General features: G+C 64.5%; 55 protein-coding genes (1 of these 55 running past the window's edge). 20 read left to right on the forward strand and 35 right to left on the reverse strand.

Going from position 1 to position 55833, the window contains the following annotated elements; genetic code table 11:
* Positions 1 to 1663: the 5' portion of a flavin-containing monooxygenase gene (locus IC761_RS21775; RefSeq protein WP_195798683.1), read on the reverse strand. Its footprint begins 194 nt before the window's first position; only the first 1663 of its 1857 coding nucleotides appear in the window; its start codon is at positions 1661 to 1663; the stop codon falls past the left edge of the window.
* Between the two features lie 188 nt (positions 1664 to 1851).
* On the opposite strand from IC761_RS21775, the gene IC761_RS21780 reads away from it, so the two are divergent.
* Both IC761_RS21780 and IC761_RS21785 read left to right on the forward strand, forming a co-directional pair.
* The gene (locus tag IC761_RS21780) at positions 1852 to 3477 is read left to right on the forward strand and encodes a long-chain fatty acid--CoA ligase (protein ID WP_195798684.1); all 1626 of its coding nucleotides are present in this window, start codon (positions 1852 to 1854) and stop codon (positions 3475 to 3477) included.
* 220 nt (positions 3478 to 3697) lie between these two features.
* The gene (locus tag IC761_RS21785) at positions 3698 to 4705 is read left to right on the forward strand and encodes a glycoside hydrolase family 172 protein (RefSeq protein WP_246791296.1); all 1008 of its coding nucleotides are present in this window, start codon (positions 3698 to 3700) and stop codon (positions 4703 to 4705) included.
* Positions 4706 to 4712: 7 nt separating this feature from the next.
* Here the strand turns inward: IC761_RS21785 and IC761_RS21790 are convergent, their stop codons facing one another.
* From IC761_RS21790 to IC761_RS21805, 4 genes are read right to left on the reverse strand one after another with little or no spacing between them, the layout of a single operon-like run.
* Complete coding sequence (locus tag IC761_RS21790; protein WP_195798686.1) at positions 4713 to 5579, reverse strand: efflux RND transporter periplasmic adaptor subunit; 867 nt, start codon at positions 5577 to 5579, stop codon at positions 4713 to 4715.
* Positions 5576 to 5782 (reverse strand): DUF1656 domain-containing protein, encoded by a 207-nt coding sequence (locus IC761_RS21795; protein ID WP_148749382.1) that lies wholly within the window; start codon positions 5780 to 5782, stop codon positions 5576 to 5578. Before IC761_RS21795 ends, IC761_RS21790 begins: the two co-directional genes overlap by 4 nt.
* On the reverse strand, positions 5779 to 7830 hold the full coding sequence (locus IC761_RS21800; protein ID WP_195798687.1) for an FUSC family protein: 2052 nt from the start codon (positions 7828 to 7830) through the stop codon (positions 5779 to 5781). The genes IC761_RS21795 and IC761_RS21800 overlap by 4 nt, the downstream gene beginning before the upstream one ends.
* Positions 7831 to 7832: 2 nt before the next feature.
* Positions 7833 to 8306 (reverse strand): MarR family winged helix-turn-helix transcriptional regulator, encoded by a 474-nt coding sequence (locus tag IC761_RS21805; protein WP_195798688.1) that lies wholly within the window; start codon positions 8304 to 8306, stop codon positions 7833 to 7835.
* Positions 8307 to 8413: 107 nt separating this feature from the next.
* Here IC761_RS21805 and IC761_RS21810 point away from each other — a divergent pair, with 107 nt between their 5' ends.
* Positions 8414 to 9625 carry an MFS transporter gene (locus tag IC761_RS21810; RefSeq protein WP_246791297.1) on the forward strand — a complete coding sequence of 404 codons (1212 nt, stop codon included), beginning with the start codon at positions 8414 to 8416 and terminating at the stop codon, positions 9623 to 9625.
* Between the two features lie 4 nt (positions 9626 to 9629).
* On the opposite strand, the gene IC761_RS21815 is transcribed toward IC761_RS21810, so the two are convergent.
* Positions 9630 to 11063 (reverse strand): amidohydrolase family protein, encoded by a 1434-nt coding sequence (locus IC761_RS21815; protein WP_195798690.1) that lies wholly within the window; start codon positions 11061 to 11063, stop codon positions 9630 to 9632.
* A gap of 155 nt (positions 11064 to 11218) precedes the next feature.
* Between IC761_RS21815 and IC761_RS21820 the strand changes: the two genes are divergently transcribed.
* Complete coding sequence (locus IC761_RS21820; RefSeq protein WP_195798691.1) at positions 11219 to 12460, forward strand: amidohydrolase family protein; 1242 nt, start codon at positions 11219 to 11221, stop codon at positions 12458 to 12460.
* A gap of 203 nt (positions 12461 to 12663) precedes the next feature.
* Positions 12664 to 12981, forward strand: coding sequence for a hypothetical protein (locus IC761_RS21825; protein WP_195798692.1), 318 nt, complete (start codon positions 12664 to 12666; stop codon positions 12979 to 12981).
* A gap of 6 nt (positions 12982 to 12987) precedes the next feature.
* Here IC761_RS21825 and IC761_RS21830 read toward each other — a convergent pair whose 3' ends face one another.
* The 8 genes from IC761_RS21830 to IC761_RS21865 all read right to left on the reverse strand — a co-directional run bounded on the left by IC761_RS21830 (position 12988) and on the right by IC761_RS21865 (position 20180).
* Positions 12988 to 13902 (reverse strand): DUF1932 domain-containing protein, encoded by a 915-nt coding sequence (locus IC761_RS21830; RefSeq protein WP_438265027.1) that lies wholly within the window; start codon positions 13900 to 13902, stop codon positions 12988 to 12990.
* Positions 13902 to 14771: an ABC transporter substrate-binding protein gene (locus IC761_RS21835; protein WP_195798693.1), complete on the reverse strand. Its 870-nt coding sequence runs from the start codon at positions 14769 to 14771 to the stop codon at positions 13902 to 13904. Before IC761_RS21835 ends, IC761_RS21830 begins: the two co-directional genes overlap by 1 nt.
* Positions 14772 to 14795: 24 nt before the next feature.
* Complete coding sequence (locus tag IC761_RS21840; protein ID WP_195798694.1) at positions 14796 to 15479, reverse strand: 4-carboxy-4-hydroxy-2-oxoadipate aldolase/oxaloacetate decarboxylase; 684 nt, start codon at positions 15477 to 15479, stop codon at positions 14796 to 14798.
* Positions 15476 to 16189 (reverse strand): PIG-L deacetylase family protein, encoded by a 714-nt coding sequence (locus IC761_RS21845; protein ID WP_195798695.1) that lies wholly within the window; start codon positions 16187 to 16189, stop codon positions 15476 to 15478. Before IC761_RS21845 ends, IC761_RS21840 begins: the two co-directional genes overlap by 4 nt.
* Positions 16190 to 16256: 67 nt before the next feature.
* Positions 16257 to 17558 carry a C4-dicarboxylate transporter DctA gene (gene dctA / locus IC761_RS21850; protein ID WP_195798696.1) on the reverse strand — a complete coding sequence of 434 codons (1302 nt, stop codon included), beginning with the start codon at positions 17556 to 17558 and terminating at the stop codon, positions 16257 to 16259.
* Entirely contained in the window at positions 17555 to 18439 is an 885-nt protein-coding gene (locus IC761_RS21855) for an amidohydrolase family protein (RefSeq protein WP_195798697.1), read from the reverse strand. Before IC761_RS21855 ends, dctA begins: the two co-directional genes overlap by 4 nt.
* Positions 18439 to 19398 carry an amidohydrolase family protein gene (locus IC761_RS21860; protein WP_195798698.1) on the reverse strand — a complete coding sequence of 320 codons (960 nt, stop codon included), beginning with the start codon at positions 19396 to 19398 and terminating at the stop codon, positions 18439 to 18441. Before IC761_RS21860 ends, IC761_RS21855 begins: the two co-directional genes overlap by 1 nt.
* 74 nt (positions 19399 to 19472) lie before the next feature.
* Complete coding sequence (locus IC761_RS21865; RefSeq protein WP_195798699.1) at positions 19473 to 20180, reverse strand: TetR/AcrR family transcriptional regulator; 708 nt, start codon at positions 20178 to 20180, stop codon at positions 19473 to 19475.
* A 116-nt stretch (positions 20181 to 20296) separates the two neighbouring features.
* On the opposite strand from IC761_RS21865, the gene IC761_RS21870 reads away from it, so the two are divergent.
* Positions 20297 to 21274: a tripartite tricarboxylate transporter substrate binding protein gene (locus IC761_RS21870; protein WP_195798700.1), complete on the forward strand. Its 978-nt coding sequence runs from the start codon at positions 20297 to 20299 to the stop codon at positions 21272 to 21274.
* Between the two features lie 8 nt (positions 21275 to 21282).
* Complete coding sequence (locus IC761_RS21875) at positions 21283 to 22083, forward strand: ABC transporter substrate-binding protein (RefSeq protein ID WP_195798701.1); 801 nt, start codon at positions 21283 to 21285, stop codon at positions 22081 to 22083.
* Here the strand turns inward: IC761_RS21875 and IC761_RS21880 are convergent.
* Both IC761_RS21880 and IC761_RS21885 read right to left on the reverse strand, forming a co-directional pair.
* Positions 22080 to 22379 carry a DUF2218 domain-containing protein gene (locus IC761_RS21880; protein WP_195798702.1) on the reverse strand — a complete coding sequence of 100 codons (300 nt, stop codon included), beginning with the start codon at positions 22377 to 22379 and terminating at the stop codon, positions 22080 to 22082. The genes IC761_RS21875 and IC761_RS21880 overlap by 4 nt on opposite strands.
* Before the next feature lie 197 nt (positions 22380 to 22576).
* Entirely contained in the window at positions 22577 to 22798 is a 222-nt protein-coding gene (locus IC761_RS21885; RefSeq protein WP_195798703.1) for a hypothetical protein, read from the reverse strand.
* A gap of 212 nt (positions 22799 to 23010) precedes the next feature.
* On the opposite strand from IC761_RS21885, the gene IC761_RS21890 reads away from it, so the two are divergent.
* Positions 23011 to 23520 (forward strand): MarR family winged helix-turn-helix transcriptional regulator, encoded by a 510-nt coding sequence (locus IC761_RS21890; protein ID WP_195798704.1) that lies wholly within the window; start codon positions 23011 to 23013, stop codon positions 23518 to 23520.
* Positions 23521 to 23523: 3 nt separating this feature from the next.
* Here the strand turns inward: IC761_RS21890 and IC761_RS21895 are convergent, their stop codons facing one another.
* Positions 23524 to 24669, reverse strand: coding sequence for a mechanosensitive ion channel family protein (locus tag IC761_RS21895; RefSeq protein ID WP_195798705.1), 1146 nt, complete (start codon positions 24667 to 24669; stop codon positions 23524 to 23526).
* Positions 24670 to 24794: 125 nt separating this feature from the next.
* Here IC761_RS21895 and IC761_RS21900 point away from each other — a divergent pair, with 125 nt between their 5' ends.
* On the forward strand, positions 24795 to 26045 hold the full coding sequence (locus IC761_RS21900; RefSeq protein ID WP_195798706.1) for a DUF763 domain-containing protein: 1251 nt from the start codon (positions 24795 to 24797) through the stop codon (positions 26043 to 26045).
* Here IC761_RS21900 and IC761_RS21905 read toward each other — a convergent pair.
* From IC761_RS21905 to IC761_RS21915, 3 genes are all read right to left on the reverse strand, one after another.
* On the reverse strand, positions 25946 to 27253 hold the full coding sequence (locus tag IC761_RS21905) for a cytochrome P450 (RefSeq protein ID WP_195798707.1): 1308 nt from the start codon (positions 27251 to 27253) through the stop codon (positions 25946 to 25948). The genes IC761_RS21900 and IC761_RS21905 overlap by 100 nt on opposite strands.
* 103 nt (positions 27254 to 27356) lie before the next feature.
* Positions 27357 to 27683 (reverse strand): hypothetical protein, encoded by a 327-nt coding sequence (locus IC761_RS21910; protein ID WP_195798708.1) that lies wholly within the window; start codon positions 27681 to 27683, stop codon positions 27357 to 27359.
* Between the two features lie 106 nt (positions 27684 to 27789).
* Complete coding sequence (locus IC761_RS21915; protein ID WP_195798709.1) at positions 27790 to 28563, reverse strand: ferredoxin--NADP reductase; 774 nt, start codon at positions 28561 to 28563, stop codon at positions 27790 to 27792.
* Between the two features lie 157 nt (positions 28564 to 28720).
* Between IC761_RS21915 and IC761_RS21920 the strand changes: the two genes are divergently transcribed.
* A complete protein-coding gene (locus IC761_RS21920) occupies positions 28721 to 29917 on the forward strand; it encodes an amidohydrolase family protein (protein ID WP_195798710.1) in 1197 nt (398 codons plus the stop codon).
* 109 nt (positions 29918 to 30026) lie between these two features.
* On the opposite strand, the gene IC761_RS21925 is transcribed toward IC761_RS21920, so the two are convergent.
* The 8 genes from IC761_RS21925 to IC761_RS21960 form a co-directional block, all read right to left on the reverse strand.
* Positions 30027 to 30482: a MarR family winged helix-turn-helix transcriptional regulator gene (locus tag IC761_RS21925; protein WP_195798711.1), complete on the reverse strand. Its 456-nt coding sequence runs from the start codon at positions 30480 to 30482 to the stop codon at positions 30027 to 30029.
* A gap of 25 nt (positions 30483 to 30507) precedes the next feature.
* Positions 30508 to 31212, reverse strand: coding sequence for an ABC transporter ATP-binding protein (locus IC761_RS21930; protein ID WP_195798712.1), 705 nt, complete (start codon positions 31210 to 31212; stop codon positions 30508 to 30510).
* Complete coding sequence (locus IC761_RS21935) at positions 31209 to 32000, reverse strand: ABC transporter ATP-binding protein (RefSeq protein ID WP_195798713.1); 792 nt, start codon at positions 31998 to 32000, stop codon at positions 31209 to 31211. Before IC761_RS21935 ends, IC761_RS21930 begins: the two co-directional genes overlap by 4 nt.
* Positions 31997 to 33886, reverse strand: a complete 1890-nt coding sequence (locus tag IC761_RS21940) for an ABC transporter permease (protein WP_195798714.1) — start codon at positions 33884 to 33886, stop codon at positions 31997 to 31999. The genes IC761_RS21935 and IC761_RS21940 overlap by 4 nt, the downstream gene beginning before the upstream one ends.
* Positions 33887 to 33953: 67 nt before the next feature.
* Positions 33954 to 35156: an ABC transporter substrate-binding protein gene (locus tag IC761_RS21945; protein ID WP_195798715.1), complete on the reverse strand. Its 1203-nt coding sequence runs from the start codon at positions 35154 to 35156 to the stop codon at positions 33954 to 33956.
* A 33-nt stretch (positions 35157 to 35189) separates the two neighbouring features.
* On the reverse strand, positions 35190 to 35774 hold the full coding sequence (locus IC761_RS21950; protein ID WP_195798716.1) for an amino acid synthesis family protein: 585 nt from the start codon (positions 35772 to 35774) through the stop codon (positions 35190 to 35192).
* A gap of 15 nt (positions 35775 to 35789) precedes the next feature.
* Entirely contained in the window at positions 35790 to 36689 is a 900-nt protein-coding gene (locus tag IC761_RS21955) for a UPF0280 family protein (RefSeq protein WP_195798717.1), read from the reverse strand.
* Positions 36686 to 38143, reverse strand: coding sequence for a 6-hydroxynicotinate reductase (locus IC761_RS21960; RefSeq protein ID WP_195798718.1), 1458 nt, complete (start codon positions 38141 to 38143; stop codon positions 36686 to 36688). Before IC761_RS21960 ends, IC761_RS21955 begins: the two co-directional genes overlap by 4 nt.
* 270 nt (positions 38144 to 38413) lie before the next feature.
* On the opposite strand from IC761_RS21960, the gene IC761_RS21965 reads away from it, so the two are divergent.
* Together IC761_RS21965 and IC761_RS21970 are read left to right on the forward strand one after the other, a co-directional pair.
* Positions 38414 to 38896 carry a (2Fe-2S)-binding protein gene (locus tag IC761_RS21965; protein WP_195798719.1) on the forward strand — a complete coding sequence of 161 codons (483 nt, stop codon included), beginning with the start codon at positions 38414 to 38416 and terminating at the stop codon, positions 38894 to 38896.
* A complete protein-coding gene (locus IC761_RS21970) occupies positions 38896 to 42390 on the forward strand; it encodes a molybdopterin cofactor-binding domain-containing protein (RefSeq protein ID WP_195798720.1) in 3495 nt (1164 codons plus the stop codon). The genes IC761_RS21965 and IC761_RS21970 overlap by 1 nt, the downstream gene beginning before the upstream one ends.
* Position 42391: 1 nt before the next feature.
* Here IC761_RS21970 and IC761_RS21975 read toward each other — a convergent pair whose 3' ends face one another.
* Entirely contained in the window at positions 42392 to 43360 is a 969-nt protein-coding gene (locus tag IC761_RS21975) for a catechol 2,3-dioxygenase (RefSeq protein WP_195798721.1), read from the reverse strand.
* Positions 43361 to 43808: 448 nt separating this feature from the next.
* Between IC761_RS21975 and IC761_RS21980 the strand changes: the two genes are divergently transcribed.
* A complete protein-coding gene (locus IC761_RS21980) occupies positions 43809 to 45548 on the forward strand; it encodes an ATP-binding protein (protein WP_195798722.1) in 1740 nt (579 codons plus the stop codon).
* A 156-nt stretch (positions 45549 to 45704) separates the two neighbouring features.
* Positions 45705 to 46283, forward strand: a complete 579-nt coding sequence (locus tag IC761_RS21985) for a peroxidase-related enzyme (RefSeq protein WP_195798723.1) — start codon at positions 45705 to 45707, stop codon at positions 46281 to 46283.
* A 12-nt stretch (positions 46284 to 46295) separates the two neighbouring features.
* Here the strand turns inward: IC761_RS21985 and IC761_RS21990 are convergent, their stop codons facing one another.
* The gene (locus IC761_RS21990) at positions 46296 to 46460 is read right to left on the reverse strand and encodes a hypothetical protein (RefSeq protein WP_195798724.1); all 165 of its coding nucleotides are present in this window, start codon (positions 46458 to 46460) and stop codon (positions 46296 to 46298) included.
* 317 nt (positions 46461 to 46777) lie between these two features.
* Here IC761_RS21990 and IC761_RS21995 point away from each other — a divergent pair, with 317 nt between their 5' ends.
* Complete coding sequence (locus IC761_RS21995) at positions 46778 to 46933, forward strand: hypothetical protein (RefSeq protein WP_195798725.1); 156 nt, start codon at positions 46778 to 46780, stop codon at positions 46931 to 46933.
* Positions 46934 to 47199: 266 nt separating this feature from the next.
* Positions 47200 to 49380, forward strand: coding sequence for an alkaline phosphatase family protein (locus IC761_RS22000; protein ID WP_195798726.1), 2181 nt, complete (start codon positions 47200 to 47202; stop codon positions 49378 to 49380).
* A gap of 96 nt (positions 49381 to 49476) precedes the next feature.
* Here the strand turns inward: IC761_RS22000 and IC761_RS22005 are convergent, their stop codons facing one another.
* Both IC761_RS22005 and IC761_RS22010 read right to left on the reverse strand, forming a co-directional pair.
* A complete protein-coding gene (locus IC761_RS22005; protein WP_195798727.1) occupies positions 49477 to 50577 on the reverse strand; it encodes a BMP family ABC transporter substrate-binding protein in 1101 nt (366 codons plus the stop codon).
* 104 nt (positions 50578 to 50681) lie between these two features.
* Positions 50682 to 51434, reverse strand: a complete 753-nt coding sequence (locus IC761_RS22010) for a GntR family transcriptional regulator (protein ID WP_195798728.1) — start codon at positions 51432 to 51434, stop codon at positions 50682 to 50684.
* A gap of 251 nt (positions 51435 to 51685) precedes the next feature.
* On the opposite strand from IC761_RS22010, the gene IC761_RS22015 reads away from it, so the two are divergent.
* From IC761_RS22015 to IC761_RS22025, 3 genes are read left to right on the forward strand one after another with little or no spacing between them, the layout of a single operon-like run.
* On the forward strand, positions 51686 to 51868 hold the full coding sequence (locus IC761_RS22015; RefSeq protein WP_195798729.1) for a hypothetical protein: 183 nt from the start codon (positions 51686 to 51688) through the stop codon (positions 51866 to 51868).
* On the forward strand, positions 51865 to 52800 hold the full coding sequence (locus IC761_RS22020) for a DUF1989 domain-containing protein (RefSeq protein ID WP_195798730.1): 936 nt from the start codon (positions 51865 to 51867) through the stop codon (positions 52798 to 52800). Before IC761_RS22015 ends, IC761_RS22020 begins: the two co-directional genes overlap by 4 nt.
* On the forward strand, positions 52800 to 53438 hold the full coding sequence (locus tag IC761_RS22025) for a flavin reductase family protein (protein WP_195804736.1): 639 nt from the start codon (positions 52800 to 52802) through the stop codon (positions 53436 to 53438). Before IC761_RS22020 ends, IC761_RS22025 begins: the two co-directional genes overlap by 1 nt.
* A 6-nt stretch (positions 53439 to 53444) precedes the next feature.
* Here IC761_RS22025 and IC761_RS22030 read toward each other — a convergent pair whose 3' ends face one another.
* On the reverse strand, positions 53445 to 53675 hold the full coding sequence (locus tag IC761_RS22030; protein ID WP_195798731.1) for a DUF6894 family protein: 231 nt from the start codon (positions 53673 to 53675) through the stop codon (positions 53445 to 53447).
* Between the two features lie 7 nt (positions 53676 to 53682).
* Positions 53683 to 54414, reverse strand: coding sequence for a Crp/Fnr family transcriptional regulator (locus tag IC761_RS22035; RefSeq protein WP_195798732.1), 732 nt, complete (start codon positions 54412 to 54414; stop codon positions 53683 to 53685).
* Positions 54415 to 54544: 130 nt separating this feature from the next.
* Between IC761_RS22035 and IC761_RS22040 the strand changes: the two genes are divergently transcribed.
* Complete coding sequence (locus IC761_RS22040) at positions 54545 to 54748, forward strand: hypothetical protein (protein WP_195798733.1); 204 nt, start codon at positions 54545 to 54547, stop codon at positions 54746 to 54748.
* 253 nt (positions 54749 to 55001) lie between these two features.
* Here the strand turns inward: IC761_RS22040 and IC761_RS22045 are convergent, their stop codons facing one another.
* Positions 55002 to 55631 carry a ParB-like protein gene (locus IC761_RS22045; protein ID WP_195798734.1) on the reverse strand — a complete coding sequence of 210 codons (630 nt, stop codon included), beginning with the start codon at positions 55629 to 55631 and terminating at the stop codon, positions 55002 to 55004.
* Between the last annotated feature and the right edge of the window lie 202 nt (positions 55632 to 55833).

The following is a 55833-nucleotide window of genomic DNA, read 5'->3' on the forward strand; positions in this document are numbered from 1 at the left end:
GATAGGTCTGGCGGCCGAGTGCAGCCTTGACGACCTCGTCGACCCAGGCGTTCTCGGCAGCAATCGTCGGCTCCAATGTCCGCGCACCGCGCTTGCGCACCTGATCGATGACATAGGCGATGTGCCGAGACTGCTCATCGATGATGTGCGGAAAGTTGGCGCTCTGGCCCGCCTGCACGGTGACGATCAGGAAGCAGTTCGGGAAACCGCGGCTGTAGAAGCCGTGCAGCGTCTTGACACCGTCGCGCCAGCGCTCGGACAGGCTGATGCCATCCCGGCCGTAGACCTCAAAGCCCATGCGGCGGGCGTAATCGGTGCCGACCTCAAAACCGCTGGCATAGATCAGGCAGTCGAGCTCGTAGGCCTTGCCGTCGACGACCACCGCGTTCTCGGTCATGCGATCGACGCCCCTGCCCCTGGTGTCGACCAGATGCACGTTGGGCCGATTGAAGGTGTCGAGATATTCGTCATGGAAGCACGGCCGCTTGCAGAACGCCTTGTACCAGGGTTTTAACGCGGCAGCGGCTGCCTCATCCCTCACGACCGCGTCGACGCGGGCGCGGATCTCATCCATCTTGCGGTAATCGGCCTGCTCGATCACTTTCAGCGCCTCTTCCATCGAGGTCACCGGCTGCGGCTGACGGCGCGGCGCAAGCAGGATTTCGCCGAGCAAACCAGTCCAGCCATCCTGCACCAGGTCCCGCTCGAACGGCTCGCCCGAGATCACAGCGGTGAAATTGTCCATCCGCTCACGCTGCCAGCCCGGCGCGAGGCCCTTCGCCCAGGCCTGATCCGTCGGCCGGTCGTCGCGCACGCCGATCGCCGACGGCGTGCGCTGGAAGACGTAGAGCTCTTTTGCCGAACGGCCGAGATGCGGTACGCATTGCACGGCCGTCGCGCCAGTGCCGATGATGCCGACTCGTTTGTCGGCGAGGCCGGTGAGACCGCCCTCGGCGGTGCCGCTGGTGTAGGCATAATCCCAGCGGCTGGTGTGGAAGCTGTGACCTTTGAAGCCTTCGATGCCGGGAATGCCGGGGAGCTTCGGCCGGCTCAGTGGGCCGCCCGCCAGGACCACAAAGCGCGCGCGGATGCGATCGCCGTGATCGGTCTCGACCAGCCAGCGCCCCTCGCTCTCCTGCCACGTCATTTTCGAGATGACGGTTTGAAACAGCGCGCGCTCATAAAGGGCGAAGTGACGGCCGATGCGGCGCGAGTGCTCGTAGATCTCCGGCGCGCGCGCATATTTGCGCACCGGCATGTAGCCGGTCTCTTCCAGCAGCGGCAGATAGATGTAGCTCTCGGTATCGCAGGCCGCGCCGGGATAGCGATTCCAGTACCAGGTGCCGCCGAAATCGGCGGCCTTTTCCACGATGCGGAAATCCGAGATGCCGGCCTCGCGCAGACGTGCGCCACACAACAGGCCGCCGAAGCCGCCGCCGACGATGACCACTTCGGTGTCTTCGTTGAGCGCCTCGCGCGCAAATCCGGGATCGGCCCAGGGATCGTCGAGATAGCGCGCGAAACCGCCGGCCACCTCGACATATTGCGCCTTGCCCTCGGTACGCAGGCGAAGGTCGCGCTCGTCGCGATAGCGCACACGCAAGGACGCGATGTCAACAGTAGGCTCGGCGGCCGCGCCGGTCTTGTGTTTTTCCGCTGACATCGATCTCCTCCACGGCGGACGCTGCTCCGCCGGCAGCTCGCGCCAGTTAGCCCTGAAAAAGTGATACGCGCAATCGCGGCCACCGCTTTTTGCGTGAACGTCGCGTGACGTTCCGCTACCTTGCACACGAGCGCAAATGAGCCATGCAACGAGACGATTTAAAACGACATGGCTCTTCGGAGGGGACAATGCAGGGACTGATGATGGACATGCCGCTTCTGATCAGCGGCCTGATCCAGTATGCCGCCGACTATCACGGCGAGGCGGAGATCGTCGCGCGCGAGATCGAGGGCGACATCCACCGCTACACCTATGCGCAGGCGCATCCGCGCATCAAGCGCATGGCGCTGGCACTCAAGCGGCTCGGCATGACACCCGGCGATCGCGTCGGCACGCTGGCCTGGAATACGCATCGTCATTTCGAGATGTTCTATGCCGCACCCGGCATGGGCTATGTGCTGCACACCGTCAATCCGCGTCTGTTTCCCGAGCAGCTCGTCTACATCATCAACCACGCCGACGACCGTATCCTCTTCATCGATCGTGCCACCCTGCCGATCGTCGAGGCGATCGCGCCGCAGCTCAAGACGATCGAGGGTTACGTTATCATGGCTTCGCGCGAGCGGATGCCGGAGACCAGGCTTGCGAACGTGCACTGCTATGAAGAGCTTCTCGACAAGGAGAACGACGCAGGTTTCGCCTGGCCGCTGTTCGACGAAAAATCCGCCTCCACCATCTGCTACACGTCGGGCACGACCGGTAACCCCAAGGGCGTGATCTATTCGCACCGTGCCGCGATCCTCCAGACCATGACGTGCTGCAGTTTCGACTTCCTGAGCGGACATGTCGAAGGCGTGCGCGAGGTGATGATGCCGATGGCGCCGCTATTCCACGGCAACGGCTGGAACATGCCGTTCAGCGCGCCCTATACCGGCTCCAAGCTCGTGCTGCCCGGCCGCAACTACGAGCCGGACAAGCTCTATGAGCTACTCGAAGGCGAGAAGGTGACGCTGTCGGCAGGCGTGCCGAGCTTCTGGCTGATCCTGCTCGACTGGCTCGGCCGTACCGGCAACAGGTTCTCGGCGCTCCGCGCGACACTGTCATCGGGCTCGGCACCCCCGCGCGCGATGGTCGAGAAGCTCAAGCGCGAATACGACATCGACTACATCCAGGCCTGGGGCATGACCGAGGCGCTGGGCTGCTCGATGCCGGGGCTGCGGCCCGGCTCGGAGCATCTCGCCGACAAGGACAAGTTCGACCGGCGCATGGTGTCGGGCCGCGCCTGCTTCGGCACGGATTTGCGCATCGTTGACGATAACGGAGACGAGCTGCCGCGCGACGGCAAGAGCGTCGGGCATTTGCGCGCCCGAGGTCCCTGGGTCGCCTCCGGCTACATGAAGCTAGAGGAGGGCCTCGACCGCGACGGCTGGTTGATCACCGGCGACATGGCCGTGATCGACCCGCAAGGCCACGTCACGCTGACCGATCGCTCCAAGGATGTGATCAAGTCTGGCGGCGAATGGATTTCCTCGATCCAGCTCGAGGACCTCGCGCTCTCCCACCCCGATGTGCTGCAAGCCGCCGTGGTCGCCATCGCGCACGAGAAATGGCAAGAGCGGCCCCTGCTCCTCGTCGTCCGCAAGAAGGGCGCAAGCGTCGACGGCAAGACCCTGCTCGACCACATGCGCCCGAAGATCGCGAGCTGGTGGATGCCCGACGCTATCGAGTTCCTGGACGAATTCCCGATGACCGGCACCGGCAAGGTGCTCAAATCGGCGCTGCGCGAGAAGTTCAGGGACTATCGCGTCGGGTAAACCGTCCCACGATTGCGTGCGAACCCTTCTCGCGCGCGATCGTCTTCATCTTTTGGTAGATTCGGGGGCGATATATCGGAGGCATCGCTAACCCTTATCGAGGACATCCATGGCGTTTTCCGGATTGGGCCTTCATCTCGGCAATCTGTCACGCTTGTCGAATGCGCAGACGCGTTCGATCAGCCCCGAAAATTTCACCGGTGACAGAGGCAAAGGCGGGATGTCCGTCGACGGGCCCGCAGCACCGCAAGCCCGCGATCTTGGCCAAGGCTGGAAGGTTTCGCCCTATGTCGTCATCGAACCCGGCGCGACCTTCACGCTCGCCGACATCGAAGGTCAGGGCGCGATCCAGCAGATCTGGATGACACTGGCACGCGGGCGGCTGCGTCATTCGATCCTGCGCGTCTATTGGGACGGCCAAACGCAACCCAGCGTCGAATGCCCGGCCGGCGATTTCTTCGCCTGCGGATGGGAAGAGTTCGCGCAGGTGTCGTCGCTTGCGGTCTGCGTCAATCCCGGCCGCGCGTTCAATTGTTACTGGGAAATGCCGTTCCGCAAGCGCGCGCGCTTCACGCTGGAGAACCGCAGCGAGGAGGCGCTGACCGTCTACTACCAGATCAACTACACGCTGACCGATGTGCCGGAGGACTGCGCCTATTTCCATGCGCAATTCCGCCGCACCAATCCGCTGCCCTACAAGGACGTCTATACCATCCTCGATGGCGTCACTGGACGCGGCCAGTATGTCGGCACCTACATGGCCTGGGGTGTCAACAACAACGGCTGGTGGGGCGAAGGCGAGATCAAGTTCTTCATCGACGGCGACGGCGAATTCCCGACCATTTGCGGCACCGGCACCGAGGACTATTTCTGCGGTGCCTACAATTTCGATCCCTATGTGGCGCATTCGGGCCGCGGCGCGGTCCAACAATCCCGCTACCTCGAATTCACCACGCCCTATGCCGGCCTGCCGCAGGTGATCCGTCCCGACGGCGTCTACAAGTCGCAGCAGCGCTTCGGCCTATACCGCTGGCACATCCCCGACCCCATTCGCTTCCAAAGCGATCTGCGCGTGACGATCCAGGCGCTCGGCTGGCGATCGGGCGTCAAGGAAGCAAAATATCTTCCGCTCCAGGACGACATCGCCTCGGTCGCGTTCTGGTATCAGACGCTCCCGGCGGCGCCGTTCCCAAAGCTGCCAGACGCGGATTATCTCGAAATCGACTAACGGCCGCCTAGTTCAACACCTCGACCGTCGCCGAACGGCCGGCGACCAGCGACAGCGTGTCAGGCACTGGATCGAGCGCAATGCGGACGGGCACGCGTTGCGCAAGCCGCACCCAGCTGAAGGTCGGATTGACGTTGGCGAGCAGGCTCGCGCCTTCGGCGCGGTCGCGGTCTTCGATGCCGGAGGCGATGCTCTCGACATGGCCTGACAGCGTGACCTTGTCGCCCATCAGGCGGACCTGCACCTTGTCGCCGACGCGGATGCGCGCGAGCTTGGTCTCCTCGAAATAGCCTTCGACATGCAGCGTGTCGGTGTCGACCAGCGCCATCACACCCTTTCCAGCCGTAACATAAGCGCCGGGGCGCAGATCCATGTTGGTGATCACGCCATTCACGGAGGCGTGCACCTCGCTGCGGTCGAGGTTGAGCTGGGCGACCGCACGGTCGGCGACGGCCGCATCGAACGCCGCCTTGGCCTGGAGCTGGGTCGCGAGAACCTGCTCCTGCTTCTGCTGCGACACCGCATCCGTCGTCAGCGCACTATAGCGCTTCAGATCGGCATTGGCCTGGTCGAGCGTTGCCTGATGACCGGCCACCGATGCATCAGCCTGGCGCAGCGCCAGCGCGAAGCGTTCGCGATCGATCCGAAACAGCACGTCGCCGCGATGGACCTTCTGGTTGTCCTTGACCAGCACGTCGGTAACGAAACCGGACACGTCGGGCGCGACCTGGACGACGTCGGCGCGCACACGCCCGTCACGCGTCCAGGGCGACTCCATGTAATAGGCCCAGAGCTCACGGCCGACGCCGAGTGCGGCGACGACCGCGATGACGGTCACTGCAAGCCGGCCGAGCCAGGCGAAATTCCCTTTCATGAGAGATACTCCGAGAGATAGACGACGCCGCCGAGAAGGCAGACGAAAATGGCGAAATCGAACAGCGCGCGGTGCCAGACCAGCCGGTAAAGGTCGAAGCGCTGCATCAGCCGGCGCAACAACGCGCTCAGCACATAGGCGACGATGATCCACAGCAGCAGCGCCGGCACGAGCACGCCGTAGATGTCGATGACGTATCTCATGCTGCCACACTCTCGCCTGCGCGCGGCCGATAGGCCGCTGCGTCGGGGAACAGGCCGCGCCTGATCCCGACGAGGCCGATCAGGGCGTCTTCGCGTGCTTTGTCATTGGGGTCTTTCACCGCCTGGGCCAGCGCCCGGTCGACGCTTGTCAGCAGCTCGGCCGGCATCCCGCCGCCGGCATAGCGGCGGCAGGCAATGGCAAGCTGGTCGAGCATGTCGTCGATGACGGCAATGGTCGCTGCCGCGAGCCCGTAGCGGGCGCGGCGCAGGTCGATGATGTTGATGCCGATCCGGAGCTGGACCAGGCTGTCGGCGTCACGGCGATCGCTCTCGGAGAGGAACGCAATCCGCTGCACCAATAGCCCGAGCCGATGCAGCATGAGACCGGCGAACTCCGCGCGGTCACGCTTGCCACGACGTTCGGCGGCGACCGCGATCGTGATCCAGCTCGACAGCACCAGGCGATTGGCGATCCACTCCGCGCCGACCCCGCGCGCGATCCGCGTCACGATCTCGGCAATGAGGACCCCGACGAAGAAGGCGACGGCCGAATTGGCGTAGGACGCAAAATCCGCGCTGTAGGTCGACTGGATCGCCAGCAGGGTTGCGGTGTTGGCCGCGAGCGCCATTCCGGTCCCCGCCGTAGCAGGTCGGCCGATCAGGAACCCGTACAGCAGGAAGGTCGGCGCCAGAGCGACGATCAGAACCTCCAGATGCGAGATCGCAGGCACCAGCGCGAACAGATAGATCGCGACGACGACGATGGCGACCAGCGACCACAGGCCGAAGCTGCGAATGAAGCGCGCGGGCTCGTCCTGGGCCGCAAAGAACGAGCAGGCCACCGCCGCCATCATCGGCGCCGACGCACCGTCGGGCCAGCCCGTGCCGATCCAGAAGGCGCAGCAGATCAGGATGGCCGTGGCAGCACCTGCCGCCGACCACAGCGCGAGGCCGCGATCCCTGTGGCGGACGGGAGCTGCGCCGGCTTCGGAATGAAAGGCCAGATCGAGCGATGAGATATTGCGGCTTTCGGCAATTGCCTCTGTCAGGGTGCGGCAGTCGCGCGAGAGGTCGACGAGCTCGCGCAGCCGCGACAACAGGCTGGCGGTAATGATCCGCTCCCAGGAGGCGGTGTCATCGAGCAGCGCCTGCCGCTCGGCGATCATGGCGCGAATCCGCTCGGCCGGCTGCCGGGCGCCGACGTCACTCACGATCCATTGTGCGAGATCTTCGAGGAGCCGCTTCAACTCGGGTTGCCGCCGCAACGCCTCCTCGCCCAGCGCGGCCAGCCGGTCCTCGAGCGAAGCGATCACCGGGAGCAGCATCAACATGCGCAGCCGAATTTCACCAAGCCCGGTTACAGCGTTGCGGTCGGTCAGGTGATCATAAGCAAGATGGGTCGAGAGCGTGTCGATCTCGACGATATCGGTCGCAAGCTTGAGGCGCTTGCCGCGGCGGGTCTCGTTGGTGCCCTGGCGCAGCAGCACGACCTGGCTCAGGCGGCGCGCGTCCAGAAGCCAGGTATCGACCCGGTTCGCCACGGCAGGCGCGACGCTGCGGGGAAAGATGATCGTCGAGACAAGACTCGCGCAGATGATGCCAAGAGAAATTTCCTCGAGCCTTGCCACCGCGGTGTCGAAGATGGCGCCGGGCTCGGACACCGAGGGAAAGCCGATCAAGGCCACGGTATATCCAGCCAGCATGAAGACATAGCTGCGCGGCGTGCCATCGAGCAGCGAGAGATAAAGACAAAGTCCAACCCAGAGCGCGATGGCGAGGCAGAGCAGTTCCGGCGCTTCGACGAGATTGGGCACCAGCGCCACGGTCATGGTCGCGCCGACCAGCGTGCCCATGACGCGGAAGAAGGCCTTCGAGCTGGTGGCACCGGCGAGCGGCTGCGAAGTGATGTAGACGGTCGCCATCGCCCAATAGGGCCGCGGCAAATCCATCGCCAGCGCGATCACGAGCGCCAGCATCGACGCGGCAAACGTCTTCAACGCAAAAACGAGGTCCGCGTGACGAACCAGAAAGGGCTCTTCGGCGCGCATGACTATTTCGCCTCTAAAACAGTCTTCGCTTGATGCAGGCGACTGGCCCGCTGCTCGATGCGCTGGAGCGTCTCGAAGGTTATCGCAAGTTCCTCGGGCCCGATATCCTTCAACAGGCTCGCCCGCACCCGCCGCAAGATCCGGTTGGTCTGCTCGACCTTGGCCTCTCCCGCTTTCGTCAGATGTAGCGTTTTGGCACGGCGGTCGGTCGGGTCTTCGCGGCGTTCCACCAACCCTTCGGCCTGAAGCAGGTCGATCAGCCTCACCAGCGACGGCCCCTCGATGCCGAGCTCGTCGGCGAGCACGCCCTGGCGCACATTCTCGCCCTGACGCGACAGCACCAGCAGCGGAATCGCGGTCGCATAGGACAGGCCGTGATCGGACAGCGCCTGATCCGATTCGCGGCGCCAGATACGGGCGAGCCGCGCGATCAGCCGGCCGAGTTCGGCGTGGATAAAGCCTTGCGAGGGAGCCATGCAAATTAGATAGGACACAAACTATTAGGCTACAACTATATGATCTTGCATAGCTCGATTGATCACGAAAACGCGAACGAGGACAACGCGAGATGGGGCCGGGTTCCATGACCGAAGCGCGGGAGGCGACGGCGGGCGAAAGCGCGTTGACGCTGGTCCCGACCTTCGTCGTCGTGGCCGTGGACGCGACCGGCATGGGAATCATCCTGCCGCTCCTGCCATTCTACTCGCAGCGGCTCGGGGCGACGCCGTTCCTGATCGGCGCGCTGATCTCGGTCTACGCCGTCTGCCAGCTCATTGCCGGCCCCGTGGTCGGCATCCTCTCGGACCGCTACGGCCGGCGGAAGGTTCTGGTGGTGAGCCAGATCGGAACCCTGACCGGATTCGTCCTGCTCGCACTCGCGGGCAACTTAACGTTGGTGTTCCTGGCGCGGATCATCGACGGCCTGACATCGGGAAATATCTCGGTCGCGCACGCCTACGCCGCCGAGCACAGCGCGCCTTCGACCCGCAAGCAGGCGCTCGGCATGACCAGCGGCGCGATCGGGACCGGCCTCCTGCTTGGCCCCGCACTCTCGAGCTTCCTCGTCCATTACGGCCAGACCGCGCCGGTGTGGGCCGCAGCCGCGCTCTCGCTCATCAGCATTCTCGCGACCATCGCCCTGCTTCCGCCGGATCACCCGGCCTCGGAGCCGCTCTACCAGCATCGCGTGCCCGAGCCGACGCTGATGCGCAGCCTCTTCGGCATGCGCTACGCTTGGCGGCTGCTCGGCCTGCTGATCGTGTTCTTCTTCGTGAACTCGATGTTCCTGTCGCAGATCGGCCTGTTCCTGTCGGCGCGGTTCTCCTGGGACGGACATCCCTTTGGTGCGCGCGAGCTGGGCTGGATGTTTGCCTATGCCGGCTTCATCAACATGGTGGTCCAGGGGCTTCTGATCACGCGCGCGAACCTGATCGCCTCCGACCGCACCATCGTGATGGCGGCCTTCGCCTGCATGGGGCTCGGATTTGCCGGGCTCGCGGCCGGCAGCAATATCAGCCTGCTCGCGGTCTACCTGACGCTGATCATCGTCGGCACCATGTTCGCCCGCAGCACGCTGACAGCGGAACTCTCGCGCTCGACCGCGATCAACCGTCAGGGCATGATCATGGGCCTCAACCAGTCACTGATGTCGGGCGCGAACATCAGCGCCCCGCTCATCAGCGGCGCGCTGATCGGCCATCGGCTGTTCGTAGCGTGGGCGCTGGCGATGGCCGCGATCGCGGCGATCGGCACGGCGCTGGCGGGGCAGCTCCTTGACGGGCCGCGAACGCACTAGGCTGTCACTCGCACGTCAGGCGCTGCTCGAACCAGCCGGTCAGGCGATCGGACATAGGCTGCCACATCCGCTGGAAGTTTTCGAGCCTGCCGACATTGGTGCGGTACATCGCACGCAATTCCTGCTCGATGGCCGGCAGGTCGACGCTGAGGCAAGCTCCATCCCTCACAATCGTCTTGCCGGCGACCACGACCTCTTTCACCAAGGATGCATTACCCCGCGCGAACAGCAGTGCCATGGGATCGACGGGCATGATCCGATCGCGATCGAGCCGGTCGAAGTCGATCACAACGTAATCGGCTGGATTGCCAGTGACGAGTTCGCCATTCCCCGGCGCACCGGTCGTGCGCCTGCCGCTGCGGATGGCGAGCGCGAACAGCTCGGCCGGCGTCCATGTCGCGTTGAAGCCGAGGCCGCCATGGACCATCTGCACCAGCCGCATCTCGCGCAAAATGTCGTCGTCCTCGTCGAGCGCGAGTCCGTCGACGCCGACGGCGATGGCGCAGCCGCATTTGTGGGCCGCGGCGATCGGCGCGAGGCCGGAGCGTAGATGCATGTTCGAGCTGAAATTGGTGACGATACGCGCGCCGGAGGCCGCGATCATCTCCAGCTCACCCGGCCGCGCGTGGATGCAATGCGCAAGCGTCAGCCGCTCGGAGAGGAAACCGATGTCGCGCAGCCACCGCACCATGTCCGGGAAATTCTGATCCGCCCAGGCGCGCTGGTAGACGGTTTCCAGCAGATGCATGTGAATGCGACGGCCGGTCTGCGCCGAATTCTCCGCCACCGCCTCCAAGAGCGACTTCGAGCACCATTGCACGCCGGCAGGCCCGAGCTGCACGTCGATCATCGGACCGGCGATGGCCGCGGCAATCGCGTCGGTCAGCTCGATATAGGCCTTCGGCGACATCGGTGCGCGGATGAAGAGCTCCTCGATCGTTTTGCGGTCGTCGCTCGGAAGACTGGCGAGCACCGGCTCGGCGTCGCCATAGACAACCGGATTCTGGTCGCGCACCGCCAGTGCAAAAGCGATGCGGATGCCGGCGTCGGATGCGGCTCTCGCAATCGCCTTGGCTTCCTCGACCAAGGGCATCGTTCCGCTCGGGCGCGTATAATGCATCATCATCGCCGCACAGCCGGCCTTGGCCGAACGCGCCAGCGCGGACGCCGCGGTCAAGTACGGATCGACAGGCGTGCCGAGCGCGGACCGCAGGATCCAGCTCTCCAGAGGCATGCCGACCGCGCCGAACGACGACGCGGTGGCGCGGCCATGATCATGGGCGTTGACGAAGGCCGGAATGACGAAGGAGCGAGGCCCGGGCGCCGCTCCCTCGGAGATATCCGTAATGACGCCGCCGTCGTGCCGGAGCACGACGTTGTCGCTCACGCCGACACCGGGGCTGCGAAACAGGCTGGTTGCCACAATCTCAATTGCCATGATCGCGAGTCTCTCCAAGGTCCGTCTGCACCATACACCAGCTTCCGTGCCGGCCGATGGCCCTCGACCACGATGGCGTTTGATGGCAGAACTGAAAATGATCCGGAACTGCCGCCTCCGGCTTCCGTTCGTCTCCCACACCTGAATCCGACGCCATGACCGCCCAGACCGCCTTCGACTTGATCTTCCGTAACGCCCTGTTGCGATCATCCAGCGCACCCGTCGATATCGGTGTGAAAGCCGGCCGGATTGCCGCGATCGAGCCGAAGCTTGCCTGCGAGGCCGTCGATGTCGAAGTCGGGGGACGGCTGGCCCTGCCCGGCTTCGTCGACACCCACATCCATCTCGACAAGGCCTGCCTGCTCGACCGCTGCGGGCACATCCACGGCACGCTCGGCGATGCCATCCGTGCCGTCTCGGCGATGAAGCGGGATTTTGGCGTGGACGATGTCTATGCGCGCGGCGCCAAAGTACTCGAACGCGCCATCGTGCACGGCACGACGCGCATGCGCACGCATGTTGAAATAGACCCGCGCATTGGCCTGCGTAGCTTCGAAGCGGTGAAGGCGCTCAAGCGCGACTATGCCTGGGCAATCGACCTCTCGCTTTGCGTCTTTCCGCAGGAGGGCCTCACCAACGATCCCGGAGCCGAGGAGCTGCTGGTGCGGGCGCTGCGTGACGGCGGCGAGGTCATCGGTGGCTGCCCCTATACGGACACCGACCCCAACGCGCATCTCGCACGCATCTTCGACCTCGCGCAGGAGTTCGACCTCGACGTCGACCTCCATCTCGATTTCGACCTCGATCCCTCCTGGTCGCATCTCGACGAAGTCTGCCGGCAGACCGAGCGGCGCAACTATCAAGGCCGCGTGGCAATCGGGCATGCGACGAAACTCTCGGCACTGCCGCCGGAGCGGCTCAAGGCGGCGACCGCGCAGCTGGCGAAGGCCGGAATCGCCGTCACCGTGCTGCCCGCAACCGATCTCTATCTGATGGGACGCGAGGTCACCCACAATTCGCCGCGCGGGCTGACGCCTGCCCACAAGCTTGTCGGCAATGGCGTGCTCTGCTCTGTCGCGACCAACAACGTGCTCAATCCTTTCACTCCGTTTGGCGATGCCTCGCTGCTGCGAATGGCGAATTTCTACGCCAATGTCGCCCATGCCTCGGTCAACGAGTTCGATACTTGCCTCGATCTCGTGACCGAACTGCCGGCGCGGCTGATGAACCTCGACGATTACGGCATCGCAGTCGGCAACCCCGCCGATCTCGTCGTGCTCGACACGAAGGACAGCCGCTTCGCCGTCGCCGAGCTGCCGGATATCGCGATGGGATTCAAGGGCGGCCGTCAGACATTTGAGCGTCGGCGGCCGACGCTCTTCACCCCCCGGAATTGAGCGAAGGCAGGCTCGTCGCATCCAACGGTAAGATTGTCGGGAAAACTCGAGATCATCCGACCGATCTGGTCTGATTTACCGTCGATCTTCGCGCAAATCCGAGTCCGGTAGAATCCCGGTCCGTAGCCCAACGCGTTGCGGCAAGGGTCAGGTAATCTTACTAAGACCTTGCACTGACCATCTGCGTTCACGGGAGTTTGGATATGTTCAGCGCATTCAGCAGCATCGACTACCAGTCCATTCGGGCCGGGACGCCCGCCGAAATCGCCGTCAAGCGCCTGAATGGCATCGGTGAGGTTCTCTCGGGCCTCGACATCTCGGCCATTCACACGCAGGACGATATGGCCCGCGCGCTGTGGACGCTCGACACCGCCGAAAAGTGCATTCGCATGATCCTGACCGAGTTCCGCACCGAGCGGACCAGCGACGTCGTTCGCGAGGCCAACCGCCTGATCGAGATGATCGAGGCCGCTCGCGAAGAGGTCTCGGGCTATCGCGACGGCGGCAGGATCTTGAGCTGAGCGCCTTCAGCGCTTGATCTTCGCCAGGATGCGATCCGCCTCGGTGCGCCAATCGGCGCTGCGGGCGAACTCCTTGGTTCCCTTCGTGCCAAACAGGCCTTCATCCGCGAGATCGGCAACCCAAGCTTGACGCTCGGCCGTGCCCTGCGCCGACCACGGCGTCAGCCCCGCCTCGCGCACGGTTTCGGCGACCTCGCGCACCTCCTCGGCACGGCGGCGACCGTGCTCGATCACGCGCTGGAAGAAATAGGCGCCCTGCTTCTCCCAATTGATCGCTGGAAAGGTTTCCGCGAGCGATGCCAGCACCGCATCCTCGACGCCATAAGCGCGCGCCGTGGTGAAGCTTTCGATGACCATGGCCTCCAGGCCCTTGATCATGATGCTGCGACACATTTTGACGGCCGAGGACACGCCGAGCTTGTCGCTCGCAAGCTTCGCCGCAAAACCAATTGCGTTGAGCAGCGGTTCGAGCTCCCCCGCGCCGGGACCGCCGAGCAGCAGCGGCACCTTGATCCGATAAGGCGGCACCGAAGTCATCACCGCGCCCTCGACATAGCGCCCTGCGGCACCGTCAATCAACGCCGCCGCGCGCTGCTTGGCGCCAGGCGAGGCCGAATTGAAGTCGAGGAACCAGGTGCCCTGATTGATCGCGGCCGCGCAGGCTTTTGCGACTGGCACCGCCTGACTTGCCGTGACAGCGGAGATGATGAAATCGGATTTCGTGGTCAGCTCGGCATGAGAGGCAGCGAGCATCACGCCAAACTTGGCCGCGTGCTCCTTCAGCGCGGCGCCCTGCTCGGTCCCGAGCTTGATGTCATAGGCGGCGACCTTGATGTCCTGCTGGCGCAAATCCTCAGCAAGAATCCTGCCGACCTCACCATAGCCGACCAGTCCGATCTGCCAGCGCCTCGGATCTGCCATCAGTTCAATCCTCGCGTCGTCTCATCGTACAGCTCCTCGACCGCATAACGGCGCGGGATCAGCGCCTGCTGGAATGCGTAGTCGACGATCAGCTCCAACGGCTTTCTGTTCGCTTCGGTCCCGAACGGAACGAGGTCTGGCATGGCCGCGGGTCCCACCTGTTCCTTGTTGCGCTTGAGCAGATCATAAACGCCCGCGACCACGTCGGGACGTGATTTCGCGAGTTTTCCGGTCACGACCACGAGATGGTTGACCGGCACGACGCCACGGCGGGCGTACCATTTGGCGGCTTCCGCGGCTGGATCCGGGAATAGCGTTTTCAGCCTGGGATCGTTCGACGTCTCACCGAGAACCGCATCGACCTCGCCGTCGAGCAGCATCTGCAAGACCTTCTTGTCCTTTGGCGCCCGCTCGGCGGTGTCGACATATTCGGCGACATGCGGATCCTCGAACGTCACCCACTTAATCTTGTCGAGGTTGACCCCGTAATCGTTGGCGAGGATGCCCCTGATCCAGGCGCCGGTCGTTGTCGTAAACGAGCGGATGCCGACGCGCTTGCCTTCCAGATCGGACGGCCCAAGCATCCCTCGCGCCGGATTGTACAGCGCGTAGGAATGCTGGAAGCGGCCGAGCATGGTCGCCGGCAGCAGCACCAGCGGCTTGCCATGCGCCTTCGCCATCAAATAAGTGACGATCGCCATCTCGCAGACATCAAAGGCCTGCTCGCGCACCATCGGCTTGAACGCCGTGTTGGTCGGCGTGTACTCGATGAAGTCGAGATCAAAGAGATCGGAGCGGAGCGCGCCGCTCTTCGCCGCCTGGACATGGGAGTGACTGCCGAGCACGGCCTTCAGCTTGAGACGATCCATCCGCCCGCTCCGCTTCTCTTCGCCTCAGACGTCCTCGGGGTTGTCGACATAGACGAGCCCGGCTTTCGCCAAGGCCTCCCGCATGCTGTACATGTCGAGACCAAGCTCCCCCGATGCCAGCCGCTTGCGCTTGCCGCCTTCATCCGCGTTACGCTTCTTCGCCTTCTCGGCAACCTCGGCGGCGTCGCGCTTCGGCACCACCACGACGCCGTCGTCATCGGCCACGACGATGTCGCCGGGATCGACATTGACGCCGGCGCAGACGACGGGAACGTTGACCGAGCCGAGCGTCGCCTTGACCGTGCCCTTGGCCGAGACGGCGCGCGACCAGACCGGAAAGTTCATCTCGTGCAGCGCTTTGACGTCGCGGCAGCCGGCATCGATGATCAGTCCCTGCACGCCGCGGGCCTGGAGCGAGGTCGCGAGCAATTCGCCGAACATGCCGTCGGTATTGTCGGTGGTGCAGCCAACGACGAGAATGTCGCCTTTCTTGCACTGCTCGACGGCGACATGGATCATCCAGTTATCGCCGGGCTGTGCGAGCACGGTAACGGCGGGACCTGCAATCGACGCACCGGCCCACACCGGCCGCAGATATGGCTTCATCAGGCCGATGCGGCCGTAGGCTTCGTGCACGGTGGAAACGCCGTACTCCGCCATTCCCGCGGGATCGGCACGCTTGATATTGCGAACGACGACGGGCTTCATGCCAATTCCTCCGCAACCGTCGGGAACAGACGCTGATAGGCCTCGCCATAGGTCATGGGCACGCCGGTGTTGCGGCTGCCCTGGATGCCGCGGTTGAGCGCAACACGCTCGTAATAGCCCCAGAGATGCTTTTGCGCCGCGAGGATCTGGAACGCCTCGTACTTCTGCTTCCAGACCTCGTCGATCTTGAGGAGCAGGTCCGGCTTGTAATTGCATTGCTCGGGCTGGTGCGGCTCAAACAAAAACACCGGGGGCGCCGAATATTTGTACTGCGCGCCGGGCTTGTGGCCCATCGCCTGCGCGACCACGCGGGTCTCCTGCGCGAAATGCGCAGCGTTCGGGTGGTCGAAATTGTAGGGGTCTTCCAGCGCATGCGTCAGCACGAAGCTCGGATTGAGCTCGCGGTAGATGTCGACCATGCGGTCGAAATGCGCTTCCGTCAGCTTCAGCGGATAATCGCCGCAGTCGAAGAACTCGATCTCGGCGCCGAGCAGTTTTGCGGCCCGCTCCGCCTCGTCCTTGCGGCCGGCCTTGACCGATTCAAGCGTCGCGCCCTCTTCCTTCCAGGCGAACTGGCTTTCGCCGCGCTCGCCGAAGGACAGGCAGACGATCTTCATGCGATAGCCCTTCTTCGCATGCAGCGCGATGGCGCCGCCGGCGCGCCAGACGAAATCGCCCGGATGGGCCGTGACGACAAGACCTGTTTTCATGGGACAAACTCCCCTCTCTCAGTCGTAAGCATCATAGGCTCCCTGCCTCGTGCAGGAAGCCAATTCGTCAGGCCGCAGCCGTCGCCGGCTCCTCACCGTCGAGCACGCGCTTCAGGCGTTCGCCGTCGAGCGCACCTTCCCATTTGGCGATGGCAATCGTGGCGACCGCGTTCCCGATCAGATTGGTCGGCGTCAACCCCTGCGACATCAGGCGGTGGATGCCGAGCACCAGCGCGACGCTCGTCACCGGAATGGTGCCGGTCGCCGACAGCGTCGCCGCCAGCACGACGAAGGCGGCGCCCGCGATTCCCGCCGCGCCCTTGGAGGTCACGAGCAGGATCAAGAGCAGCTCGACCTGTTCGGCGAGCCCAAACGGCGTGTTGGTCGCCTGCGCCAGGAATACCGAGGCCGCCGCAAGATAAAGACAGGTGCCATCGAGATTGAAGGAATAGCCGGTCGGGATCACCAGCCCGACCACGCTCTTCTCGCAGCCGGCCTTCTCCAGCTTGGTCAGCATCCGCGGCAGCACGGTCTCCGACGAGGTCGTGGCGATGCAGATCAAGAGCTCTTCCCAGATGTAGCGTATCAGCTTGAGCAGCGAGAAGCCGCAGAGCCGCGCGACGGGACCGAGCGCCACGATGATGAAGATGACGCAGGTGAGATAGAAGCCGCCGAGCAGCTTGCCGAGCGAGGCCAGGGAGCCGACGCCGAATTTGCCGACCGTGAACGCAATGGCGCCGAACGCGCCGATCGGCGCTGCCCACATCACGAAGCCGACGACCGCGAACACCATTTTCGCGGCGATATCGATCAGATTGACCAGCGGCGCGGCGCGCTCGCCGAGCTGCACCAGCGCGAAACCGCAGAGCACGGAGATGAACAGCACCTGGAGGATGTTGCCCTCTGCGAATGCGCCGATGAAGGTCGCAGGCACGATGTTCATCAGGAAGGGCACAAAGCCGATCACGGCGGTCTGCTTGACATAGGGCTCGACCGCGCTGGCATTGATGCTGGCGGGATCGATATTCATGCCGGCGCCGGGCTTGAGCACATTGACCGCAACGAGACCGATGATCAGCGCGATCGTGGTCATGATCTCGAAATAGATGATGGCTTTGACGGCGACGCGTCCGACCCGCGCCATGTCCGCCATATGTGCGATGCCGTGCACGACGGTGCAGAAGATGATCGGCGCAATCAGCATCCGGATCGCCTTGATAAAGGCATCGCCGAGCGGCTGCATCTTGGCGCCCGCCTCGGGACTGGCGATCCCAAGCACAACGCCGGCCGCCATGGCGATGAGCACCTGGATCCAGAGCTCCTTCCACCAGGCCCGCCCGCGCGGCTTGTCGATCGCCATCGCGGTCATTGGTCAAATCCAAACAGGCGCGCGGGATTGTCGACCAGGATCTTCTGCTGGAATTCCTGCTCCGGCGCGAACAGCGGGATCAGGTCGACGAGATCGCCGTCGTTCGGCATCGCCTTGACGTTGGGATGCGGCCAGTCGGTGCCCCAGATGATGCGGTCCGGCGCTGTCTCGACGATCTTTCGCGCAAACGGCACGGCGTCGGTAAAGGGCGGACCGGCCGAGGAGACCCGCTCCGAGCCGCAGATCTTGACCCAGCACTTCTCGTCGCGCTGCATCAGCTCGATCAAAATCTTGAATGGAAGCTGGTCGAGCCCGTCGGATGCCTTCACCCGCCCCATATGGTCGATCGTGTAGCTCAGCGGCAGCCTTGTCAGCATGTCGGCATATTCGGGCAGGTCGATCGCATCGAAATGCAGATCGATGTGCCAGCCGAGCGGCGCGACCATCGCGATGATACGGTTGAACACACGCTTGTCGGGCACGCCGCCAAGATGGCGGACGAAATTGAAGCGGCAGCCGCGGAAGCCCCCCTCGTGCAGCACGCGAAGCTCGCGCTCGGTGATGGTGTCGTCGATATTGGCGACCGCGCGATAGGCGCCGTTGCTCTGCGCGATGGCATCGAGTGCCACCGTGTTGTCGGTGCCGTGCACGCTGGCATTGACGATGACGGCGCGTTCCACGCCGAGCTTGGCGTGCAGTGCCCGAAAATCCTCCAGCGGCGCATCGGGCGGCGTGTAGGAGCGATCAGGCGCGTAAGGATATTTCGCGCCGGGCCCGAAAATGTGGCAATGCGCATCGCAGGACAGCTTCGGCAGCTTGAACTTCGGCGTGCGCGTGTTCGGATCGGGCGGCGGAATGGTCGGCGTGTACATCATCGTCATCAGCTGAACTTGAACAGGCGCGCGGGATTGTCGACCAGCAGCTTCTGCTGGACCTTGGCATCGGGCGCATAGAGAGGGATCAGGTCGACGATCTCACCGTCATTCGGCATGAACTTGACATTGGGGTGCGGCCAGTCAGTGCCCCAGATGACGCGATCGGGCGCGTTGTCGATCAGCGCTTTCGCGAACGGCACGGCGTCGTGGAAGGGCTTGCCGGCGGCGGAGGCACGTTCGAGGCCGGTGATCTTGACCCAGCACTTCTCGTCCTTCTTCTGAAGGTCGAGCAATGCGGTGAATCCGGGATCGTCGAGCCCCTTCCCGGCCAGCACCGTGCCCATGTGATCGATCACGTAGGGCGCCGGCAGCGCGGTCAGGATCGGCGCGAATTCGGGGATCGTGCCCGGCTCGAAATAGACATCGATGTGCCAGCCGAGCTCGGCGACGCGGTGCACGATGCGCTGGAACTTGTTCATGTCGCCGACGCCGCCGAGGCGCTTGAGGAAGGCGAAGCGGCAGCCGCAGATGCCGCCCTTGTCGAGCGCCGCCAGCTCCTTCTCGCTCATCTCGTCGCTGACGTTGGCGATGCCCTTGTAGGCGCCCTCACTTTGCGCGATGGCGTCGGTGACGACGCGGTTGTCGGTGCCGTGAACGGTGGCATTCACGATCACGCAGCGCTCGACGCCGATCTTTTCGTGAACGCTGCGGAACGTCTCCAGCGGCGCGTCAGCTGTGTTGTACGGGCGCTTCTCGGAAAAGGGATAGCGGGACGCCGGCCCGAAGATATGGGTGTGGCTGTCGCAGGATTTCGGCGGCAGCTTGAACGACGGCGTCTTGGGATGAGGGTCCGGCGGATCAATCGTCGGCATGGCCTTCGGTTCGGCAGCTTGCGCGCGCGCTTCGGTTGCGAGCGCGGAGCCTGCCAATCCGGTCAAGAGATGCAAGCACTCTCGCCTGTTCATTTCCTCGACACCCCAGTCACATGGTCCGCTTGCGAGCGGAAACGCGAGATCGCGCTTCCCCTCGACGGTTTCTTTCAAGTCTTGCTTGCAACAACCCGCCGGCGTGCCGGCGCGGCCTGGTCCAGCGCCGGCGCCTGGAAGGCGGCGACGGTCGCCTGCACCAGCTGCTCGATCGCGCTGGCAGCATCGCTGCCGTCGGCCTCGCCCCGCGACAGGCGCGAGACGCGGTCCGGCGTCACCAGCGAGTAATAGAGTGCGCCGAGCAGGAAGTGGCTGCGCCAGACGATCTCGTTGCGCGGAATGTGCGGCAGGCTGTCGTGGATCGCGTCGATGAAGGCGTGGCTGGTGTCGTCAAAGGTCTGCGCGATGATTTTTCGCGCGACCTCGTTGCCCTCCGCCGACATCACGGCGCGCAGCCGCGTGAAGCGCGCTCCCCCGCCGGCGAGATCGCTGCCCGAGGTGAAGGCCGGCACCACATAGGCGCGGACGATCGCCTCCAGCCGGTCCTGGAGATCGCGCACGCGCTTGGCGGCGGCAAGCAGCTCCGAACGGCGAAGGTTCATCGGCCCGCAATGCCGCCGGTAGATCTCCAGCAGCAGGCCGTCCTTGGTCTTGAAATGATAGGTGACGCTGCCGGGATTGGCGCCGGCGGCCTGCGCGATATCGCGCACCGAGACGGCGTTGAAGCCGTTGGTGGCGAACAGCTCCTCGGCCGCGGCGAGGATCGCCTCGCGCATGTTCGGCTTGCGGGCCGTTTCCCTGCTGGTGGGCTTGCGTATCATGTGATTTGTACTATCGTACAAAAGATCAGGTCTCGTCAACAAAAACCATGGGCGACATCAGGGGCGGCTGAAAGACCGCCATTGGGATGCGAACGCCCCCAGGGAGTGCTGAGAAAATGCTGGGTTCGAACACGACCATCGGCCGGCTCGCGGTCGGAGCCGGTCTCCTGCTGGCGGCAAGCGCCGCGCAGGCCGAGAACTATCCGAGCAAGCCGGTCCACATCCTCGTGCCTTATGCGGCCGGTGGCGCGGTTGACGTGCTCGCGCGCACGCTCGGCCAGGCGCTGGCCAAGACCTGGGGCCAGCAGCCCGTGGTCGACAACCGGCCCGGCGCCGGCGGCATCGTCGCCTCGCAGGCGCTGACGCAGGCCGCGCCAGACGGCTACACGCTGATCCTGGTCGCGAGCGGCCATCCGCTCAACCAGTTCATCTATCCGAGCGTGCCCTATGACACGTTCAAGGATTTTACCGCGATCAGCGAAGTCGCCTCCTCGCCGCTCGCGATCGTCGTGGCGAAGGATAGCCCCTACAAGTCTCTCGGCGATCTCCTCGCTGCCGCCAAGAAGGAGCCCGACAAGCTCTCCTACGGCATGTCCGGCAACGGCACCTCGGCGCATCTCGCCGGCGAGCTGTTGAAATACATGTCCGGCACCAAGATCGTCGCGATCCCCTACAAGGGTGGCGCGCCGGCGCTGACCGCCGTGATCGCCGGTGAGATTCCGCTCAGCATCAATCCGCTCGCGGAGGCGATCGGCCAGCTCGAAGGCGGCCCGGTGCGCGCGCTCGCGGTGACCTCGGCCGAGCGGTCCAAGGCGTTGCCTGACGTCCCGACCGTCGCCGAATCCGGCGTGCCCGGCTACGACGTCTCGGTCTGGTGGGGCGTGCTCGGCCCGGCCAAGATGCCGCCGGAGATCGTGGCGAAGCTCGAGACCGATCTGAAGGCGGCGTTGCAGGATCCGAACGTGCTGTCGACGCTCGGCAAGATCGGCGCGGCGCCGGTCGGCTCCTCGGCCAAGGACTTTGACGCCTATATGCACGCCGAGGCGACCAAATGGGAGCCGGTGCTGAAGGCCGCAGACATCCGCGCGCAGTGAGGCTCTTCATGCGGATCTCATTTGGCCAAGTTGCGCACACTGCCATCCTCGCCGTCGTTCTGACAGGAGTGTTCGGTGCGCCCGCACGCGCCGACGGTGAAGCAAAGCTGCTGGCGCCGAGCGGCACTTTGCGCGTCGGCATCTATCCGGGCAGCCCGACCTCGATGGTCACAGACGCGGCCGGCAAGCCGCATGGCCTTGCCTATGATCTCGGCGGCGAGCTGGCCAAACGGCTTGGCGTCGGCATCGACTATGTCAGGTTTCAGCGCGTGGCCGACATCGTCACCGCGATCCATGACGACCAGGTCGATTTCACCGTCACCAACGCGACGCCGGCGCGCGCCAACGAGGTCAGCTTCAGCCAGCCCGTGCTGGCGATCGAGCTCGGCTATCTCGTTCCCGCGAACTCGCCGATCGGCAAGATCGAGGATATCGACAGACCCGGTGTGAAGATCGGCGTCACCAAGGGCTCGACCTCCGAGCGTACCCTGCCCGCGAAGTTCAAGAGCGCCACGATCGTTCCCGCCGAAAGCGTCAAGGTCGCCATCGGGATGTTTGGCCGCGGCGAGATCGATCTCTACGCCACCAACAAGCCGACGCTGTTCGAGATGTCCGACCAGATGCCGGGCGCGAAAATTCTCGACGGCAATTGGGGTCTGGAGCACATGTCGATCGCGATCCCGAAGGGACGCGAAAGCGCGCTTTCGCTGCTCAACCAATGGGTGACGGAAGAGCAATCATCTGGCGTGGTGGACACAATCCGGCAGCAGGCCGGCTTACGCGGCGCGGCCAAGGCAAGCGGGCCTTAGCTCGACGCCTGCCCGGCGGGATGCCAGACGATCGCGGGCGGTTCGCGGAAGGCGAAGCGCACGAGATGCCGCTCGACGATGCCCTCGACCTGGACGAGCCGATCGGCGTCCTCGGCTTCGACCTTCAACGTGAGGCGGCCATCCGCCGCCTCCAGCCGGCAGGTCCCGAGCGAGAACGGGATCCTGCCCTGCTCCGGCGTGAACTCGACCGCGAGCTTGTGGGCAAAATGCTTGCAGAGCTGCTGCAGGTAGATGCTGGCCCGCTCTGTGCTGATCTCGGCCACGGAATGATTCATGATGGTGCCCTTTCAGGCGGATGATGTCCGATGCCTGTCTTGCACGGCGATGTAGGCCACGGGTATCTTGCCAGCAAGCTATCCGCCGCTAACGATGCCGTGAGGGATTTCGGACGATGTCGCCGGACGTACAGAATGCTGCTCATAAACGGGCAGGCCGGCGTGCAGGCCGGCCCTCCGTTTCGCAGCTCCTAGACTTACCAGGCGCCCGGCTGCGCCGGCGGACGGGCGACGACAACGCCCGCAGCGGAATTCGTCGCGGTGCCGGCCGGCATGGCCCCGAACGCCTGTCGCGCGGCAGCCTGCCTGGCGGTCTTGGCCGCGGCGGTTGTCTTGGTCTGACCGCTCTCGGCGAAGGCCGCCGGCGCGGCAAGGATCGCCGCCGCAGTCAAGGTCAGCGTCAGATATCGCTTGATCATGTCGTGCTCCAGTTTGGCAAAGCTCTCCCGTTCGCGCGTTGCCTTGCAGCGCGCGGCGGGCTGATTTCCAGATTCTCACCGGCCGGCGGCAGCCGGTCGGTTATCTTTCTAGAAAGATATATCGCAGATATCTTTCTGGCAAGACATCTACCGATGAACTCTTCGTAAGATGAACGCTTCGTAAGATGAACGCTTCGTAAGGAGGCTGGCCGATGACCGAACCGCGCTATCCCGCGGACAAGCTGCTCGCCATCCGGAAGAAGCATTGGCCGGAATCGGTCACCTCCGTCGGTGAGCTGATCGTGCGTGTGTATCGGCTCAACAGCCTGATGCAGGACAGCGTGGCCCAGCGGATCGCCGCCCACGACCTCTCGTTCATGGAGTTCGAGGTGCTGATCACGCTGCGCGGCGTCGCCCCGCCCTATGAGATGATCCCGACGGAGCTCTATCCGGCAATCCTGATTTCATCGGGCGGGCTCACCAAAGTGCTCAATTCCTTGCAGGAGCGCGGTCTGATCACACGGGCCGAGGATGCAGCCGACAAGCGCAGCAAGCCGGTGCGCTTGACCGCCAAAGGACGGACACTCGCCGAGCGCGTCATGGCGGAGGTGCTGGACTCCGGCGAGAAGATGATCCTCGGCGGGCTTTCGGAAGCCGAGGTCGAGCGCGCCACGCGGCTGCTGCACAAGCTGCTGACGACGCTGGAGCCAGCGCGCGACTAGGATTCAATTGCGCGCGTTAGCCCGCATCTTCTCGGGCACAGCGGCTCGCTGAAGGAAATCGGCGTCATCGCCGCCTCCCGACGGAATCAGGATGGCGCGCTCGCGCGGCAGGGCTTCCGGCATCTCGTCGCGAATGAAGGCGATCAGCCTCTCCCGCATCTCGCAACGCAGGTCCCAGGATTGCGGCGCATTGCGTGCGCTGACCAGCGCGCGAAGCTCGATGGTGCGTGAATCCGCGTCGATCACCTGGAGATTGACCACCGCGCCGTCCCACAGCTTCGAGTCCTTCACCGCCTCCTCCAGCCAGCGCCGGATGCGCGGGACGTCGGCGCGATAATCGACATGGAGCGCGATCACCCCGATCAGCGAAGCCGTGTCACGCGTCCAGTTCTGGAACGGCTTTTCGATGAAATAGGACAACGGCACCACCATGCGGCGCCAGTCCCACAGCCGGATCACCACATAGGTCGAGGCAATGTCCTCGACCCAGCCCCACTCGTTCTCGATGATGACCGCATCCTCGATCCGGATCGGCTGGGTGATGGCGATCTGCACACCGGCGATCAGATTGCTGAGCAACGGCCGCGCGGCAAGACCGACGATGATACCGGCGGCACCGGCGGAGGCGAACAGGCTGACGCCATATTGCCTCACCGAATCGAACGTCATCAGCGCGGTCGAGACCGTGATGACGACGATGATGGTGTCGGTCACGCGCTTGAACACCCGCACCTGGGTGACGTGCTTACGCGCGATGAAATTCTCGGTGACGTCGCGAAAATTCTGCAAGTACCGCGCCGCGCTCATGTCGACGATCCGGATCGAGATCCAGCCGATCAAAGCGATGAAGGCGACCACGAACAGGCTCGTCAGCGGCGTGCGGAACGCGTCATCGAGCGGTGCAAGCGGCAAAACCAGCGCGACAGCTGCAAGGCACAGCGCCAGCTGGGCTGGCCCGGACGTGCGCTCGATGAACACGCTCATGAGCGGGAGCCGGGTTCCGAAGGTCCGGTTGAGCAGCCAGACCGCGAGCCGATAAAGCGACAGAGCAAGCAACATCGCGCCTGCGACGAGGCAAAGACCGATGAACCATGACGGTATCCATCCGAACATTTTTTCGATGTCGGTCATTACACTCTGCCGATTCATTTCAAGTCCCCGGAATTGCATTCGCTTCTCGCCAACGCATTGCAGCAGGCTTCGCTCCCCCGCCTCGTGCAATGCAGCATTCCTCTGGTGCAACCGTCGCCGAATTGCGCTATTTTGAGACAACGATGACCAGACGTACCGGCAGCGCCGATCTTCCTCTCCACACCGGACGGGTTCCGCCGTGGCTCGCGAGCCGCATGGCGTCACTCGGCGCAATCGTGACGCAAGCGATCGTGCTTCATTACGGCCGCGATGCGTTCCTCCAGCGGCTGTCGCATCCATTCTGGTTCCAGTCGTTCGGCGCGGTGATGGGGATGGACTGGCACTCATCCGGCATCACCACCTCTGTGATCGGTGCGCTGAAGCGCGGGCTTGGTCCGCTCCAGGACGAGCTCGGCATCTATGTCTGCGGCGGGCGCGGTCAGCATTCGCGCAAGACGCCTGACGAATTGCTGCAGCTCGGCAATCGCGTCGGTTTTGACGGAGCGAAACTTACGCGTGCCAGCCGCCTGGTGGCGAAAGTGGATAGCGCGGCCGTGCAGGACGGTTTTGACCTCTATCTCCACGGCTTCTTCGTCACCGCCGATGCGAAGTGGACGGTGGTGCAGCAGGGCATGAACGGCGACAAGCGGCAGGCGCGCCGCTATCACTGGCATTCCGAGGCGTTGAAGAGCTTTGTCGACGCGCCGCACAGTGCGATTGACGGCCCCGAACAGGGCGAAATCGTCAATCTCACCGACCATCGCGCCGACACCTCGCGCACCGTGCAGCTTGAGCTGCTGACGGATCTCGGCCCCGACCGCATCGTGTCGGAGTTCGAACGGCTCAACGGCACTGCGCCCGAGCCGGCGCAAGCGATGCTGCCGCATCTGATCATGCCCGCGCATCACGATGTGCGACCGAAGGACGTGTTCGCGCGCCGCCTGCACGGCACATTGGCCGCGGCGGCTGAGCGTGGCCCGGTCGACTTCCCGGAGCTGTTGCTGACGCCGGGAGTCGGCGCACGCACCGTGCGCTCGCTTGCGATGGTCGCCGAGGTCGTGCACGGCGCGCCCTACCGCTTCAAGGATCCCGCGCGATTCTCGCTCGCCCATGGCGGCAAGGACCGGCATCCCTACCCCGTTCCGATCAAGGTCTATGACGAGACCATCCGCGTGCTGAAAGGCGCGATCCAGAGCGCCAGGCTCGGGCGTGAGGAAGAGATGCAGGCGATCAAGCGCCTCGACGACCAGGCGCGCCGACTGGAACGCACCGCACGCGGGCCATCGGTCGAGGCCTATATCGCAGGCGAGCGCGCGGCCTCACCAGAACTCGATGGCCGATCCGTGTTCGGCTGGGAGCGCGACATCCTCGCGTCGCGGAAATCGACGGGCTGACGATCAGCGACGATGACCGGCAGTCTGGCAATGGCACGGAGGCCTGGCCGCTTGCGCCAATGAATCTCGGAAGGATCGACGGCAAGACCGAGTTTCGGCCAGCGCACAAACAGCGCCTCCAGCGCGCAAGCCGCCTCAATCCGCGCAAGCTGATGGCCGAGGCGGAAATGGATTCCCGTGCCGAACGAGATGTGGCGGTTGGGCTTGCGTTCGAGATCGAGCCGATCCGGCTCGTCGTGCACCGCCGGATCGACGTTCGCCGCGGCCAGCATCACCATGACGCGATCGCCCTTGTTCAGGCGCACGCCCCCCAGCTCGACATCGCGCCGCACATAGCGCGGCTTCGAAAACTGCACCGGTGAGACGAAGCGCAAAAATTCCTCGACGGCGAGCCCGGCGCGACTCCAGTCCTCTTCCAGCCAATCGCGCAAGCCGGGATTCCTGAGCAGCTCGTAGACCGATCCGCTGATGAGATGCGTGGTGGTCTCCGAGCCGGCTGCGAGCAGCAGGAATACCATCGACACCATCTCGTCCGGCGTGATCTGGCCGCCCTCGCGCTCGACCTGGACCAGCTCGGCGATCAGGCCCTCGCCGCCCTGCACACGCGCGATCTGCAATTGCTGCTCGAGATAGGCCCGCATCTTGCGGAAGGCAAACATCAGGCGGAAGAAGCTCACCACATTCGTCAGCGAGGACATCGCGTTGGCCCAGGCGATAAAGCGGGGCCGGTCGGCATGCGGCAGACCCAGCAGCTCCGAGATCACCGAGAGCGGAAGGATGCGCGCGTAACCCTGAACGAGATCGGCCGGGCTTCCCGTCGCGAACAGCTCATCTGCGAGCGCGTCGGCAATGGCGCGAATGCGCGGTTCCATCGCGACGATGGCGCGGCGGCGAAAGGCTTCGTCGACGATGCTGCGCAGCCTCGTGTGGTCCGGCTCGTCCATCGTCAGCATGTTGTTGGCGATGGTCCTGACCAGTCTCGGCATCCACCAGCGCAGGCCAGCGACGTCGCCGTCCTCCTTGCGCAGCGTGAACGTCGCGCCGTCCTTCAGCACCTGGGCGGCGGCATCGTGCGTCGTGGTGATCCAGACGTCGCCGACCAGCGGAAAACGCGCCGCGACCACGGGCCCGGACGCGCGTAGCGTCGCGATCGCCTTGGGCGGATCGCGGAAGAAGGCCTCGCTGGTGAAATCGAGGCGCGGTGCCATGGGATCACCGGATTGGTTGGTGGCGCCTCAAGCAGATGGTGCGCGCGGGCCGGCGCGCAAGGGCTGGAACCGGCCAGCCGGCACAAACGAACTGGCGACAGGCCTAGCCACGTCCGGACGAGCGCTGGCCGGTCTTGCGCTGCTGCTGATTGGTGTAGGCGTCCCAATGGCTCCAGCTGCCATTGCTGAGGCTTTGCAAATCGGTGCCGAGCGGCCGGCGCGTGCGCCTGTCGTGATCGGCAATCGCGCGCTCGGACTGCGCGATCTTGCGCTTGAGGTCCGCGGTCGCCTTCTGGGTCTGGCCGTTCCGCTTCGACGACGCGATCTCGCCCATCGTAAAGCGCGCGGTCTCGAGCACCTTCAACTCGGCGCGATTCTTCTTCAACTGAACCCGGTGCCAGGCGATGTTGCTGTCGCTGTCCGCAACCATGTGGGAACTCCGCTGATTCGCGCCCACAGTGTATCGCGCGCCGAATCGGCGCCGCAACGCCCACGCGGCGGCGAAAATGCGGTCTTAATGCGCAGGGATCTCGCTTCTAGCGCTCGGCAAACGCCTTTTCGACCACGAACTGGGCCGGCTCGCCGTGATTGCCCTCGACGAAGCCGCGCTCGCCCAGCAGCACGCGGGTGTCCGCCACCAGCGCCGGGCTGCCGCAGATCATGACGCGGTCATGGGCCGCTTCGAGCGCTGGCAGGCCGATGTCGGCGAACAGCTTGCCTGAGGTGATGAGGTCGGTGATGCGGCCGCGGTTGCGGAAGGGATCGCGCGTCACGGTCGGGTAGTAGATTAGCTGGTTCTGGATGTACTCGCCGAGCATCTCGTCCTTCGGCAGGTGCTCGGTGATCATCTCGCCATAGGCGAGCTCCTTGACGTGCCGGCAGCCATGCAGCAGCACGACCTTCTCGAACCGCTCATAGGTCTCGGGATCCTTGATCACGCTCAGGAACGGCGCCAGCCCCGTGCCGGTGCCGATCAGATAGAGATTGCGACCGTCCTCCAGATTGTCGATCACCAGTGTGCCGGTGGCCTTGCGGCTGACGATGATCTCGTCGCCTTCCTTCAGATGCTGGAGGCGCGAGGTGAGCGGGCCGTCCGGCACCTTGATCGAGAAGAACTCGAGGGTGTCCTCGTAATTGGCGCTGGCAACGCTGTAGGCCCGCAGCAGCGGCTTCTCTCCCACCTTGAGCCCGATCATGGTGAATTCGCCGTTGCGGAAGCGGAAGGTCGGGCTGCGGGTGGTCTTGAAGGAAAACAGCGTATCGGTCCAATGGTGGACGCTCAAAACGCTTTCCTGATTGAAATTGCTCATCTCACCCTTCCCTGTCGCTTGCTTGCGGTTCCGAGGCGGTCAGCTATGCATCATTAGTACACGATCATTCGTATACTAATGAATAATCCGGCTTGATCCCGCGGTCAAGGCTGCCCAAGATCGACAGCGTTGCAGTTAAGGACAAGGACCCCCTTCCATGGCGCATGACGCACCCCAGGCCACCGGACCCTCGAAGCTCGTGATCCGCAATATCGGCCTGATCCTGTCGGGCGCGCTGGAAAAGCCGATCCTGGACGGCGACACCATCGTCGCCGAGAATGGCAAGATCACCGCGATCGGCCGTTTCAAGGATCTCGACACCGAAGGCGCGACCACCATCGTCGATGCCAACGGCACCACGGTCACCCCCGGCCTGATCGACAGCCACGTCCACCCCGTCGCCGGCGACTGGACGCCGCGCCAGAACCAGATCAACTGGATCGACAGCTCCCTCCATGGCGGCATTACCACCATGATCTCGGCCGGCGAAGTGCACATGCCCGGCCGCCCCCGCGACGTCGTGGGTCTGAAGGCGATGGCAATCTTCGCGCAGCGCGCGTTCTGGACATTGCGTCCGGGTGGCGTGAAGGTTCACGCCGGCGCGCCGGTGATCGAATGCGAGATGGTCGAGGAGGACTTCAAGGAGCTGGCTGCGGCCGGCGTCAAGCTGCTCGGCGAGGTCGGCTTGGGCGGCGTCAAGGACGGACCGACCGCGCGCAAGATGGTGGGCTGGGCGCGCAAATACGGCATCCAGAGCACGATCCACACCGGCGGTCCCTCGATCCCCGGCTCCGGCCTGATCGACAAGGACGTGGTGCTGGAGGCCGACACCGACGTGGTCGGCCACATCAATGGTGGCCACACGGCGCTGCCCGACGACCAGATCCGCTGCATCTGCGAGGGCTGCAAGCGCGGGCTCGAGATCGTCCATAACGGCAATGAGCGCTCGGCGCTCTACACCCTGCGCATCGCGCGCGAAATGGGCGACCTGCACCGCGTCATCCTGGGCACCGACGGGCCGGCCGGCTCCGGCGTGCAGCCGCTTGGCATTTTGCGCATGGTCTCGATGCTGTCCTCGCTCGGCGAGTTGCCGGCCGAGATCGCATTTTGTCTGGCCACCGGCAACACCGCGCGGATGCGCGCGCTCGATTGCGGCCTGATCGAGGTTGGCCGCGCCGCCGATTTCGTTCTCATGGACAAGGCGCAGCACTCGCCCGGCAAGAACATCCTGGACAGCGTCCAGCTCGGCGACCTCCCCGGCATCGGCATGACCATCATCGACGGCATCGTGCGCACCCAGCGCAGCCGGAATACGCCACCGGCCGGCAAGGTGCCGGAGGTGGTGGCGAAGTAGGCGCGGGAAAACGGTGCCGTAGGGTGGGCAAAGCGAAGCGCGCCCACCGTTGCTCCCTGACGAAAGATGGTGGGCGCGGCGCAAACGCGCCTTTGCCCACCCCACGAGATCACCTCAGCTTATTGAGAAGCCCCATCAGCGTCTCGCGCTCTTTCGCATCAAGCGGCGCGAGAGTCTCCCGCGTAATCGCGAGTGCATTTGATGCGAGCTTTTCCGCAAGCTGCTGCCCGGCGCGCGTCAGGCTCACCAGCAGGCGCCGGCCATCCTCCGGATCCTGGCTGGTCTCGGTCAGGCCGCGCGCCGTCAGGCGGTCGATCACGCCCTTGATGGTCGCGACATCCATCGCCGTCAGCCGCCCAAGCTGGTTCTGCGAGCATGCCCCCGTCTCGGCGAGCTTCGACAGAGCCGCCCATTGCGTCGGCGTCAGATTGGTGCCGATGTCGCGTGAGAAGATCGCGCTGTGACGCTGCCAGACCTGGCGCAGGATGAAGCCGACCTGCTCGTCGAGCACGTATGGCGGTTTCGCCGGTTTGACACCCTTCTTCGCCGTGACGCTTCTCGCCATCCGCTCGCAGCCCTTCCCTTTGCCCTCACAAGGACAGATGCGCGTCGCGGATATCCGGACGCGCGTCGAGCTCGGCCATGGTGCCGCCGAAGCAGATGCGGCCGCGCTCGATGATGTAGGCGCGATCGGAGATCAACCGCGCGAAGTGCAGATTCTGCTCGGAAACGACGATGCTCACGCCCTCCTTCTTCATGGTCAGGATGGCATCGACCATCTGCTCCACGATTTTGGGCGACAGGCCTTCGGAGGGTTCGTCCAGCAGCACCAGCGACGGATTGCCCATCAGCGTGCGCGCGATCGTGAGCATCTGCTGCTCGCCGCCGCTCATGCGCCCGCCCGGGCGGTTCTTCATCTCGCCCAAGTTCGGAAACAGCGTGAACAGCTTCTCGCGGGTCCAGTACGGCGCATTCGGCCGCTTCGGCTGACGGCCGACTTCGAGATTCTCCTCCACCGTCAGATCGGTGAAGATGCGCCGCTCTTCCGGCACATAGCCAAGCCCCTCGCGCACGATCTCGTGCGTCGGCTTGGCCGAGACGTCATTGCCCTCGAACATGATGCGGCCGGAGCGCTGCGCCACGAGGCCGACGATCGAGCGGAAGGTCGTCGACTTGCCGGCGCCGTTGCGACCGAGCAGCGCCACCACCTCGCCCTCGCCGACCTCGAAACCGATGTCGAACAGGATATGCGCCGGGCCGTAATGGCTGTTGAGGTCCTGCACCGTGAGCTTCATGCCGAGGCCCCCTGGCGATGCCCGCCCTCGTAAAGCAGGCCCTCGCCGAGATAGATCGCCTGCACCTGCGGATTGCCGCGCACCTCGGCCGGCGAGCCTTCGGCGATCAGCGTGCCGCGGTTGAGCACGATGATGCGGTCGGCGTGCTCGAACACCACATCCATGTCGTGCTCGGTGAAGAGCACACCGATCGACTTTTCCCGCGCGATTCGCGCGGTGAGCCGCATCAGCTCGACGCGCTCGCGCGGCGCCATGCCGGCGGTCGGCTCGTCCATCAGCAGGAGCTTTGGCTCGTTGGCGAGCGCCACTGCAAGCTCAAGCCGCTTGAGATCGCCATAGGCGAGCTCGCCGCAGGGGCGATCCGCATAGCCTCCCATGCCGACGAGCTCGAGCAGCCGGCCAGCCTCGCCGCGATCGAAATTCGGCGCTGAGCCCCAGAGATTGAACAACTGCTTTTCATGCGAGATCAAAGCGACCTGCACGTTCTCGCGCACGGTCATGGTTGCGAACGTCGCGGTGATCTGGAAGGTGCGACCGACGCCCAGCCGCCAGATCTCGCGCGGCTTCTTGCCGGTGGTTTCTTCGCCAAGCAGGCGGACGTGGCCGGTATCAGGCTTGTTCTGGCCGTTGAGCATGTCGAAACAGGTGCTCTTGCCTGCGCCGTTCGGTCCAATCAGCGCCAAAATCTCACCGGCGCGTAGCGAGAACGAGACGCCGCGCACGGCATGGATGCCGCCATAGGATTTGGTCAGGCCTTCGACCGCGAGAAGTGGGGGTGCGACGCTCATTCGGCGGACTCGATCGGCTTGGCCAACAGAGATGATCCCGGCGGCGAGGACTTCCTGCGGCGCTGCGCCAGTAGCTCCAGCATGCCGACGATGCCCTTGGGGAAGACGACGACGATCAGCACGATGAAGCCGCCGAGCACGAGCTTTGACAGATCGGTCTGGCTGACAAGCCAGATGTTCAAAGCCTTGTAGACGATCGCACCGATCACCGCGCCCGACACAGTCTCGACGCCGCCGAGCAGCACCATGACCAGCGCATCGACCGAGAGCGAGATGCCGAGATTGTCCGGGAAGACGCTGCCCTTAAGGTAGGCAAACAGCGCGCCGCCAATGCCGGCGGCCGTTCCCGCGATCACGAAGGCCGTCCACTGAATGCGCTTGGCGTTGATGCCGACCGCCTCACTGCGGAGAAGCGAATCCCTCGTGGCACGCAGCGCGTAGCCGAACGGCGAGAACACCGCGATCCGCAAGGCGATCGTCACCAGCGCCGCGACGCCCAGCGCCAGCCAGTAGAAATGCGAGGGGCTCGCCGCCCACTTCTCGGGCCAGACGCCCAGAATGCCGTTGTCACCGCCGGTCACGCTCACCCACTGGAACGCGATCGACCACACGATCTGCGCGAAGGCGAGCGTCAGCATCGCGAAATAGACGCCGGAAAGCTGCACCGCGAAGAAGCCGAACACGGCCGCACCCATGCAGCCAAGCAGCGGCCCGAGCAGCAGGCAGACGATCATCGGCAGCCCCGCCATCTTGGCGAGGAAGGCGATGCCATAGGCGCCGAGCCCGAAATAGGCGGCATGGCCGAACGACGCGAGGCCGCCGACCGACATCAGGAAATGCAAGGAGACGGCGAAGATCACGAAGATCGCGATCTCCGAGCCGACGGTCAGCGCATAATTGCCGGCGAACAGCGGCAGCGTTGCCGCGAGGACGAGCGCCGCCAGCGCGGCCAGCCGCTCGTTCGACGTCAACGGTCGCCACGGATTGACGGTGAGACCCGGCGTCTTGCGCGCCGGCGCCTCGGCCTTGCCGAACAGGCCCCAAGGCCGGACGATCAGCACCACCGCCATCACCAGGAAGACCAGAATGATCGAGATTTTTGGAAAGATCAGGATGCCGAAGGCGTTGAGCTCGGACACCAGCACGGCTGCAACGAACGCGCCGACGATGCTGCCCAGCCCACCGATCACGACCACGACGAACACGTCAACGATGATCCGCAGATCCATGGCATGATGCACGGCATCGCGCGGGATCTGCAGCGCACCGCCGAGGGCTGCGAGGAAGACGCCGACGGCGAACACGCTCGTGAACAGCCATTTCTGGTTGACGCCGAGCGCTGCGACCATGTCGCGGTCCTGGGTCGCCGCGCGCACCAGCACGCCCCAGCGCGTGCGCTGGAACAAGAGCCAGAGAATGCCGAGCACGACCGGGCTGAGCACGATCAGGAACAAATCGTAGCTCGGGATGTTCTGGCCGAAGAAATCGATCGCGCCCTTGAAGCCCGGCGCGCGGCGGCCGACGAGATCGTCAGGCCCCCAGATCAGCACCACGAGATCCTCGACCATCAAGGTCAGGCCGAAAGTCGCGAGCAGCTGGAACAGTTCCGGCGCGTGGTAGATCCGCCGGAGCAGCACCATCTCGACCAGCACGCCGATCAGCGCCACCGCAATCGCCGCCAGCACGATCGCGCCCCAGAAGCCGAAGGCGCCCGCGAGGTGCTCCGTCAGCGTGAAGGCGATGTAGGCGCCGATCATGTAGAAGGCGCCGTGCGCGAAATTCACGATCCTAGTCACGCCGAAGATGATCGACAGGCCCGAGGCCACCAGGAACAGCGACGCTGCGCTGGCGAGACCGGTCAGAAACTGTACGACGTAAAAGGCCATCGGCGGTCCGGGTTGGTGTTCAGATCACCTCTCCCCGCGAGCGGGGAGAGGGAGAGATAAAGAGAGATCAATCCTTCGGGCGCATCTTCTCGACTTCGGCGTCGCTCGGCAGATAGTCCGAGCCCTTCTTGTAGGACGAATCTACCATCACGCCCTTGCCGTCCTTGAGCGCAGTCTTGCCGACATAGGCACCGAGCGTCGACTGGTGGTCGATCTTGCGGAAGGTGATCTCGCCGAGCGGCGAGCCGACCGACAGCCCTTCAGCCGCCGCGATCAGCTTCTCCGGATCGGTCGAGCCGGCTTTTGCGAGAATCGCAGCCGCCGACTTGATGGTCTGGTAGCCGACGATCGAGCCGAGACGCGGATAATCGTTGTACTTGGCCTGATAGGCCTTCAGGAACGCGTCGTGCTCGGGAGTCTTGATCGAGTACCAGGGATAGCCGGTGACGATCCACCCCTCCGGCGTCTCCTCCTTGAGCGGATCGAGATATTCAGGCTCGCCGGTCAGAAACGACACGACCTCACGCCCCTTGAACAGGCCGCGGGTGTTGCCTTCGCGCACGAGCTTGACGAGGTCGGCGCCGAAGGTGACGTTGAGGATCGCCTCGGGATTGGCTGCGGCAACGGCCTGTACCACCGGACCGGCGTCGATCTTGCCCTGCGGCGGCCACTGCTCGTCGACCCACTGGATGTCGGGACGCTTCTCCGACATCAGCTTCTTGAACACGGCAACCGCCGACTGGCCGTATTCGTAGTTCGGCGCGATCGTCGCCCAGCGCTTTGCCGGCAGCTTGGCCGCGGCCTCGACCAGCATCGCGGCCTGCATGTAGTTGGAGGGGCGCAGGCGGAAGGTGTACTTGTTGCCCTTCGACCAGGTGACGGCGTCCGTCAGCGGCTCGGCCGCGAGGAAAAACACCTTCTTCTGGTTGGCGAAGTCAGAGACCGCAAGACCGATGTTCGACAGGAACGTGCCCGTCAGCATCGCGACGCCCTCGCTGGAAACGAGCTCGTTGGCCGCGGTCTGCGCATCCGCCGGCTTGCCGCCGTCGTCCTTGGAAATCACAACGAGCTTCTTGCCGTTGATGCCACCCGCCGCATTGATCTCTTCAACCGCGAGCTGCCAGCCCTTGCGATAGGGCTCGGTGAAGGCCGGCAGCAGCGAGTAGCTGTTGATCTCGCCGATCTTGATCTCCTGCGCCATGGCCGAATGGGCCATGCCGCCCGCCAGAAGCGCGAACGCCGCGCCGACGAAGTAATTTCTTGCTCGCATCCCAACCTCCAGTTTTGAACTCTGTAGCGTCTTCTATTTCAAACCGTCTTCGCCCTTGATCTCAGCGACCGTCAAACCGCCGACGCGCGGCAACGGACGGCCGCTGTCGGTGACGGCGACCGCGACCATGATCTCGTTGGCGCGCGGCGCGTCGTTGATCTGCACCTCCATGCCGTCGAAATGACTGCGCACGAAGGCCGCATCCTTGTGGCCAAGCGGAATGTCCAGCGTGGTGCCGGGACCGCTGCGCTTCTTCGACGACGGAATCAGCGCCGCGCCCTTGCTCAGAACTTTACGCACCGGCGCGCCCATCTTCGGGTGAAGGATCGCGGCGGCGTGTTCCAGCTCGCCGTTCTCGCCGACGGCCGCGGCCTTGCCATAGCTCTGCGCCTTCGCGCCGTCGATGCCGAGCGCCGCCACCGCGCGCTTCGACAGCAGCTCGCCGAGCTCCTCGCCGATCGCGATCAGCGGCGAAAGGTCCTCGACATATTTTCCGGCAAAGGGATTTTCGATCACGGCGATCGCCGCCGCGCGCCGGGTCGGGGGCGAGACCTGGCGGCCCATCTCCATCTGCGTCTCTTCGACCACGGTGACGATCTTGCGGATGATCGCGCTCATGTTTCGCTTCCCCGATCAGGCATGAACCGCATTCTCCAGCACCGCCGGGTGCGGTCGTTGCCGTTCAATATCTTTGGTTCCGATGACAAGCATATCACCACACAGCTGCAACACGGCACCCTCGATCAAGCCGCGGTCGAACAATTGCCGTGCACATTCCGCGCCAGATTCCAGCGCGAGAGCGATCTCGCTCTGCGACAACTCACCGACGTCGCGCGTGACGAGACGCGCGCCGAGATCGCTGTCGGGTTGAAGCGCGTTCGCGGGCTCCCGAATGATCGCTTGATGCCCGGGCAGATCGACGGCGTTGGCGATGATTGTCGCCGCCGCGTCGGCCTGCGATGCGGTTACCGCCAGCGCCGTCACAGCATCTGCGATGCCGAGCGAAAAGCTGCGGCCGTGTCGTCCGCTGGTCGCGATCCCCCGCACGGGGTCATTCGCGTCAATCTTCATGGCCCGCATCACGCCGCTGCCATCGGGGCGATCGATCAAGCCGACCGAAAAAAGCTCACCCTCGCCAAGATGAAGCGCAATATCGCCGCCATTGTTCACATAAGCCTGATCAAGCGATGCCGCAGCCAGCATTGCACCCAGAATTTCCTCCGCCACGCTGCCGGCCACCGCGGCCATCGGCGTGATGAAGCAATCGGCGGCATAGGGCGCGACGGCGGCATGCATCCGGCGCGCAACAACACCGTTGAGCAAACAGTTTCCTGGTTCCACCGCCTTGCGCAATTCCACCAGCTCGGCGCAAAGCTCGTCGAGCAGGCCGGTGAAACGCCGCGCGGCTGCCTCGTAGGCTGCGCGCACCTCGCTCGCGTCTCCCCTCGCCTCAACGATCAGATCAATCGGTCCATCCTGCAAATGCAGCCGCCGGCCATCAGACAGCAACGCGATTTGCGGGAGCCGCGTCATGTCCGCCGTCCCGGAATCGGGTTCTGCCAGGGCACCTGGCGGACATCGTCGCCGCCCCTCACCTCGGACAGCGGCTTCACATAATCCATGTGGCCGCCGAGAGCGGCATAGTCGGACAGCTTCATCGTGAACTCGATCGGCGCGACCAGCGCCGGCGTCGGCACATAGCCGAATGCGCCGGCCGGCATCTGCGTCACGTCGACCATGTAAGTGATGCCGCCGCCCGGCCAGACATAGACCGCCGCGCCACCGCTGGTGACGCGTGTCAACGCATCCTTCACCGAGCGCGTCAGCCGCACCGGGTTGTCGGTCACACCCGCGCGCAGCGAGCCGCCGGCACCCGCCATGAACAGCACCGTGCACAGCGCCGGCTCGCAATTCTCCTGGATGCGCTCGACTGAGAACTTCAGATCGGCCGGCATCTCGGTCTCGATCGGCTTCAAGGCCTCGTCGAGCACGTAGTAGGACGAATGCTCGCCGGTGGTGGACACCATCAGCATGGAAAGGCCCGGCTTGGCCTCCTTGGCGTCGAACGGCCCGAGGATCGCGAGCGGATCGGAGATGTTGGTCCCGCCCCATCCCGTGCCGGGATCGGCGACCTGGAAATAACGGCCGGGGGTCGAGCGGCGGCCCTTCATCTTGATGCCGGTATCGGCAATGTCGAGCAGCTTGCCGGCCTGATGCTCACTGAGCACGCCGGTGATGTGATCGTCGACCACGACGACCTCGTCGACCCTGCCGTGCCATTGCTTGGCGAACATGCCGATCGTCGCCGAGCCACAGCCGACGCGCATGCGCTCTTCTTTTGCGCCGTTGACGATCGGCGGCTGGCCGGCCTGCACCACCACATTCGCACCGCCGTCGATGGTCAGCTCCACCGCCTTGCAATTGGCAAGGTCCATCAGCGTGTCGCAGGTGACGCGACCCTGCTTCTTGGAGCCGCCGGTCAGATGATGCACGCCGCCGAGCGACAGCATTTGCGAGCCGTATTCGCTGGTGGTGACGTGACCGACCGCCTCGCCCTGTGCGCGCACGGTTGCGGTCTCCGGGCCGAGATAGCGGTCGGTGTCGATCTTCACCTTGATGCCGCAATAGGAGAAGATGCCTTCGGTGACGACGGTCACCATGTCGACGCCGTCGACTTCCGACGAGACGATGAACGGCGCCGGCTTGTAGTCGGGATAGGTCGTGCCCGCGCCGATCGCGGTCACGAAGGTCGAGGGCTCGTGGACGAGCTTGCCGTCCCAGTCTTCGGTGCGACTGAACGGCACCAGCTTGCCGCCCTGCGACACCGTGCGCTCGAGGATGATGTGCGGATCGACGCGAACGAGCTTGCCCTCGTGATTGGCATAGCGGTCGCAGGCGCCCGCCGCGCCCGGCTTGATGTAGCACATCACCGGACAGGCATCGCAGCGGATCTTGTCGGTGGCGGCGCTCGTCGTTTCAGTCACCATGTGCAAACCAGTGGATCACGACGCGTTATCATTCGTATACGAACGATGTTGCGCGCGGTCCCGAGTGCTGTCAAGCGGCGCCACCCGCGAAAAGACACTGCTGCCGAATAAAACCTCATTTGCCTCCCGGCTTTGTTCACAAAGCAGGCAGTTGCGCTGCACTGCGGCATGCCGGCTTGCACGTTTGTGTACAAACGGTATCGTCGCGACTTGGAATTTGAGCGACTTGGAATTTTTGCGACCGCATGGTCGCGGTGCTGGGAAACAGGGATGACGCAGACACCGATCCGCCTCACCGTGAACGGCAGCATCCACGACGTCACGGCAGAGCGCCGGACGCCGCTGCTCTATGTGCTGCGCAACGACCTCGCCCTCAACGGCCCGAAATATGGTTGCGGCCTCGGCGAATGCGGCACCTGCACTGTCCTGATCGACGGTGCCCCCGCGCGCTCTTGCGTGATTCCGGTAGGCGGTTGCACCGGACGCGACATCGTGACGCTCGAAGGTCTCGGCACGCGCGACGAGCCTGATGTGGTGCAGCAGGCCTTCATCGACGAACAGGCCGCGCAATGCGGCTATTGCCTCAACGGCATGATCATGACCACCAAGGCGCTGCTCGCGATCAACCCGCGGCCCACCGAGCAGGAAGCGCTCGCCGCGCTGCGCTACAATCTCTGCCGTTGCGGCACGCATGTCGAAATCCTCCGCGCCGTGATGCGCGCCTCTAGCCAGCTCGCAGAGGCCGGTGATTGATGGCCTCCCCCATTCGCGGTTCGCTCGTCGTCGTCCGCACCGTGGACGAGGTCACGTCCGAGACCTTCGTGCGGATCACCGCGGATGGTTCGGTCACCGCCTATAACGGTCATGTCGATCTCGGCACGGGCATCCGTACTGCGCTCGGCCAGATCGTCGCCGAGGAGCTGGACGTCTCCTTTGCGCGCGTCGTCGTCGTGCTCGGCGACACCGCCGTCGTGCCGAACCAGGGCGCGACGATCGCGAGCGAAACCATCCAGGTCACCGCCGTTCCCCTGCGCAAGGCCGCGGCGCAAGCGCGGCACTTTCTGGTCGCGCGCGCGGCCGAGCGGCTGGAGCTGCCGGCAAGTGAGCTCAAGATCGAGGACGGCCTCGTCCGCGGCCACAATCGCAGCGTCAGCTATGGTGAGCTGATCGGCGGCGACACCATCCGCCTCGAGCTTGATGACGACGTGCCGGTCAAGGCCGTCGGCGACTATGCCATCGTCGGCCAGTCGATGCCGCGCGTCGATCTTCCTGCCAAGGCCACGGGCGAGCTGACCTTCGTGCACGACATCCGCGTATCAGGCATGCTGCATGGGCGCGTGGTGCGCCCGCCCTATGCCGGCGTCGATGCCGGACCGTTCGTCGGCACCAGCCTGATCGCGGTCGACGAATCCTCGGTGCGCGACGTTCCCGGCCTCGTTGCTGTCGTGCACATCGGCGACTTCGTCGGCGTCGTCGCCGAGCGCGAGGAAAATGCGATTCGCGCCGCGGAGCAGCTCAAGGTGAACTGGAAGCCGACGCCTGCGCTGACCGATCTCGCCGATGTCGAGACCGCGTTGCGCGCCAGTCCGTCGACACCGCGCACGCTGATCGACAAGGGCGGTGTCGACGCGGCGATTGCCGGTGCGGCCAAGCCGATGCAGCGCACTTATGTGTGGCCGTATCAGATGCACGCGTCGATCGGACCGTCCTGTGCCGTCGCCGACTTCCTGGACGGCAACATCCGCGTCTGGTCCGGCACGCAAAATCCGCACCTGCTGCGTGCCGACCTCGCACTCCTGATCGAGCGTCCCGAGAGCGAGATCGATGTGATCCGGCTCGAGGCGGCCGGCTGCTACGGCCGCAACTGCGCCGACGATGTCAGCGCCGACGCGCTGCTGCTGTCGCGCGCGGTCGGCCGCCCCGTGCGCGTGCAGCTGACGCGCGAGCAGGAGCACGCCTGGGAGCCCAAGGGCACCGCGCAGCTGGTTGACGTCAATGGCGGCCTCGACGCCGACGGTGGCATCGCCGGCTACGATCTCGCTACGCGCTATCCCTCGAACGCGGCACCGACACTCGCGCTCCTTCTCACCGGGCGGATTTCATCCGAGCCCGAGGTGCTCCAGATGGGCGACCGCACCGCGATCCCGCCTTACGATTACGACCACATGCGTGTCGTCGCCCATGACATGGCGCCGATCGTGCGCGCATCCTGGTTGCGCGGCGTCTCGGCGCTGCCGAACACGTTTGCGCATGAATCCTATATCGACGAGGCCGCAACCGAGGCTGGCGTCGATCCGATCGAATATCGGTTGCGCTACCTCAAGGACCGGCGCGCCGTCGATCTCGTCAACGCTGTCGCCGAGCGCGCGGGCTGGACGCCCAGGCCAGTCCGCGAGGACAAGGACGGCGAGATCGTGCACGGGCGCGGCTTTGCCTATGCGCTCTACGTCCACAGCAAGTTTCCCGGCTATGGCGCGGCGTGGTCGGCCTGGGTTGCCGACGTCGCCGTCAACAAGACCACCGGCGACGTCAGCGTCACGCGCGTGGTTGCGGGGCAGGATTCCGGGTTGATGATCAATCCGGACGGCGTCCGCCACCAGATCCACGGCAACGTCATCCAGTCCACCAGCCGCGCGCTGATGGAGGAGGTCTCGTTCGATCGTGGTGCGGTGGCTGCGCGCGAATGGGGCGCCTATCCGATCATCCCCTTCCCCGACGTGCCCAAGATCGACGTGCTGATGCTGCCGCGGCCGGACCAGCCGCCGCTCGGCGTCGGCGAGTCTGCTTCGGTGCCGAGCGCGGCCGCGATCGCGAACGCGATCTTCGACGCGACAGGTGTGCGCTTCCGCGAGCCGCCGTTCACGCCGGAACGTATCCTCAGGGGATTGCACGGTGACGCGTCGGCCACGACGCTGGCCCTGCCGGCACCCGCGACACCACCTCCGTCCCGCATTTGGCAAAATCCATTCGCCAGGCGCGCCGGCATCTTTGCAACGATGGCAGCCCTATGCACCGCCGCGATCGGCGTCGGCGCCGCGCTGCTGCCCGGCCGCGCCATCGCGCCGATCGCGCGTCCCGATGCATCGGTCTATTCGTCAGCGACGATCGCGCGCGGCCAACAGCTCGCAGCGCTCGGCAATTGCGCGGAGTGCCACACCAGCCTCGGTGGCGTGCTCAATGCCGGCGGCCGCGCACTGGAGACGCCGTTCGGCACCATCTATTCGACCAACATCACGCCGGATGTCGAGACCGGCATCGGCGCCTGGTCCTATCCCGCCTTCGCGCGCGCGATGCGCGACGGGCTACACCGCGACGGCCGCCAGCTCTATCCCGCCTTCCCGTACACGCACTTTGCCAGGACCAGCGAAGCCGACATGCAAGCGCTCTACGCCTATCTGATGGCGCAGCCTGCGGTACGCGCGACGGCGCCCGCCAACACGCTCGCCTTCCCGTTCAATCTCCGCCCGCTGCTTGCAGGCTGGAACGCGCTGTTCCATCAGGCCACGGAGTTCAAGCCCGATCCCGCAAAATCCGAGCAGTGGAATCGCGGCGCCTATCTCGTCGAGAGCCTCGGCCATTGCAGCGCCTGCCATTCGCCGCGCAATGCGCTCGGCGCCGAGCAGCGCGACGCCTATCTCGCCGGCGCCTTTGCCGAGGGCTGGGAGGCGCCGGCTCTGACCTCGCTCTCGCATGCGCCGGTCCCGTGGAGCGAAGACGAGCTGTTCGCCTATCTGCGCACCGGCCATTCGCGCTATCACGGTGTGGCGGCAGGTCCGATGGCGCCTGTTGTCAGGGACCTCAAGGCCCTGCCCGACCAGGACATCCGCGCGATGGCCGTCTATCTCGGCTCGTTCAACGACGCCGCCGATGCGCCCGCGCTTGCCACCAGGCTGGAGAGCGCGACGCAAGTCACCGTGGCCTCGTCCACCGGCGCGCGGCTCTATCAGGGCGCCTGCGCAGTCTGCCACGAGGTCGGCGGCCTGCCGCTGTTCGGCAGCCGCCCCTCGCTCGCGCTCAGCAGTAATCTGCACAGCGCGACATCCGACAATCTCGTGCAGGTGATTCTGCACGGTATTGTCGAGCCTGTGTCGAGCGATCTCGGCTACATGCCCGCCTTCAGGAACAGCATGAGCGACGCGCAAATCGAGGAGCTCGTCAGCTTCCTGCGCAACCAGTTTGCGCCGGACAAGCCCGCATGGACCGGCGTGCGCGAGACGATCGCCCGCGTGCGCGCTTCAACGCATTAAACTAGCCGTGCTTCTTCACGTCCACCGGCGGCGTGCCGTGGGTGTGGAAGGACTCGATCGTCTTCAAACCCCAAGCCTGGCCCTTCTTGCGCTCTTCCTCGGTCCACACGATCGGCTTCCAGTCCGGCGCGAGGATCAGGCGGGCGCCGGCATTGGCGACCTCGACGCGGTTGCCGCCGGGCTCGTAGACATAGAGGAAGAAGGTCTGCTGGATCGCATGCTTGTGCGGGCCGGTCTCGATGTGCACGCCGTTCTCGAGAAAAATGTCGGCGGCGCGCAGAATCTCCTCGCGGCTGTCGAGCGCGTAGGTGACGTGGTGGAAGCGGCCGGGCGTGCCGGAATGGTCGAGCGAATAGGCGAAGTCGTAGCTCTTGTTTGACATCGTCAGCCACATCGCGGCTTCACGGCCATCGTTGAGCACGATCTGCTCGGTGAGCCGACAGCCGAGATAATTCTCGAAGAACTCGCGATTCGCCTTGATGTCGACGGCGAGGCAGTTGAGGTGATCGAGCCGGCGGACATTGACGCCGCGCGCCGGAAAGCGCTGCGCCTGGTTCTTGAGTGCGGGTTTGAGCTCCGGTGGCGCCTGATACCACTCGGTCTCGTAATAGAGCTCGACGATGTGGCCATCAGGGTCGCGGCAGCGGAAGGTCGGCCCCTGCCCCATGTCGCCGTCGATCCAGCCGATATCGAAGCCCGAGCCCTTCAGTGCGGCGACGCGGCGTTCCAGCCCCTGCTGGCTGCGCGCGCGCAGCGCCATGTGCTCCATGCCCGAGGTCTTCGACGCCGTCAGCTTGAGCGAATAGCGCTCGTAATCGTCCCAGCCGCGCAGGTAAACCGACTCACCCTTCTGCCCGCTGACGGTCATGCCCATGACGTCGACGAAGAATCTCAGGCTCTCGTCGGGCTTGGGCGTCAACAGCTCCATGTGGCCGAGATGGGCGAGATCGAGGATCGGTTCGGGCTGCATGGCTTCCTCCAGAAAATGGGCTTTCGATCCGCTTTACGGAATCGCGCAATCGGGCACGGGGCGCAACGGCAATGCGCGCGCACGGACCCGGGCGGTCCAAATCACCGCGGGCTCATTTGTACTAATGTACAAATGATTAGGTCCCGTCAACAAATCAAAGACCGTCTTCCTCCGAACCCGGCGGTGGCTGTGCTGGGCGGCGACGATCCTCCGAACGCATAGCCGAGTGCCCGGATGGTAAAATCTTCCTTAAGGCCCCATCGGCCGATCGGCCCAGAAAAGCAGCATTTTAAGGCCCACTACGCCCCCAAGTATGCATTAGGTACAAACCACCCTGCCGAATTTCGGCAGATTTAACGAAGCTCCCGCCTCTGCCGCTTAACAGTTTGTGCAGCCCCGGCCCGCATAGTCGGAAACAAATCCCTCGCTCTTGCCAGGTTCATCCATCGTGACATCCTTTGGACGCGTGATTTCGGTACGCGGATCGCTCGCCCGGGTCGGGCTTCTGGCGCAAAGCCAGATGTCGATCTCGGAAGTTCGGGCCACCGTCGGCCGTTTCGTCAGCATCCGCTGCGCCAGCTCGGTCATCGTCGCGATGATCACCGAAGTGTCCTGCGAGAACCTCGCGAGCACCGCCGATTACATCGCGATCGCCTCGGTCGACCTGCTCGGCGAGATCCTCAATGCCGCCGACAAGGCCAAGTTTCAGCGCGGCGTCACCAACTATCCGACCATCGGCGATTCCGTCGACCTGATCACCAGCCAGGAGCTGCGCACGATCTATGCGCCGACCGGGTCGGACCAGATCAATGTCGGCTTCCTCCAGCAGGACCGTTCCGTCGTCGCCTATGTCGATATCGAGGAAATGCTCTCCAAGCACTTCGCGGTGCTGGGATCGACCGGCGTCGGCAAATCCACCGGCGTCTCGCTGCTGCTCAACGAGATCCTGAAAGCACGGCCGAACCTGCGCATCTTCCTGCTCGACGTCCACAACGAATATGGCCGCTGCTTCGGCGATCGCGCGCTGGTGCTCAACCCGCGGAACCTGAAGCTGCCGTTCTGGCTGTTCAATTTCGAGGAAATCGTCGATGTGCTGTTCGGCGGCCGCGCCGGCGCGCCCGAGGAGCTCGACGTCCTCGCCGAGGTGATCCCGATCGCCAAGGGCATCTACACCCAGTACCAGAACGCCGATCGCCTCGGCCTGAAGCGCATCGATCCGAAGCAGATCGGCTTCACCGTCGACACGCCGGTGCCGTACCGCCTGGTCGATTTGATCTCGCTGGTCGACGAGCGGATGGGCAAGCTGGAAAACCGCTCCTCCCGCATCGTCTATCACAAGCTGATTTCGCGCATCGAGGCGGTCCGCAACGATCCGCGATACGCCTTCATGTTCGACAACGCCAATGTCGGCGGCGACACCATGGCCGAGGTGATCAGCCATCTGTTCCGCCTGCCCGCCAACGGCAAGCCGATGACGGTGATGCAGCTCGCCGGCTTCCCGGCCGAAGTCATCGATTCCGTCGTGTCGGTGCTCTGCCGCATGGCCTTCGACTTCGGCCTGTGGAGCGATGGCGTGTCGCCGATGCTGTTCGTCTGCGAGGAGGCGCACCGCTACGCCGCCGCCGACCGCAATATCGGCTTCGGGCCGACCCGCAAGGCGGTGTCGCGCATCGCCAAGGAAGGCCGCAAATACGGCGTCTATCTCGGCCTCATCACGCAGCGCCCCGCAGAGCTCGACGCCACCATCATCTCCCAGTGCAACACGCTGTTCACGATGCGCCTTGCCAACGACCGCGACCAGGCACTGCTGCGCGCCGCAGTGTCGGATGCGGCCGCGAATTTGCTGTCCTTCGTGCCCTCGCTCGGCACCCGCGAAGTGCTGGCGTTCGGCGAAGGCGTCGCGCTGCCGACGCGGCTGCGCTTCAAGGAGGTGCCGCCGCACCAATTGCCGCGCGGCGAAGCCACCATCTCCAGCGTGCCGTCGGTGACGTCGGGTCACGACATGCATTTCGTCGGCGCCGTGCTCGAGCGCTGGCGCGGCGCGACCTCGCAGCGCGACGCGCCGAACGACCCGGTGTTCCAGGCGCCGCCGGCCAAGACGCTGGCGCCGGCCGAAACCCCGATGCTGCAACCGTCGATGGGCCTCGATCCGGACCGTTTCTCGCTGCTGAAGAAGCCGCTGCGGTAAGCCTCGCTCCATCAACATCGTCATTACGAGCGCAATGACGGAGGAAGGAGCGCCGTTTTATAACGCGCACTTTCTTCGCGGCCACTCCGGCCCGGCTAATTGAGCACGCCACCCGCATCGACTATGGTTGCCGGCCCCAAGCCGGAATCCATGCCCATGACAAAGCCTGCGCAACGCTTCCCCGCTCCCGCCCTCGACACGCTGCCCGACGACATCCGCACCCGTCTCCTCGCGGTGCAGGAGAAGAGCGGCTTCGTGCCGAACGTGTTCCTGACGCTCGCCTATCGCCCCGACGAGTTCCGCGCGTTCTTCGCCTATCACGACGCGCTGATGGAGAAGGATGGCGGCCTGACCAAGGCCGAGCGCGAGATGATCGTGGTGACGACCTCGGCGGCCAACCAGTGCCAGTATTGCGTGATCGCGCATGGCGCGATCCTGCGCATTCGCGCCAAGAACCCGCTGATCGCCGACCAGGTCGCGATCAATTACCGAAAGGCCGACATTACGCCGCGCGAGCGCGCGATGCTCGATTTCGCAATGAAGATCTCGGCCGATGCGCAGCGCATCTCGGATGAGGATTTCGCGGCGCTCGGCCCGCACGGCTTCAGCGACGACGACGTCTGGGACATCGCCGCGATTTCGGCCTTCTTCGCGCTGTCAAACCGGCTCGCAAACTTCACCGGCATGCGGCCGAACGAAGAGTTCTATCTGATGGGACGCCTGCCGAAGAAATAGCGGCGACCGCCGTTATTGCTGCTTCTGCTTCGCCATCAAATCGAGCGCCGGCGCAAAGCGTTCGGCGAACGTCAATGTTTTGGCCTCGCGCGACGCGGCAAGCGAAGCCGAGATGAACGTGTAAAGTCCGACTGAAACGACCGCGAGCAAGGCCGCGGCGAAAGCAACACGACGCATCTTTCCCTCCTTTGGAGGCCCGCCCGCTCGAAAGATGGACCTGCTTTGTTTCAGGACGCCTTCGTCCGGCCTGGAAAATGATTTCGCTCAAGAGACTGTGATTTGCGCTCTCTCGCGAGAACGCATGCCGCGACACACCTGACTCTCTGCTGGTGCGAACTTGGCCAGCAAACACCGCGACTAATAAAGGCCATTGGTGTTCGAGGCCAGGCACGCACGACACAGGGAATTTTGAGTGCACGATCACGATCGAGAATCGTATGACAGCCACGACAGTCAGCGTTTGCGGAGCTACAGCTTCGATGAGGAGGCCTCCCATGAGCGTTGCCATCCAGAAGCTCAATGGCCTGTGGCACCTCATCGTCGGCTCGTACCAGATCCGCACGCCTTTCCGCGAGACCCAGGACCGCGCGCTGGTCGTGACTTACGCCCGGCACGCCTATCCCGGCGCAAAAATCTTCCAGCGCGATTGATGTGAGCGTTGCTCCGTACCAATTTTCGCGCGTTCGGGTTTCATTCGTCGCGTACGTCCAGCCACGATTATGTTCGGCACTGCCATCATCGCGCTTTAGCTCGTTGTTCGACCTGCATCGCACGACAACGATCCCACGCTGACACCCTGTCGATGTAATCGCTGCGACGTACACGTGTCACATGCGCGTCGTCGGCGACGCTCGATAATCACGCTCATTCCGGATCACATCCGCGCGAATTGCGCAGCGAGCTTGGGGGCGTCCACATGAGCAGGAAAACCGCTTTCTCCGTGATATCGGCGATGTCGCTCGCCACGACGCTGGCCGCTGTGGCAGTTCCAGCGCACGCAGACGGCGATGACCGCGACCACGATGGCGACCATCATCGCCGCAAGCCGCAGGTCGTGCTGATCTCGCTCGACGGCGCCAAGCCCAATTTCATTCAGCAATTCATCGACGAAGGCGTGCTGCCGCGCGACGGCGGCCTGGCGCGGCTGAGCCGCCATGGCGCGGTTGCGCTGCAAAACGTGACGGCATCGCCGTCGCTGACGGCCGTCTCGCATATCGAGATCGCGACCGGCTCGACCGCCGTCCACAATGATATTCCCTCGAACACCTTTGAGGCGATCGTCGGCCCGATCACATCGAGCCTCAGCGGCTTCGCGGCTCCAATCGGCGGCTATCTCGAGAGCCCGCTCGGACCCTCGCCGCATCCGACGGCTGCACCGCTCTGGGTGCAGCTGCGCCAGCAGGGCAAGAAGGTCGCCACCGCGACGTGGCCGGGCGGCGACGGCGCCGACATCTCCATCAACGGCACCGTGGTGCAGCCGGCGCAGCCGACCCGAACAGTCAACTACACCGTGCCGTTCGGCGCGTTCGGCGGCCTCTCGGCCCAGGGTTTCACATTGTCCCAGTCGGACTTCACGCCGGATCCGGCCATCCTCACCGGACTTCAGGCCGCCGGCCACTTCTCCTACAGCCCCGTGCTGGTGACGACGAACCCGATCGAGACGTTCTCCTGCGCCTCGGCGCAGACCTCGACCTGCTCGAGCAACGCGGCAACCTTCGATGTCAAATTCGCGATCAAGGTGGCGGCGATCGACACCACCAACGACAACAAGGTGAACTACGACACGCTGGTGTTCTTCGACATGACACAGGGCATCAAGTCGGGGCCGTTCCGCGCGCCGTCGACCGGCCCGGCCTATGTCAAGTTCGGCGGCGAGAATGCGCCGTTCTTCTTTGAAGGCAGCGGCGCCAAGGTCGGTGCCGCCTACTTCGTCTCGCAGCTTGCGCCCGACCTGTCGACCGTGCGCTTCGCCCGCTACAGCGCCAACTTCATCCCGCGCAACACGCCGGTGCTGGCCGACGTCGACGACATCAACAACAATATCGGCTTCTGGCGTCCGCAGGGAGACTTCCGCATCCCGGAGCGGCTCAGCCCGGGCTTCACCAGCTTCCCCGACGTCGAGATCGAGGCGATGTACGAGGACATGGTCAAGACCTTTGTGCGCTACCAGGCGGATATCGGCGAGCGCGCGATCCAGAACCATCCCGACGCGGACCTCGTGATGGTCTATATCGAAGAGCCCGACGGCTCCGAGCATCAGTTCCTGCTGATTGATCCCCGCCAGGGCACCAACCCGGCGGACCCGAACTCGATCGGCGCCAACCAGGATCCGGCCAAGGTCGCGCGCTACGCATCCTATATCCGCTTCGCCTATCAGGCCGCCGACAAGGCGGTGAAGCAGATTTTGGACGCGGCCGGTCCCGACAGCGACGTCATCGTGGTGTCGGACCACGGCTTCGCACCGTTCCACACCTCCGTCAGCATGACCAACATCCTCAAGAATGCCGGCATCGACACCACGAAGCTGGCGATCCGCACCTCGGGGCCGGCGGCCAACATCTATGTCAATCTGCAAAACCGCGAGTCCGGCGGCACCATCGATCCCGCAACCTACAAGGCGCTGGTCGCGCAAATCACCGATGCCGTGAAGAACGCCGTCGATCCCAATCCGAAGTTCAACGGATCGCTCGACGGCGGGCGGCTCTTCACCGTGGTCGAGACCCGGCCGGTGGTCTGCAACGCCGGCACCGGACAATGCACCAGCAAGACCATCGGCCAGGATTTCGGCGACGTGTTCGCGCTGATGGCGCCCGGCTATAATTTCGACGGCGTCCAGAACCCCGGCGTCGCCCGTCTCGGCGACGCGCCATTCAACGCGGCAACGACCACGCTGTCGATGCCGAACTTCTATGGCGCGCACGGCCACGATCCCGAGCTGCCGGTGATGAGCGCGACCTTCATCGCCGCCGGTCCCGATATCCAGAAGACGACGATCCGGCGCATGCACAATCTCGACGTGGCGCCGACCATCATGCGGATCCTCGGCGTCAGGCCGCACGACGTCGACGGCGAGGTCTTGCACGAGATCCTGCGCTGAAGCGGATCGTGCCATCAAAAAAGCTCAGCGGCTGCTGTGGAGCCTCACAGCAGCCGCCAAGCGCGAAATGATGTCACCGCCGAAGGCAACCACGCCTCAGACGGTGCCGATGATCCCTTCGACCAGATAATCGGTGTGCTCGAGCGAGGGATCGTAGAGCCCGGTCTCCTTGTCGCTGATGACCTTGCCGGTGTTGCTCTTCACGGTGCCGGTGAAGATCGGCTTGCCCGCCTTCAGGTCGGCGATCGCGGCCATGGCGGCGTTGCGGCCGGCGTCGCTGCAACCGGCGCCGAAGGCGGAGCTCGCCACCATGTCCTTGTCGTAGCCACCGATCACCATGTTCGGCAGCTTCTCGCCCTTGGCGATCATGCCGGCAAAGCTCTTGTAGATCGTGCCCCATTTCAGCTCGGCGCCGGTGATGAAACCCTTTGGCGCGAGGTTGGCCTGGTCGGCGTTGTGGCCGCAGCTCTTGACCCCGCGCTTCTCCGCGGTCTCGATCACGACCTTGGGGCTGTCGATGTGGCAGGCAATGACATCGCAGCCGGCATCGACCAGCGCATTGGCGGCCTCGGCTTCGCGCACCGGCAGCGCCCAGTCGCCGGTCACGATCAACTGCACCGTCACGTTGGGATTGACCTTGCGTGCCCCGAGCATGAACGAGTTGACGTTGCGCAGCACCAGCGGGATCGGCTTGGCCGCGATATAGCCGATCTTGTTGGACTTGGTCGAAAGGCCGGCGGCGATGCCGTTCACATAATGGCCCTGGTCCAGATAGCAGAAATAGCCGCCGGCATTGGAGGGATGCTTGTCGGCCTGCCACAGCGAGGTCGGATGGCGAAACTCCACCTTGGGATATTTCCTGGCGGCGTCGACCATGAACGGATTGAAATAGCCGAACGAGGTCGGAAACAGCAGCGATGCGCCGTCGATGTTGATCATCGATTCCATCGTCTTCGCCACCGCCGCGGTCTCCGGGACGTTCTCTTCCTCGACGACCTTGACGCCCGGGATTGCCTTCAGCGCCTGCGCGCCGACGGCATGGGCCTGGTTCCAGCCGTAGTCGGCGCGCGAGCCGACATAGATGATGCCGACGGTGATATCCGCAGCCCGCGCCGGCGCGCCAAGGCCGGAGAGGACGAAGGGACTGGCGGCGACGCCGCCGAGAAAGCTGCGGCGGGAGAACGAATGCGTGGTCATAGGCAATACTCCATGATTGGCCGTGGCGTCGCAGCGCACGGCGGTGGCAAACACTGGAATGAGGCGGTGGGGTCGAAGCGTCGGCTAAGGCGGATTTGCGATGATCATCGCTTCCCCCTCGCCTTGGGTTTGGGAAGTCGCGCGACCTTGACCGAGGCGCCGCCAGCGAGGGCCTCGCTGTAGCGCGACAGCACCGCGCCGAGATCGAAGCCGGCCGCGGAATCGCCGTCGAGCAGCGCGCGCTGCTCGACCGAGCCGAGATGGCGATCCATTATCCTGATCGCGGCGTCGGCATCGCCTGCCCGCAAGGCCGCCACGATCTCGCGATGCTCGTTGACGGCGCAATCGGCCGAATGCGGCCGGCCGTACAGCGCGAGGATCAGCGAGCAGCGCGACACCACTTCGCCGAGATAGCGGCGGATCAGCGCATTGCCGGCCATCTCGCCGAGCCTGGTGTGGAATTCGCCGGCCAGCCGGATCGACACCCGTGCCTCGCCGGCCTGGCGCGCGGCTTCTTCGGCGCGGACATGACCCTCGAGCTCGGCGCCAAATCGCGGCTGCCAGCGCGCGATCACCAGACGCACCACCTCGCGCTCCAGCATGCGACGGGTCTCGAAGATCTCCTTGGCCTGATCCAGCGTCGGCTTGGCCGTGGTCGCGGTCCGCCGCGGCGGCGCATCGACCAGCCCCTCCGACTGCAATTGCGCCAGCACCTCGCGCACCAGCGTCCGGCTCATGCCGAAACGCGTGCCGAGCTCGTCCTCCGGCAGCTTGGTGCCCGGCGGCAATGCCTGCTCGATGATGGCCTGACGCAGCGCCTGGCTGGCGAGATCGACGCGGGAGGATTTCTTGCTCATCGGACCGTCGCGCTGGAGATGCCGGTCGGCTTTGGCCGGCGTAATCTGGTGTACAGTAACACCAATAACTGTACACATGATGCGGAGATTTTAGTCGACCAGCGCGAAGATTCGGCACGCGAGCGCTCAAAGTTTGCACTCGATTAATCACCAAATCCGCCGATAATTACCCAAAATGGCGGCACGTCGATCACCCTGCTTCGCTCAAAAACTGTATACAAGATTTCTCAAAACGCATTCTGGAGGCCAATTTGACCGAGACCGTGATCAGGCTGCGGCTCAATCAGCAGCAGCTCGAATTGATGGACCGGACCATCGCCAGCGGCGTCGCGCCGGACCGCGCCGCTTTGGTGCGGCTGGCCGTGCGCGAATACGCGGCGGCGCGGAAGGCCGAGACCACGGCGAAGCCGAATGATCTGGAGCCGGTGCGATGAGCGAGCGCCCTATCCTGTTCGAGCATGTGCTGGAGCCCGGCACGGGCAAGGCCATCGAGCTCCTGAAAGGCCAGATCCTGCGCATCGAGCAGGTCGAAGGCGGCCAGTGCGCCGATTTCAACTGCTTCAACCTGCACGACTACAAGGAGTTCATGCATTGCGGGCGGACCCGCACCGTGCACGGCTTCCATCCGACCAAGGGCACCTTCATGTGGTCGGCGCCGCCGCGCGAGCGCGCGATGCTCTATATCCTCGAGGACACGGTCGGCCGCAACGACGTGCTGTTTCCCCGTTGCAGCGCCTATGTCTACGAGGCGTCTTACGGTTTTTCGGTGCACACCAATTGCCATGACATCCAGGCCGAGGCGCAGCGGGAATACGGATTGACGCCCGACGACGTGCACGATTCCTTCAACCTGTTCATGTGCACTGGCGTCGACCAGGACGGCCACGCCTACATGACGCGGCAGACCACCAAGGCGGGCGACCATGTCGACCTTCTGGCGCTGATGGACGTGCTGGCGGTCCCGAACGTCTGCGGCGCCGACGTGATGCGCACCAGCAATTTCGCGCTGAAGCCATTGAAGCTGACGGTGTTTGCGGCAACGGAGGTCGATCTGGCGCGCGTGCCGAAGACGCCGACGCTGGCGAGCCAGCGCACGCCGAAGGATTTTCGCAATCCGACCATCAAGACCGACCGGCCGCTGCGCCGTGACCCCGCTTACAAGCCGGAGTTTCCGAACACACCGATCCGCATCACCGAGCTGCCGGTCGCGCTGTCGGCCGAGGAGCTTGCGGATTTCAACGCGGCCAAGCGCAGCGATATCTATGGCGAGGACGACGCCGCAGCGTTGCGCGACATGCTGTTCGCATGGTGGGAAGAACGCTTCCTCCAGGCGCATGCCGGCGCACCTTCGATCGAGAGTGAATGATGGATGACGTGACGTTCGATTTCCGCGTGCTGTCGGCGCGCGACAAATACAAGCTCCTGATCGGCACCGTGGTGCCCCGCCCGATCGCGCTGGTGACGACGGTCAATCCCGAAGGGCGCGTCAACGCGGCGCCGTTCAGCTTTTTCAATTGCCTGTCGGCCGATCCGCCGATCCTGGCGCTCGGCGTCGAGAACCATCCGGACATGCGGTTCAAGGACACCGGCCTCAACATCCGCCTGACCGAGGTTTTTACCGTCAACATCGTCTCGCATGCGATTGCCGAGGCCATGCATGTCTGCGCCGTGCCGTTCGCGCCGGATCATGACGAGCTGAAGGCGGCCGGCCTGACCGCCATGCCGGGCAAGACGGTGGCATCGCCCTGGATCAAGGAGGCGCCGGCCGCGTTCGAATGCCGCCGCCACATCACGCTGGAGCTCGGCAAGTCGCGGCAGATCATCATGGGCGAGATCCTGTTTGCGCATTATCACGCCGACGTCGTCGACGCCGAGCGGCTGCACATCGACCCTGCCCGGCTCGATGCCATCGCCCGGCTCGGCGGCAGCACCTGCTCGACCATCCGCGACCGTTTCGACATGGCGACGCCGACGCTGGAGGATTGGAACGAGCAGCAGTCGTAGGAGAACCTACGCCTCCTGAACCTCGAGCGTAATCGACACCTTCAAGAACGGCACGCCCTCCGCGCGGACATCGACGACGACACGATGCGCGCTACCGGCGATGAAGGCGTCTCGGGCGATCGAGGCGCCGGTCAGCACGGCTTCCTTGCGCGCGTCATTGACGTCAGGGAATTCCTGCCCGCTCTCGTCCGGAATGAGACGGCCATTCTCGTGGATGTCGAAATGGAAGCGCGGCATCGGCGGCTCAAAGCGTGGGCGACTGGTGCAAATAACGGCCGTCGAAATCTGCAAGTTCCAAAAATTTGCGTTCGTCGAGCACGGTGACCCGGCCACGGTGCAGCTCGACGATGCCTTCCTGACGCAACTGCTTGATCACTCGGTTGGCGTGAACGGCGGTGATCCCCAGGGCTTCGCCGATCTGTTCCTGTGTCAGCGGCATCTCGAAATTGCCGCCGTCCACGCGGCCGATGATCCGCAGGCGCTCGCGTAATTCGATCATGACATGGGCGAGCCGCGCGGGCGCCGGGCGCTGGCCGACATTGACGATCCATTCGCGGAACATCGCAGCATCGATCAGGGTGTCCCGCCAGAACATCTCGGCAACAGCGGGCCTGCGGCGATGCAGCTTTTGCAGCGTCTTGTGGCTGATGAAGCCGAGTGTCGACGGCGTCAACGTCGACAGATCATGGTCCATGACGTGCAGGAACAGGCTCATCAAATCGGGGATTTCGCCGGGGATGTGGATCGAGAGGATCTGCCGCTTACCGTCCGCGATCGTCTTGGAGCGTGCGCAAAAGCCCTCCGCGATCAGGCAGCATTCCGTCGCCCGCTCGCCGTCACGCACTACCGGCGTCTCCGCCGGATACTGCCGAACCGCGATCGGAAGGGCCTCGATCTCTCCGACATCCTCGTCGGAAATGCCGGATGAAATGCGCAGGCGTTTGAGAAGCGCCGCGCGGATCGTATCGCTGGGCAAGTCGGGTCAGCTCCGGTCGTATGCAGTGGACCACGATGAAAAACCCGCGATCGGTGCGCCCGGTTCCAACAAAAGTTAAGGACGCTGCGCGCATTCGCGTGCTTGGCTTTATGCAGGAAAGGCCCAAGCCATGACCAAGAAACGCAACCGCACGCGACCGGCCCTGTCGCTCCAGGAGCGCCTGAAAAAATTCAGCCAGGAGGCCCGCACTGCTGCCAAAAGCTTGCCGGCCGGCGCCGAGCGCCACACGCTGATGCAGAAGGTGCGCGACGGCGAAGCTGCCGCCGAGATGGAGCGCTGGCTGTCCCCGCCCGGCCTGCAAAGCCCGAAATGATCGCACAGGCGCGACGCGGTTATCTTTACCAGCCGCAAAGGACGTCCCGAGCGAACAGGGGCCGAATGTTCGAAAGTGCACATCGCTCGCGCGCGCACTCGGCTTAGGCTTCACGCTCGTCTTTCATCGGGAGCGTGACACCCGCTGGAGGCCGATTGCCCCGGTTCGGCTTCGCCTCCGCTTCCGGCAAGCAAAGCGCGGCGGCCCCAGCCCATCACCCTTCCACGCTGGGGCCGTCTCGCCGCGGATCGTCTTAATCGTCGTCCGCCGGACCGCACCAGCCGGGCAGGTAGATCGCATCCTTGCTCTTGGCCGCCGCCATGGCTTTTTCCAGCGCCTTGTCGAAATTGGCGTCGACCGCCTTGCGCGACAATTTCCGGCGCAGATAGTCGGCCCACAGGAATTCGGAGAACGGCGTGGTGTCCTTGGCGAAGCCGCCCATGCGGCGCAGCTCGCCGGCGAGGCTGCGGAACGGATCGTCCTTGAGATCGACGACCGATTTCGGCAGGTCGCGGAACGGACGGCGCTCGCCCTTGGCATCGTAGGGATAGACCCAGCGCTTGTTGTCCATCACGCCCCAGAACGCTTCGCGCTCGACCATTCTGAGATCGCCGACCACGGTGACCAGCACTTCCTTGACGCCCTCGTCATGCAGTGCGCGGCCGAGGTGGTGATGGTCGATCACGTAGTAGCGCTCGTCCGGTCCGAACACGACGGGGATCATGTGGGTGCCGAGCATGTCGGACTGCTTCTTCTTGTCGCGCTCGCGCCAGCGCTTGCGCTTCTCCTTGACCTCGCGCATGCCGACCGTCATCTGCGTCGGCCGGAGCGACAGGATCGGCACCGGATGCACTCTCGGCTCGCGCGCGTTGGTGGTGGTCATGGTCGAGGGCCTCTCATCTGGTTGCAACGGTCCAAGGTTCGGTCGAGGTTCCCGACTATGCCATGGGCCTTGCCGCTGCAAAATCCGTTCGCACGTGTGGCGTCCGCAAGCCAGCGTTCACGGGCGCGCGAGGCAAGGCTGTTGTTGCAGCGCAAACCGCATCCCTGCACCGGGATGACAGCCCCTTCTGCCGCTCGTTCGC

Origin of the sequence: Bradyrhizobium commune (assembly GCF_015624505.1) — a bacterium.
GTDB lineage: Bacteria > Pseudomonadota > Alphaproteobacteria > Rhizobiales > Xanthobacteraceae > Bradyrhizobium > Bradyrhizobium commune.

Bases quoted from the DNA above. Each gene is read 5' to 3' on its own strand.
- IC761_RS21780 (WP_195798684.1), top strand. From the start codon at position 1,852: ATGCAGGGACTGATGATGGACATGCCGCTTCTGATCAGCGGCCTGATC.
- IC761_RS21785 (WP_246791296.1), top strand. From the start codon at position 3,698: ATGTCCGTCGACGGGCCCGCAGCACCGCAAGCCCGCGATCTTGGCCAA.
- IC761_RS21790 (WP_195798686.1), bottom strand. From the start codon at position 5,579: ATGAAAGGGAATTTCGCCTGGCTCGGCCGGCTTGCAGTGACCGTCATC.
- IC761_RS21795 (WP_148749382.1), bottom strand. From the start codon at position 5,782: ATGAGATACGTCATCGACATCTACGGCGTGCTCGTGCCGGCGCTGCTG.
- IC761_RS21800 (WP_195798687.1), bottom strand. From the start codon at position 7,830: ATGCGCGCCGAAGAGCCCTTTCTGGTTCGTCACGCGGACCTCGTTTTT.
- IC761_RS21805 (WP_195798688.1), bottom strand. From the start codon at position 8,306: ATGGCTCCCTCGCAAGGCTTTATCCACGCCGAACTCGGCCGGCTGATC.
- IC761_RS21810 (WP_246791297.1), top strand. From the start codon at position 8,414: ATGACCGAAGCGCGGGAGGCGACGGCGGGCGAAAGCGCGTTGACGCTG.
- IC761_RS21815 (WP_195798690.1), bottom strand. From the start codon at position 11,063: ATGGCAATTGAGATTGTGGCAACCAGCCTGTTTCGCAGCCCCGGTGTC.
- IC761_RS21820 (WP_195798691.1), top strand. From the start codon at position 11,219: ATGACCGCCCAGACCGCCTTCGACTTGATCTTCCGTAACGCCCTGTTG.
- IC761_RS21825 (WP_195798692.1), top strand. From the start codon at position 12,664: ATGTTCAGCGCATTCAGCAGCATCGACTACCAGTCCATTCGGGCCGGG.
- IC761_RS21830 (WP_438265027.1), bottom strand. From the start codon at position 13,902: ATGGCAGATCCGAGGCGCTGGCAGATCGGACTGGTCGGCTATGGTGAG.
- IC761_RS21835 (WP_195798693.1), bottom strand. From the start codon at position 14,771: ATGGATCGTCTCAAGCTGAAGGCCGTGCTCGGCAGTCACTCCCATGTC.
- IC761_RS21840 (WP_195798694.1), bottom strand. From the start codon at position 15,479: ATGAAGCCCGTCGTCGTTCGCAATATCAAGCGTGCCGATCCCGCGGGA.
- IC761_RS21845 (WP_195798695.1), bottom strand. From the start codon at position 16,189: ATGAAAACAGGTCTTGTCGTCACGGCCCATCCGGGCGATTTCGTCTGG.
- dctA (WP_195798696.1), bottom strand. From the start codon at position 17,558: ATGACCGCGATGGCGATCGACAAGCCGCGCGGGCGGGCCTGGTGGAAG.
- IC761_RS21855 (WP_195798697.1), bottom strand. From the start codon at position 18,439: ATGACGATGATGTACACGCCGACCATTCCGCCGCCCGATCCGAACACG.
- IC761_RS21860 (WP_195798698.1), bottom strand. From the start codon at position 19,398: ATGAACAGGCGAGAGTGCTTGCATCTCTTGACCGGATTGGCAGGCTCC.
- IC761_RS21865 (WP_195798699.1), bottom strand. From the start codon at position 20,180: ATGATACGCAAGCCCACCAGCAGGGAAACGGCCCGCAAGCCGAACATG.
- IC761_RS21870 (WP_195798700.1), top strand. From the start codon at position 20,297: ATGCTGGGTTCGAACACGACCATCGGCCGGCTCGCGGTCGGAGCCGGT.
- IC761_RS21875 (WP_195798701.1), top strand. From the start codon at position 21,283: ATGCGGATCTCATTTGGCCAAGTTGCGCACACTGCCATCCTCGCCGTC.
- IC761_RS21880 (WP_195798702.1), bottom strand. From the start codon at position 22,379: ATGAATCATTCCGTGGCCGAGATCAGCACAGAGCGGGCCAGCATCTAC.
- IC761_RS21885 (WP_195798703.1), bottom strand. From the start codon at position 22,798: ATGATCAAGCGATATCTGACGCTGACCTTGACTGCGGCGGCGATCCTT.
- IC761_RS21890 (WP_195798704.1), top strand. From the start codon at position 23,011: ATGACCGAACCGCGCTATCCCGCGGACAAGCTGCTCGCCATCCGGAAG.
- IC761_RS21895 (WP_195798705.1), bottom strand. From the start codon at position 24,669: ATGAATCGGCAGAGTGTAATGACCGACATCGAAAAAATGTTCGGATGG.
- IC761_RS21900 (WP_195798706.1), top strand. From the start codon at position 24,795: ATGACCAGACGTACCGGCAGCGCCGATCTTCCTCTCCACACCGGACGG.
- IC761_RS21905 (WP_195798707.1), bottom strand. From the start codon at position 27,253: ATGGCACCGCGCCTCGATTTCACCAGCGAGGCCTTCTTCCGCGATCCG.
- IC761_RS21910 (WP_195798708.1), bottom strand. From the start codon at position 27,683: ATGGTTGCGGACAGCGACAGCAACATCGCCTGGCACCGGGTTCAGTTG.
- IC761_RS21915 (WP_195798709.1), bottom strand. From the start codon at position 28,563: ATGAGCAATTTCAATCAGGAAAGCGTTTTGAGCGTCCACCATTGGACC.
- IC761_RS21920 (WP_195798710.1), top strand. From the start codon at position 28,721: ATGGCGCATGACGCACCCCAGGCCACCGGACCCTCGAAGCTCGTGATC.
- IC761_RS21925 (WP_195798711.1), bottom strand. From the start codon at position 30,482: ATGGCGAGAAGCGTCACGGCGAAGAAGGGTGTCAAACCGGCGAAACCG.
- IC761_RS21930 (WP_195798712.1), bottom strand. From the start codon at position 31,212: ATGAAGCTCACGGTGCAGGACCTCAACAGCCATTACGGCCCGGCGCAT.
- IC761_RS21935 (WP_195798713.1), bottom strand. From the start codon at position 32,000: ATGAGCGTCGCACCCCCACTTCTCGCGGTCGAAGGCCTGACCAAATCC.
- IC761_RS21940 (WP_195798714.1), bottom strand. From the start codon at position 33,886: ATGGCCTTTTACGTCGTACAGTTTCTGACCGGTCTCGCCAGCGCAGCG.
- IC761_RS21945 (WP_195798715.1), bottom strand. From the start codon at position 35,156: ATGCGAGCAAGAAATTACTTCGTCGGCGCGGCGTTCGCGCTTCTGGCG.
- IC761_RS21950 (WP_195798716.1), bottom strand. From the start codon at position 35,774: ATGAGCGCGATCATCCGCAAGATCGTCACCGTGGTCGAAGAGACGCAG.
- IC761_RS21955 (WP_195798717.1), bottom strand. From the start codon at position 36,689: ATGACGCGGCTCCCGCAAATCGCGTTGCTGTCTGATGGCCGGCGGCTG.
- IC761_RS21960 (WP_195798718.1), bottom strand. From the start codon at position 38,143: ATGGTGACTGAAACGACGAGCGCCGCCACCGACAAGATCCGCTGCGAT.
- IC761_RS21965 (WP_195798719.1), top strand. From the start codon at position 38,414: ATGACGCAGACACCGATCCGCCTCACCGTGAACGGCAGCATCCACGAC.
- IC761_RS21970 (WP_195798720.1), top strand. From the start codon at position 38,896: ATGGCCTCCCCCATTCGCGGTTCGCTCGTCGTCGTCCGCACCGTGGAC.
- IC761_RS21975 (WP_195798721.1), bottom strand. From the start codon at position 43,360: ATGCAGCCCGAACCGATCCTCGATCTCGCCCATCTCGGCCACATGGAG.
- IC761_RS21985 (WP_195798723.1), top strand. From the start codon at position 45,705: ATGACAAAGCCTGCGCAACGCTTCCCCGCTCCCGCCCTCGACACGCTG.
- IC761_RS21990 (WP_195798724.1), bottom strand. From the start codon at position 46,460: ATGCGTCGTGTTGCTTTCGCCGCGGCCTTGCTCGCGGTCGTTTCAGTC.
- IC761_RS21995 (WP_195798725.1), top strand. From the start codon at position 46,778: ATGAGCGTTGCCATCCAGAAGCTCAATGGCCTGTGGCACCTCATCGTC.
- IC761_RS22000 (WP_195798726.1), top strand. From the start codon at position 47,200: ATGAGCAGGAAAACCGCTTTCTCCGTGATATCGGCGATGTCGCTCGCC.
- IC761_RS22005 (WP_195798727.1), bottom strand. From the start codon at position 50,577: ATGACCACGCATTCGTTCTCCCGCCGCAGCTTTCTCGGCGGCGTCGCC.
- IC761_RS22010 (WP_195798728.1), bottom strand. From the start codon at position 51,434: ATGAGCAAGAAATCCTCCCGCGTCGATCTCGCCAGCCAGGCGCTGCGT.
- IC761_RS22020 (WP_195798730.1), top strand. From the start codon at position 51,865: ATGAGCGAGCGCCCTATCCTGTTCGAGCATGTGCTGGAGCCCGGCACG.
- IC761_RS22025 (WP_195804736.1), top strand. From the start codon at position 52,800: ATGGATGACGTGACGTTCGATTTCCGCGTGCTGTCGGCGCGCGACAAA.
- IC761_RS22030 (WP_195798731.1), bottom strand. From the start codon at position 53,675: ATGCCGCGCTTCCATTTCGACATCCACGAGAATGGCCGTCTCATTCCG.
- IC761_RS22040 (WP_195798733.1), top strand. From the start codon at position 54,545: ATGACCAAGAAACGCAACCGCACGCGACCGGCCCTGTCGCTCCAGGAG.
- IC761_RS22045 (WP_195798734.1), bottom strand. From the start codon at position 55,631: ATGACCACCACCAACGCGCGCGAGCCGAGAGTGCATCCGGTGCCGATC.